31 protein-coding genes are annotated in these 43,263 nt (G+C 72.6%); 6 read left to right on the forward strand and 25 right to left on the reverse strand.

All coding sequences use genetic code 11. The features are described 5' to 3' along the window. Positions 1-317: 317 nt before the first annotated feature. The 9 genes from ACIRYZ_RS35695 to eccD all read right to left on the reverse strand — a co-directional run bounded on the left by ACIRYZ_RS35695 (position 318) and on the right by eccD (position 11,437). Positions 318-2,003 carry a ribonuclease J gene (locus ACIRYZ_RS35695; RefSeq protein ID WP_402952380.1) on the reverse strand — a complete coding sequence of 562 codons (1,686 nt, stop codon included), beginning with the start codon at positions 2,001-2,003 and terminating at the stop codon, positions 318-320. Positions 2,004-2,172: 169 nt separating this feature from the next. Continuing rightward, positions 2,173-3,072 carry a 4-hydroxy-tetrahydrodipicolinate synthase gene (dapA, locus tag ACIRYZ_RS35700; RefSeq protein ID WP_402952382.1) on the reverse strand — a complete coding sequence of 300 codons (900 nt, stop codon included), beginning with the start codon at positions 3,070-3,072 and terminating at the stop codon, positions 2,173-2,175. A 214-nt stretch (positions 3,073-3,286) separates the two neighbouring features. After that, a complete protein-coding gene (thyX, locus tag ACIRYZ_RS35705; RefSeq protein WP_402952384.1) occupies positions 3,287-4,018 on the reverse strand; it encodes an FAD-dependent thymidylate synthase in 732 nt (243 codons plus the stop codon). After that, on the reverse strand, positions 4,015-4,473 hold the full coding sequence (locus ACIRYZ_RS35710) for a hypothetical protein (RefSeq protein WP_387621889.1): 459 nt from the start codon (positions 4,471-4,473) through the stop codon (positions 4,015-4,017). The genes thyX and ACIRYZ_RS35710 overlap by 4 nt, the downstream gene beginning before the upstream one ends. A gap of 25 nt (positions 4,474-4,498) precedes the next feature. Next, positions 4,499-5,245 carry a 4-hydroxy-tetrahydrodipicolinate reductase gene (dapB, locus tag ACIRYZ_RS35715; RefSeq protein WP_393038815.1) on the reverse strand — a complete coding sequence of 249 codons (747 nt, stop codon included), beginning with the start codon at positions 5,243-5,245 and terminating at the stop codon, positions 4,499-4,501. 55 nt (positions 5,246-5,300) lie between these two features. After that, positions 5,301-6,653: a M16 family metallopeptidase gene (locus tag ACIRYZ_RS35720; protein ID WP_402952386.1), complete on the reverse strand. Its 1,353-nt coding sequence runs from the start codon at positions 6,651-6,653 to the stop codon at positions 5,301-5,303. 119 nt (positions 6,654-6,772) lie between these two features. Beyond that, on the reverse strand, positions 6,773-8,980 hold the full coding sequence (locus ACIRYZ_RS35725) for a polyribonucleotide nucleotidyltransferase (RefSeq protein WP_402952388.1): 2,208 nt from the start codon (positions 8,978-8,980) through the stop codon (positions 6,773-6,775). A gap of 471 nt (positions 8,981-9,451) precedes the next feature. Continuing rightward, positions 9,452-9,742 carry a 30S ribosomal protein S15 gene (gene rpsO / locus ACIRYZ_RS35730; RefSeq protein ID WP_030062424.1) on the reverse strand — a complete coding sequence of 97 codons (291 nt, stop codon included), beginning with the start codon at positions 9,740-9,742 and terminating at the stop codon, positions 9,452-9,454. A 237-nt stretch (positions 9,743-9,979) separates the two neighbouring features. After that, a complete protein-coding gene (gene eccD, locus ACIRYZ_RS35735; protein WP_402952389.1) occupies positions 9,980-11,437 on the reverse strand; it encodes a type VII secretion integral membrane protein EccD in 1,458 nt (485 codons plus the stop codon). Between the two features lie 424 nt (positions 11,438-11,861). Here eccD and eccCa point away from each other — a divergent pair, with 424 nt between their 5' ends. Both eccCa and ACIRYZ_RS35745 read left to right on the forward strand, forming a co-directional pair. After that, on the forward strand, positions 11,862-15,803 hold the full coding sequence (gene eccCa / locus ACIRYZ_RS35740; RefSeq protein ID WP_402952391.1) for a type VII secretion protein EccCa: 3,942 nt from the start codon (positions 11,862-11,864) through the stop codon (positions 15,801-15,803). 469 nt (positions 15,804-16,272) lie between these two features. Then, positions 16,273-17,676, forward strand: a complete 1,404-nt coding sequence (locus ACIRYZ_RS35745; protein ID WP_402952393.1) for an APC family permease — start codon at positions 16,273-16,275, stop codon at positions 17,674-17,676. Between the two features lie 77 nt (positions 17,677-17,753). Here ACIRYZ_RS35745 and ACIRYZ_RS35750 read toward each other — a convergent pair whose 3' ends face one another. From ACIRYZ_RS35750 to eccB, 6 genes are all read right to left on the reverse strand, one after another. Then, positions 17,754-19,055, reverse strand: a complete 1,302-nt coding sequence (locus ACIRYZ_RS35750; protein ID WP_402952395.1) for a hypothetical protein — start codon at positions 19,053-19,055, stop codon at positions 17,754-17,756. A 56-nt stretch (positions 19,056-19,111) separates the two neighbouring features. Then, on the reverse strand, positions 19,112-19,654 hold the full coding sequence (locus tag ACIRYZ_RS35755; RefSeq protein WP_402952397.1) for a SigE family RNA polymerase sigma factor: 543 nt from the start codon (positions 19,652-19,654) through the stop codon (positions 19,112-19,114). Positions 19,655-19,764: 110 nt separating this feature from the next. Continuing rightward, on the reverse strand, positions 19,765-21,042 hold the full coding sequence (gene mycP / locus ACIRYZ_RS35760) for a type VII secretion-associated serine protease mycosin (RefSeq protein ID WP_402952399.1): 1,278 nt from the start codon (positions 21,040-21,042) through the stop codon (positions 19,765-19,767). 99 nt (positions 21,043-21,141) lie between these two features. After that, complete coding sequence (locus ACIRYZ_RS35765) at positions 21,142-21,438, reverse strand: WXG100 family type VII secretion target (protein WP_393038789.1); 297 nt, start codon at positions 21,436-21,438, stop codon at positions 21,142-21,144. Between the two features lie 102 nt (positions 21,439-21,540). Further along, positions 21,541-21,843, reverse strand: a complete 303-nt coding sequence (locus ACIRYZ_RS35770; RefSeq protein WP_402952401.1) for a WXG100 family type VII secretion target — start codon at positions 21,841-21,843, stop codon at positions 21,541-21,543. Positions 21,844-22,021: 178 nt separating this feature from the next. Then, the gene (eccB, locus tag ACIRYZ_RS35775) at positions 22,022-23,686 is read right to left on the reverse strand and encodes a type VII secretion protein EccB (protein WP_402952403.1); all 1,665 of its coding nucleotides are present in this window, start codon (positions 23,684-23,686) and stop codon (positions 22,022-22,024) included. A 400-nt stretch (positions 23,687-24,086) separates the two neighbouring features. Here eccB and eccE point away from each other — a divergent pair, with 400 nt between their 5' ends. The 3 genes from eccE to ACIRYZ_RS35790 all read left to right on the forward strand — a co-directional run bounded on the left by eccE (position 24,087) and on the right by ACIRYZ_RS35790 (position 28,304). Further along, positions 24,087-25,289 carry a type VII secretion protein EccE gene (gene eccE, locus ACIRYZ_RS35780; protein ID WP_402952404.1) on the forward strand — a complete coding sequence of 401 codons (1,203 nt, stop codon included), beginning with the start codon at positions 24,087-24,089 and terminating at the stop codon, positions 25,287-25,289. Next, positions 25,289-26,056 (forward strand): hypothetical protein, encoded by a 768-nt coding sequence (locus ACIRYZ_RS35785; RefSeq protein WP_402952406.1) that lies wholly within the window; start codon positions 25,289-25,291, stop codon positions 26,054-26,056. The genes eccE and ACIRYZ_RS35785 overlap by 1 nt, the downstream gene beginning before the upstream one ends. 130 nt (positions 26,057-26,186) lie before the next feature. Beyond that, a complete protein-coding gene (locus ACIRYZ_RS35790; RefSeq protein WP_402952407.1) occupies positions 26,187-28,304 on the forward strand; it encodes an AAA family ATPase in 2,118 nt (705 codons plus the stop codon). Positions 28,305-28,361: 57 nt separating this feature from the next. On the opposite strand, the gene ACIRYZ_RS35795 is transcribed toward ACIRYZ_RS35790, so the two are convergent. The 10 genes from ACIRYZ_RS35795 to rimP all read right to left on the reverse strand — a co-directional run bounded on the left by ACIRYZ_RS35795 (position 28,362) and on the right by rimP (position 41,679). After that, positions 28,362-29,306 (reverse strand): bifunctional riboflavin kinase/FAD synthetase, encoded by a 945-nt coding sequence (locus ACIRYZ_RS35795; protein WP_393040226.1) that lies wholly within the window; start codon positions 29,304-29,306, stop codon positions 28,362-28,364. A 65-nt stretch (positions 29,307-29,371) separates the two neighbouring features. Then, positions 29,372-32,959: a serine protease gene (locus ACIRYZ_RS35800; protein WP_402952409.1), complete on the reverse strand. Its 3,588-nt coding sequence runs from the start codon at positions 32,957-32,959 to the stop codon at positions 29,372-29,374. A 216-nt stretch (positions 32,960-33,175) separates the two neighbouring features. Beyond that, positions 33,176-34,105 (reverse strand): tRNA pseudouridine(55) synthase TruB, encoded by a 930-nt coding sequence (truB, locus tag ACIRYZ_RS35805; RefSeq protein ID WP_402952410.1) that lies wholly within the window; start codon positions 34,103-34,105, stop codon positions 33,176-33,178. Positions 34,106-34,181: 76 nt separating this feature from the next. Further along, positions 34,182-35,285, reverse strand: coding sequence for a bifunctional oligoribonuclease/PAP phosphatase NrnA (locus ACIRYZ_RS35810; protein WP_402952411.1), 1,104 nt, complete (start codon positions 35,283-35,285; stop codon positions 34,182-34,184). 2 nt (positions 35,286-35,287) lie between these two features. Next, entirely contained in the window at positions 35,288-35,728 is a 441-nt protein-coding gene (gene rbfA, locus ACIRYZ_RS35815) for a 30S ribosome-binding factor RbfA (RefSeq protein WP_402952413.1), read from the reverse strand. 153 nt (positions 35,729-35,881) lie between these two features. Next, on the reverse strand, positions 35,882-36,178 hold the full coding sequence (locus tag ACIRYZ_RS35820; RefSeq protein ID WP_196949803.1) for a DUF503 domain-containing protein: 297 nt from the start codon (positions 36,176-36,178) through the stop codon (positions 35,882-35,884). Positions 36,179-36,331: 153 nt separating this feature from the next. Further along, positions 36,332-39,469: a translation initiation factor IF-2 gene (infB, locus tag ACIRYZ_RS35825; RefSeq protein WP_402952414.1), complete on the reverse strand. Its 3,138-nt coding sequence runs from the start codon at positions 39,467-39,469 to the stop codon at positions 36,332-36,334. A gap of 228 nt (positions 39,470-39,697) precedes the next feature. Further along, on the reverse strand, positions 39,698-39,991 hold the full coding sequence (locus ACIRYZ_RS35830; protein ID WP_402952416.1) for a YlxR family protein: 294 nt from the start codon (positions 39,989-39,991) through the stop codon (positions 39,698-39,700). A 75-nt stretch (positions 39,992-40,066) separates the two neighbouring features. Further along, a complete protein-coding gene (gene nusA / locus ACIRYZ_RS35835; RefSeq protein ID WP_402952417.1) occupies positions 40,067-41,086 on the reverse strand; it encodes a transcription termination factor NusA in 1,020 nt (339 codons plus the stop codon). 53 nt (positions 41,087-41,139) lie between these two features. Beyond that, positions 41,140-41,679, reverse strand: coding sequence for a ribosome maturation factor RimP (rimP, locus tag ACIRYZ_RS35840; protein ID WP_402952419.1), 540 nt, complete (start codon positions 41,677-41,679; stop codon positions 41,140-41,142). Between the two features lie 303 nt (positions 41,680-41,982). On the opposite strand from rimP, the gene ACIRYZ_RS35845 reads away from it, so the two are divergent. Next, positions 41,983-42,969: a ferritin-like domain-containing protein gene (locus tag ACIRYZ_RS35845; protein ID WP_402952448.1), complete on the forward strand. Its 987-nt coding sequence runs from the start codon at positions 41,983-41,985 to the stop codon at positions 42,967-42,969. The last annotated feature ends 294 nt before the right edge of the window (positions 42,970-43,263 follow it).

Below are 43,263 nucleotides of genomic sequence, written 5' to 3' on the forward strand. Positions count from 1 at the left end.
TGGCACGCTGTTGAGTTCTCAAGGAACGGACGCTTCCTTCGGACCGCCTTCCAGCGGGCCCTCCGGGCGCTTCGTTCTTTCGTGTTTCCAGCTTACCAGATGTTTTCCGCTCCGCTTTCCGGAGTTTCATTCATCCGATTTGGCTTTTGCCTTTCGGCGCTCCCGAACTCTATCAGAGTTTCTCGGTCCGTTTTCCCGGTCGTTCTCGAATTCAGATTCGAGGACTTCCTTGGGGCTCGTCCCGTGGGGCAACCCGGAGAACATTACGCACCGGGTCGCCCCACGTCAAACCAGCCTCAGGCGGGGTCGGAGCAGGCTCAGACCTCGACGACGACCGGCAGGATCATCGGCCGGCGGCGGTAGTTGTCCGCGACCCACTTGCCGATGGTCCGACGGACCAGCTGCTGCACCTGGCGGGGCTCCAGCACGCCGTCGCTGGCCGAGCGGTCCAGGGCCTCCTGGAGCTTGGAGGCCACCGGCACGAAGGCACTGTCCTCGATGCCGGAGCCGCGGGCCTGGATGGTCGGACCGCCGACGATCTTGCCGTTGGTCGAGTCGACCGCGACGAAGACCGAGATGAAGCCCTCCTCGCCGAGGATCCTGCGGTCCTTGAGCGAGGCCTCGGTGATGTCGCCGACCGAGGCGCCGTCCACGTAGACGTAGCCGGCCTGCACCTTGCCGACGATCCGGGCGACGCCCTTCTCCAGGTCGACGCAGACGCCGTCCTCGGCGATGACCACGCGGTTGCGCGGCACACCGGTGGCGATGCCCAGCTCGGCGGCGGCCCGCAGGTGGCGCCACTCACCGTGGACCGGCATCAGGTTGCGCGGCTTGCAGATGTTGAAGAAGTAGAGCAGCTCGCCGGCCGAGGCGTGGCCGGAGACGTGCACCTTGGCGTTGCCCTTGTGCACGACCTTGGCGCCCCAGCGGGTCAGGCCGTTGATCACGCGGTACACGGCGTTCTCGTTGCCCGGGATGAGCGAGGACGCCAGGACGACGGTGTCGCCCTCGACGATGCGGATCTGGTGGTCGCGGTTGGCCATCCGGGAGAGCGCCGCCATCGGCTCGCCCTGCGAGCCGGTGCAGATGAGCACGACCTCCTTCTCCGGGAGGTCGTCCAGCTGCTTGACGTCCACGATCAGGTTGCCGGGAACCTTCAGGTAGCCGAGGTCGCGGGCGATGCCCATGTTGCGGACCATCGAGCGGCCGACGAAGGCGACCTTGCGACCGTACTCGTGGGCGGCGTCCAGCACCTGCTGGATGCGGTGCACGTGGCTGGCGAAGGAGGCGACGATGATGCGCCGATCGGCGTTCGCGAAAACGTTTCGCAGCGCCGCCGAGATGTCCCGCTCGTGCGGGATGAAGCCGGGGACCTCGGCGTTGGTGGAGTCCACCAGCAGCAGGTCCAGGCCCTCCTCCGCCAGCTTGGCGAAGGTCGGCAGGTCGGTGAGGCGGCCGTCCAGCGGCAGCTGGTCCATCTTGAAGTCGCCGGTGGCCACGACCATGCCGGCGGGGGTGCGGACGGCCACGGCGAGGGCGTCCGGGATGGAGTGGTTGACCGCGATGAACTCGCAGTCGAAGGGGCCGATGCGCTCGCGCTCGCCCTCCTTGACCTCCAGCACGTACGGCCGGATGCGGTGCTCGGCGAGCTTGGCCTCGATCAGCGCCAGGGTCAGCTTCGAACCGATCAGCGGGATGTCCGGGTTCTCCCGGAGGAGGAAGGGGACGGCGCCGATGTGGTCCTCGTGCCCGTGGGTGAGGACGATGCCGTCGACCTTGTCGAGGCGGTCCCGGATGTAGCTGAAGTCCGGGAGGATCAGGTCGACGCCGGGCTGCTCGTCCTCGGGGAAGAGGACGCCGCAGTCGACGATCAGGATGCGGTCCCCGTATTCGAAGACCGTCATGTTGCGGCCGATCTCGCCGAGGCCGCCGAGCGGAGTGATACGGAGGGCGCCCTCCTTCAGGGCCGGGGGTGCGCCGAGTTCGGGGTGCGGGTGGCTCAAAAGACTCTCCTCACGACGCACGCCATATGCCCGGGGTCCTCCCCTGAAGACATATGGCGTGCGTACTCAGTGTCGTTTTCCTACTGGGTCGGTGCTTTCGCGCCTTCGGTCCGGTCCAGCGGCGGTCCCGTGAGGGTCCGGCGAGCCGGGGCGCGCACGTCTGTGTCTGCTACAGGTCTACCCCGCCGGCGGCGAGATCCTGCTTCAATCGGTCGATCTCCTCGGGCGTCGCGCCGACCAGCGGCAGCCGCAGCGGGCCGGCCGGCAGGCCCTGGAGTCCCAGCGCGGCCTTGGTGAGGATCGCGCCCTGGGTGCGGAACATACCCGTGAACACGGGCAGCAGACCCTGGTGGATCGCGGTGGCCTTGGCCACATCACCCGCCAGGTAGGCCTCGATCATCGTCTTCAGCTCACCGGCCACCACGTGTCCGACGACGCTGACCACGCCGACGGCTCCGACCGACAGCAGCGGCAGGTTGAGGATGTCGTCGCCGGAGTACCAGGCGAGGTCGGAGCGGGCGATCGCCCAGGCCGCGGCGCCGAGGTCGCCCTTGGCGTCCTTGTTGGCGACGATCCGCGGGTGCTCGCCGAGCCGGACCAGCGTCTCGTGGCTCAGCGCGACCCCGCTGCGGCCCGGGATGTCGTACGCCATGACCGGCAGGCCCGTGGCGTCGGCGACCTGCATGAAGTGCCGGTACAGGCCCTCCTGCGGGGGCTTGTTGTAGTACGGCGTGACCACGAGCAGGCCGTGCGCCCCGGCGGCCTCGCCCTGGCGGGCCAGCTCGACGCTGTGGTGCGTGTCGTTGGTGCCGACGCCGGCCACCACGTGCGCCCGGTCCCCGACCGCCTCCACCACGGCGCGGACGAGCTGGGCCTTCTCGGCGTCGCTGGTGGTCGGGGACTCACCGGTGGTGCCGTTGACGACGAGGCCGTCGTTCCCGGAGTCGACGAGGTGCGTGGCGAGGCGCTGGGCGCCGTCGAGGTCGAGTCCGCCGTCGGCGGTGAACGGGGTGACCATCGCGGTCAGCACCCGGCCGAACGGCGTCTGGGGGGTGGAGGTCGGAGCCATGGGTCCAAAGCTACTCGTAGGCGGTGGGGCGGTACCCATGCCGGTCCAGGGTTCGGACAGGTGTAGCAGGTCAGAGGCAGGAAATGGGATCCCGGTACTGCCCGCTCGGGGGTTCGGGCAGCACCGGAATCCGTGGTCACGAATCTAGGGAGCGGCTAGAAAAGCCGCAATCCAGACATGCCACATACTCTGCCCATATGCCTGTCGTCCCAGGTCAGGGGGCGACTCGACCGTGCTTCTCGAAGGCCGCATGGGTGAGCGGCATGAGCTGGGCCCACTGCTGCTCCATCTGCTCGGCGACCATCTCGATCTCGCGCTGCGGGAACGACGGCACCGCCGAGTTCTCCCGCCTGGTGCGCAGCGAGAGGAAGTGCATCAGCGAGCGCGAGTTGCAGGTCGCGTACATCGAGGAGAACAGGCCGACCGGCAGCACCGCGCGGGCCACCTCCCGGGCCACGCCCGCCGCCAGCATCTCCTGGTAGCGCGCGTAGGACTCGCGGTACGCGGCCTCCATCGCCTCGCTCGTGGTCCTGTGCTGCTCCGGGGTGCCCTCGGTGAACTCGTACTTGCCGGGGCGGCCCTGCTGGACCAGCTTCCGGTCCTCGCCGGGGACGTAGAAGACCGGCTGCAGCTCGCGGTAGCGGCCGGACTCCTCGTTGTACGACCAGCCGCTGCGGTGGCGGTGGAACTCGCGGAACACGAAGATCGGCGCGCTGATGAAGAATGTCATCGAGTTGTGCTCGAAGGGCGTGCCGTGCCGGTCCCGCATCAGGAAGTTGATCAGGCCCTTGGACTTCTCCGGGTCCTGCTGGAGCGCCTCCAGGGACTGCTCGCCCGCGGTCGAGACCCGGGCCGCCCAGATGACGTCCGAGTCGGAGGCGGCGCTGCGGACCAGCTCCACCGTCACGTCGCTGCGGAAGCTGGGGGCCGTCGGTTCGTCGCTCACGCGTTACTCCTTGCGGGTTCGGTGCTGTGCAGCTTGATGGCGTGCTGCATGGTCTTACGGGCGCGCGGGGTGTCGCCGGCGTCGGCGTACGCCACGGCGAGGCGGAACCAGACCCGCCAGTCGCCGGGCGCGGCCTCCGCCTCGGCCTGGCGGCGGGCGAACACCGCGTCGGCCGAGGCCCGGTCGATCCGCCCGCCGGTGGTGCGCTTCAGCTCGTCCACCGGCAGGCCGCCCTCGGCCTCCAGCTCGTGGGCGAGCTGCTCGCTGGCCCGGCCGAAGCGGACAGTCTGGCGCAGGAACCAGACGCCGATCATCGGGATGACGAAAGCACAGATGCCGATGCCGATGCCGAGCGGCTTGCCGGTGGCGATCAGCTGGACGCCCTCCCCCACGCAGAGCAGGGCGACCAGCAGCAGCACGCCGGACAGGACGAAGAAACCGGTACGAGAGGTCATGCCACTCTCCCAGGAATGAGCACGGTCACAGGTCCAGGAAGTGTTCGAGGCCGAAGGTCAGCCCCGGCGTCCCGACGACCTTGCGCACGCCCAGCAGGATGCCCGGCATGAAGCTGCTGTGGTGCAGCGAGTCGTGCCGGATGGTGAGCGTCTCGCCGGTGTCGCCGAACATCACCTGCTGGTGGGCGAGCAGGCCGCGCAGCCGTACCGCGTGCACCGGCACCCCGTCCACGTCGGCGCCGCGGGCGCCGGGCAGGCTGTGGGTGGTCGGGTCCTGCTGCCGGGGGCGGCCGGCCTCGGCGCGGGCGGCCGCGATCAGCTGGGCGGTGCGGGTGGCGGTGCCGCTGGGGGCGTCGGCCTTGCGGTCGTGGTGCAGCTCGACCACCTCGACCGACTCGAAGTACCGGGCGGCGATCTGGGAGAACTTCATGCCGAGGATCGCACCGATGGAGAAGTTCGGCGCGATCAGCAGGCCGAGCTCCGGGGCCCGGTCGAGCCAGCCGCGGACGGTGGCGAGCCGCTCGTCCGTCCAGCCGGTGGTGCCGGTGACCACGTGGATGCCGTGGTGCAGGCAGTAGTCGAGGTTGCCCATCACCGAGTCCGGGTGGGTCAGCTCGACGACGACCTGGGCCCCGGCCCCGGTCAGCTCCTCCAGCTCGGAATCGCGGCCGAGGGTGGCCACCAGCTCCAGGTCCGGCGCGGCCTCGACGGCCTTGACCGCCTCGGAGCCGATCCGGCCCTTGGCGCCGATCACGGCGACACGCAGTGTCATAGCGAAAGTCCTCTCACCAGCAAACTCACACCGGGCAATCTCGGGCCGGGCAATCTCAGACCAGCAGATCGGCGAGCTTGGCGGCCCGCTTGTCGTTGACCGGGCCGATCAGCGCCAGCGACGGCCGGTACGCGCCCAGCACATCACGGGCCACCGCGTGGACGTCCTCCAGGGTCACGGCCCCGATCCGCTCCAGCATGTCGTCGACCGACAGGTGGTGCCCGTAGCTGAGCTCGGCCTTGCCGATCCGGTTCATCAGCGACCCGGTGTCCTCCATGCCGAGCACGGTGGAACCGGAGATCTGGCCGATCGCGCGGTGCAGCTCCTCCTCGGTGATGCCCTCGGCGACCACCTTGGCCAGCTCGGCGCGGCAGATCCGCAGCACCTCCTCGACCCGCTTGGGCTGGCAGCCGGCGTAGATGCCGAACAGGCCGCTGTCCGCGTACGAGGAGGAGTACGAGTAGACCGAGTACGCCAGCCCGCGCTTCTCCCGGACCTCCTGGAACAGCCGGGAACTCATCCCGCCGCCCAGGGCCGCGTTGAGCACGCCCATCGCCCAGCGGCGCTCGTCGTGCCGGGGCACCCCGGGCACGCCCAGCACCAGGTGGGCCTGCTCGGTGGAGCGGTTGAGCACCTCGACCCGGCCGGCCGTGCGCAGTGCCTTGACGCCGCGGCGGGCCTCGGCGGGGACCGCGGTGGAGCGGGCCAGCACCGGGGCGAAGGCCTGCTCGACCTGCTTGACCACCTTGCGGTGGTCCAGGTTGCCGGCCGCGGCGACGACCAGGTGCTCCGGGCGGTAGCGGCGGTGGTAGAAGCCGGCGACCTGGTCCCGGGTGAGAGCCTTGATGGTCTCCTGGGTGCCGAGGATCGGGCGGCCGAGCGGGCCGCTGCCGTAGATCACCTTGGCGAACAGGTCGTGGACCACGTCACCCGGGTCGTCCTCGGCCATCGCCATCTCTTCCAGGATGACGCCGCGCTCGGCCTCCACGTCCTCGGTGCGGATCAGCGAGCCGGTGAGCATGTCGCAGACCACGTCGATGGCCAGCGGCAGGTCGGTGTCCAGGACCCTGGCGTAGTAGCAGGTGTTCTCCTTCGCGGTGAAGGCGTTCATCTCGCCGCCGACCGCGTCCAGGGCGGCCGAGATGTCCAGCGCGCTGCGCCGCTCGGTGCCCTTGAAGAGCAGGTGCTCCAGGTAGTGGGTGGCGCCGTTGAGCTGCGGGGTCTCGTCCCGCGAGCCGACGCCGACCCAGATGCCGAAGGTCGCGGAGCGCACCGTCGGCAGGGTCTCGGTGACGACCCGCAGGCCGCCGGGCAGCACGGTGCGGCGCACCGTTCCGGCGCCGTCGACGCCCTTGAGCAGGGTCCGGGTGGTGCCGGGTCGCTGCTTTACCGCCGGGGCCTGGGCCACGGGGGGTACCTCCAGACAAAACGCACGTGGAAAGACACGTACGGACGAACGCGTGGACAACAGGGTGCGGCCCGCACGCCGGGAGGCGTACGGGCCGCAAGGGGTCAGCTAGCGGCGCTTCACTCGGAAGCGGCCTCGCCGCCCTCCTCGCCCTCGACGACCGGGATCAGGGAGAGCTTGCCGCGGGGGTCGATCTCGGCGATCTCGACCTGCACCTTGGCGCCGACGCCGAGGACGTCCTCGACGTTCTCCACGCGCTTGCCGCCGGCCAGCTTGCGGATCTGCGAGATGTGCAGCAGGCCGTCCTTGCCCGGCATGAGCGAGACGAACGCGCCGAAGGTCGTGGTCTTGACCACGGTGCCCAGGTAGCGCTCGCCGACCTCCGGCATGGTCGGGTTGGCGATCTGGTTGATCGTGGTGCGGGCGGCCTCGGCGGCCGGGCCGTCGGCGGCACCGATGTAGATGGTGCCGTCGTCCTCGATCGTGATCTCGGCGCCGGTGTCCTCCTGGATCTGGTTGATCATCTTGCCCTTGGGGCCGATGACCTCACCGATCTTGTCCACCGGGATCTTGATGGTGATGATGCGCGGCGCGTTCGGGGACATCTCGTCCGGGGAGTCGATGGCCTCGTTCATCACGTCGAGGATGTGCAGGCGGGCGTCGCGGGCCTGCTTCAGCGCGGCGGCCAGCACCGAGGCCGGGATGCCGTTGAGCTTGGTGTCCAGCTGCAGCGCGGTGATGAAGTTGCGGGTACCGGCGACCTTGAAGTCCATGTCGCCGTACGCGTCCTCGGCACCCAGGATGTCGGTCAGCGCGACGTAGTGGGTCTCACCGTCGATCTCCTGGGAGATCAGGCCCATGGCGATACCGGCGACGGCGGCCTTCAGCGGCACACCGGCGTTCAGCAGCGACATGGTCGAGGCGCAGACCGAGCCCATCGAGGTGGAGCCGTTGGAGCCGAGCGCCTCGGAGACCTGGCGGATGGCGTACGGGAACTCCTCGCGGGTGGGCAGCACCGGCAGGATGGCCCGCTCGGCCAGGGCGCCGTGGCCGATCTCGCGGCGCTTGGGCGAGCCCACGCGGCCGGTCTCGCCGACCGAGTACGGCGGGAAGTTGTAGTTGTGCATGTAGCGGCGACGCGTCTCCGGGGAGAGCGTGTCCAGCTGCTGCTCCATGCGCAGCATGTTCAGCGTGGTGACACCCAGGATCTGGGTCTCGCCGCGCTCGAACAGGGCCGAGCCGTGGACGCGCGGGATGGCCTCGACCTCGGCGGCCAGGGTGCGGATGTCGGTGACGCCGCGGCCGTCGATGCGGATCTTGTCCGTGATGACGCGCTCGCGGACGATCTTCTTGGTCAGCGCGTTGTAGGCGGCGCTGATCTCCTTCTCGCGACCCTCGAACTCGGGGAGCAGCTTCTCGGCCGCAACCGCCTTGACGCGGTCCAGCTCGTTGTTGCGCTCCTGCTTGCCCGGGATGGTGAGGGCCTGGGCCAGCTCGTCCTTGACGGCGGCGGTCAGCGCGGCGAGGACGTCGTCCTGGTAGTCCAGGAAGACGGGGAACTCGGCGGTCGGCTTGGCGGCCTGGGCCGCCAGCTGCGACTGCGCGGCGCACAGCACCTTGATGAACGGCTTGGCGGCCTCGAGACCGGCGGCCACGACCTCCTCGGTCGGCGCCTCGGCGCCGCCCTCGACCAGCTTGATGGTCTTGTCGGTGGCCTCGGCCTCGACCATCATGATCGCGACGTCGCCGTCCGGCAGGACGCGACCGGCGACGACCATGTCGAAGACGGCCGACTCCAGCTCGCTGTGGGTCGGGAAGGCGACCCACTGGCCCTTGATCAGCGCGACGCGCACGCCGCCGATCGGGCCGGAGAACGGCAGGCCCGCCAGCTGGGTGGAGGCGGAGGCGGCGTTGATGGCGACCACGTCGTACAGGTGGTCGGGGTTGAGCGCCATCACGGTGCAGACGACCTGGACCTCGTTGCGCAGGCCCTTGACGAAGGACGGGCGCAGCGGGCGGTCGATCAGGCGGCAGGTGAGGATCGCGTCCTCGGAGGGCCGGCCCTCGCGACGGAAGAACGAGCCGGGGATGCGGCCGGCGGCGTACATCCGCTCCTCGACGTCCACGGTCAGCGGGAAGAAGTCGAAGTGCTCCTTCGGCTGCTTGGACGCGCTGGTGGCCGACAGCACCATGGTGTCGTCGTCCAGGTAGGCCACGGCGGAGCCGGCGGCCTGACGGGCCAGACGGCCGGTCTCGAAGCGGATGGTACGGGTGCCGAAGGAACCGTTGTCGATCACGGCCTCGGCGTAGAACACGTTCTCTTCCACCTGGAAGATCTCCTCTTTCGTACGTCTCCGGGAGAGCGCCCCCGCGCACTGCCTTGCGGTTGGCCCTGGGGCCCTCCTGCCAGGGAGGGCGGCAGTCGGGCCGGTCTTCGATCGAAGCCTCCGGCGTGCCCCGCTCGGCTGCGGGGGTTCCGGGGGCCACTACCGAGGACCGGCGCCTCACGGCTGCCGGGCCGGGACGGGCGGTTCGCGTCTGGACGCTCTCTCGGATGCGGGCGGCTTCCGTTTGAAGCCTTCGTCCCGCGGGGGTTTCGGGTCTTTCTGCCAGGGTGGCGCGCTGGTGCGCCATCACCCGGCATGCCCACAACCCTACGGTGCAATCCTCGGCCACCTGGGGAGGTGCGCGCGAGTTGTTATGTCCGGGTGCCGCGGGCAGCGAGCTTGTCGCTGGCCGCCGCGGCATACGCGCGAGGGGCGGCTCCCCGGCGTGGGGAGCCGCCCCGAGCAGCGGTCTTAGCGGGCGCCACCGGCGGCACCGCGGCGGATGCCCAGGCGGTCGACGAGCGTACGGAAGCGCTCGATGTCCTTCTTGGCCAGGTACTGCAGCAGGCGACGGCGCTGGCCGACCAGGATCAGCAGGCCACGACGCGAGTGGTGGTCGTGCTTGTGGGTCTTGAGGTGCTCGGTCAGGTCCGAGATGCGACGGGACAGCATGGCCACCTGGACCTCGGGGGAGCCGGTGTCGCCCTCCTTGGTGCCGAACTCGGCCATGATCTGCTTCTTGACGTCAGAGGCGAGAGCCACTGCAACTCCTTCAAGGTCTTACCGAGCGGTCCTGGTCGACAGCACAGGACTCTGCGAGAACTCGGTGTCGGAGCGCGGCCGGCACCCCTCCGGATTTGTCGCTGGACGACCAACCGGGGGCGGACACACGGCTGCGCTCGGAGGCCAAGCGTACCAGTGCCGCCCACCCGGCTGGCCAGCGGGCCTCACGAGGGGTAGCGGAGCGGTTCCCGGGGAGGGCGGTGGCGGGCGGCGGGGTCAGCCGGTGGCGCCGCGGACCAGCCGGTAGATGTTCAGGACGGCGAGCGCCAGCGGCACCAGGGACATCAGGGTGAGGCTGTCGACCAGGTCCAGGATGCGCCCCCAGAACGGGGAGACGCCGAGCCTGGGCACCACCAGGGCGATCGCGGTGAGCAGCGCGGCCCCGAAGGCGATGGAGGCGGCCAGCCAGATGGTGCGCAGGTCGAGCTCGGTGGTGGAGCCGGCCGCGCGCAGGAAGAACTGCGGGGTGTGCAGGGACAGCCCGACGATCAGCAGGCACAGGCCCAGCAGGCCGGCGACGGTGAGGCTGAGGACCTGCGCGGTGTAGCGGAACAGCCGGGCGCGCAGCATGGTGGCGATGCCCAGGGCCAGCGCGAGCAGCTCGGGGAAGGTCCGGTCGGTGAAGGCGAGGACGGCGCAGGCACCGACCACCACCGCGGCGCAGCCGCCGACCAAGCCGACCAGCACCTCGTGGCCGCGGCGCGCCTGGTGGGCGATCTTCTCGTACTGGACGGCCTCGGCGCGCTCGGCTTCCTCGTCGTAGTCGCGGCTGCGGGTGCGGGTCTGGCCGGGGGCGCTGAAGCCGACCGGCAGCCGCGCGAAGCGGGCGGAGAGGCTGGGCAGGAAGCCGACCGCGGCCACGGCGGCGACACCGGTGACGGCGGCGATGTTCCCGGCCGGGGTGCCGGGCATCAGCACGGCGGTGAAGGTGGCGAGCGAGCCGGCGGTGGCGACGAAGGCGGCGGCGACGAACACCGCGTCCTTCTCGGGCAGCAGTCCGGCCAGCAGCACGGCGACCACCAGGACGGCGACGCAGCCGGTCAGGAACTGGAGCCGGCCGGGGCCGTCCCACTTGTGGGCGACGGCGAGGATGCCGCTGCCGCCGATCATGGCGTGCGGCAGGGCGCCGAGGCCGAGCGCGAGGGCGGAGTGGGCGTCCTGGTAGACCCGGGCGCGCACCCCGGCGAGCGCGGTGAGCACGACGGCGGTGACGCCGGCCAGGATGCCGGGCAGTCCGTGCATGTCGTGGCGCAGGTCGGAGAACCAGAGCGCGAAGCCGAGCAGGGTGAGCAGCACCCCGGCGCCGATCAGGCTGAAGCCGCGCATCAGGTCGACGGTCCAGAACCGGCGGTCGGCCTCGACGGCGCTGGCGATGGCGTCGGCGACGTCGTCGTAGACGGCCGGCGGGAGGGACTCGGCGAAGGGGCGCAGCGCGAGCAGGTCGCCGTCGCGGACCTGCTGGGCGGACAGCGACAGGCTGCTGTCGAGCACCGTGCCGTCGCGGCGGACCAGGTGGAAGCCGGTGGGGGCGCCGTCGGGCTGGCTCTGCTTGGCCAGCCGCAGCACCTCGGGGTAGACGTCCGCGAGCGGGACGTCCTCGGGCAGGGCGACGTCGATCTTGCTGTCGGGGGCGACGACGGTCACCCGGCAGTAGCCGGTGGCAGCCGCGCTCATGCGCCCACCTCGCTCCGCTCGCCAGGCGCTTCGCGCAACGGGCAGCTCTCGATGATGAGCTCGCTCCGCTCACTCATAGATGACTGCACCTCGATCCTTCGACGCACTGGCGCTCCCCCTTGTTGACGGTGCCGCGGCACGGCTGCGCGCGGTGTGGCGGTGGAACCGGCCCGGCCGGTCCGCGAGTTGGCGCGGCGTTACCCTACCCGTTCGGTTCGTGCCCGGCGCCGGTGCGGGGCGGCGGGCGGTGCGGGGGCGGCCGGGGCCGGAACGCGCCGCTATGTAGGATCGGCGCCTGCGCAAGGTAGTACGGGGGCTGCGCTGTGTGAGGCGTCCTCAGCCACAACCGTCCCGTACGGACCGTACGCAGTCGCGTGAGGGCTGATGCCGAAGTGATCGATCGACGCCGCGGGGTGGATGACACATGGGTGTGATCACGGTCAAGCGACCGGCCAGGGCGTACCCGCCGACCGTGCCGGACGAGCCGTTGGAGCTGGTGACTCCGCCCGAGCTGCCCCGGCAGGGCGGCGAGGACTGGCTGATGAGCATCCTGCCGATGCTCGGCATGGGCGGCTCGGCGGTGTTCTTCTTCTCGCCCGGCGCGGCCGCCCCGATGAAGATCATGGGCGGTCTGATGGTCGCCTCGACGGTCGGCATGGTGCTGGCCCAGATCGTGCGGGCCCGCAAGGGCGGTTCGACCGCGATGGCGGACGAGCGGCGCGACTACCTCAAGTACCTGCAGCAGACGCGCCGCCAGGTGCGCCGCACCGCGGAGAGCCAGCGCGGCGCGCTGCTGTTCCTGAACCCGGCGCCGGACCAGCTGTGGTCGATCGTCGAGGACGGCCGGCGGCTGTGGGAACGGCGGACCTCGGACGGGGACTTCGCGCAGATCCGGGTGGGCCTCGGGCCGGTGCAGCTGTCCACCCCGCTGGTGGCGCCGCAGACCGCGCCGATGGACGAGCTGGAGCCGCTGTCGGCGGCCGCGATGCACTCCTTCCTGAAGGCGCACGGCACCCTGCAGGACCTGCCGCTGGCGGTGTCGCTGCGGGCCTTCTACCACATCACGGTGTGCGGGGACCCGGACTCGGTGTACGGCAACGTGCGCGCGATGATCGCCCAGTTGACCACCCTGCACTCGCCGGACGACCTGCTGGTGGCGGTCGCGGCGGCGCCCGGCGCGGCCGAGGAGTGGGGCTGGACCAAGTGGCTCCCGCACAACCAGCACCGCAAGGAGGCCGACGGCGCGGGCTCGCGCCGACTGTTCGCCACCGACCTGGGCGAGCTGGAGTACCTGCTGCAGGACGAACTGGCCGGCCGCCAGCGCTTCGTCCGGGACGCCGCGCCCGCGGCGGACCAGCCGCACATCGTGGTGGTCATGGACGGCGCCGGGGTGCCGCACGACTCGGTTCTGGCCGGCGCCGAAGGCGTCCAGGGGGTGACCGTCATCGAGGTCGTCCCGGGCGAGGTGGACGAGCCCAGCGGGCACCTGATGGTGACGGTCAACTCCGAGGAGCTGGTGCTGCGTTCGGCCTCCGGCGCGACCTACACCGGCAAGCCGGACCTGCTCTCGGCGTGGCAGTCCGAGGCACTGGCGCGGCAGTTGGCGCCGTACCGGATCTCGGCCGGCGGCGACGACGAACCGCTGCTGTCCAACCTGGACTTCACCGACATGATGAACTCGGGCGACCCGGGCTCCTTCGACGTAAGCCGCAGCTGGCGCTCCCGCCCCCAGCACGAGCGGCTGCGGGTGCCGATCGGCGTCGGCGCCAACGGCGAGCACGTCTACCTGGACATCAAGGAGGCCGCGCTGGAGGGCATGGGCCCGCACGGCCTGTGCGTCGGCGCGACCGGTTCCGGCAAGTCGGAGCTGCTGCGCACCCTGGTGCTGGCGCTGGCGATGACCCACTCCTCGGAGACGCTCAACTTCGTGCTCGCCGACTTCAAGGGCGGTGCGACCTTCTCCGGCATGGCGGACATGCCGCACACCTCCGCGGTGATCACCAACCTGGAGGGCGAACTCACCCTGGTCGACCGCATGCGCGACGCGATCGAGGGCGAGCTGCAGCGCCGACAGGAGCTGCTGCACCGCTCCGGCAACTACGCCAACCTCCACGAGTACGAGCGGGCCCGGGCGGCCGGCGCGGCGCTGGACCCGCTGCCCTCGCTGGTGCTGATCATCGACGAGTTCTCCGAACTCCTCACCGCCAAGCCGGACTTCATCGAGATGTTCATCCAGATCGGCCGCATCGGCCGATCGCTGGGGGTGCACCTGCTGCTGGCCTCGCAGCGCCTGGAGGAGGGCAAGCTGCGCGGCCTGGACACCTACCTCTCGTACCGGATCGGTCTGCGCACCTTCTCGGCGGCCGAGTCGCGGGCGGCCATCGGGGTGCCGGACGCGTACCACCTGCCGCCGGTGCCGGGTGTCGGCTACCTGAAGTTCGGCGAGGACGTGATGGACCGGTTCAAGGCCGCGTACGTCTCGGGGCCGTACCGGGCGCCGGGGCAGCAGCGGTCGACCGGCGGACGCCGGGTGAACGCCCGCCCGGTGGAGTTCACCGCGGCCTACGTGGAGCTGCCGGACCCGGTGGAGGAGGAGGCTCCGCAGGCGCCGGAGCAGGACGACGCGCTGGTGGACACCGTGCTGGACGTGTTCGTCCAGCGGATGTCCGGCCAGGGCCCGGCCGCGCACCAGGTGTGGCTGCCGCCGCTGGACGAGGCGCCGAGCATCGACCACCTGCTGCCGCCGCTGCAGGTCGTCCCGGAGCGCGGGCTGACCGCGCCGGGCTACCCGGGCGGCCGGCTGCGGACGCCGATCGGCGTCGTGGACAAGCCCCGCGAGCAGAAGACCGACATCCTGGAGGTCGACTACGCGGGGGCGGCCGGCCACGGTCTGGTCGTGGGCGGCCCGCGCTCGGGCAAGTCGACCGTGGTGCGCACCGCGGTGGCCTCCTTCGGCGTCACCCACACCCCGCGCGAGGTGCAGTTCTACCTGCTGGACTTCGGCGCGGGCAGCTTCCAGTCGCTGACCGGACTGCCGCACGTCGGCGGGGTGGCCGGGCGGCTGGACGTGGACAAGGTGCGCCGGATGGTCTCCGAGGTGCACGGGGTGATGAACCGGCGCGAGGAGCTGTTCCGGAGCACCGGGATCGACACCATCGGGACGTACCGGGCCCGGCGGGCGGCCGGTCAGCTGCCGGACGAGGCCTTCGGCGACGTCTTCCTGGTGATCGACGGCTGGAACACCTTCAAGCAGGAGTTCGAGGCGCTGGAACCGGTGATCGGCGACATCGCCCAGCGCGGCCTCGGCTACGGCGTCCACCTGATCATCACCGCGACCCGCTACGCGGAGGTCCGCCCGGCGCTGAAGGACCTGCTGCAGAACCGCATCGAGCTGAAGCTCGGTGACGCGATGGAGTCCGAGGTGGACCGCCGGGTGGCGCAGAACGTCCCGCCGCTGGCCGGTCGCGGCGTCACCGCGGATCGGCTGCACTTCCTGTCCGGCCTGCCGCGCCTGGACGGCGCCTCCACGGTGGAGGACCTGCAGGACGGCGTGGCCGGCCTGATCAGCGCGGTCGACGGGGCCTGGACCGGCCCGCGCGCCCCGCAGGTGCGCATGCTGCCGGCCGTGCTGGACGGGAACTCGCTGCCGAAGGGCTCCGAGCACCCGGAGCGCGGCGTCTCCTTCGGCGTGGACGAGGCCGAGCTGGCGCCGGTGTTCGTCAACTTCGAGACCGACCCGCTGTTCATCGTCTTCGGCGACACCGAGTCGGGGAAGTCGGCGGTGCTGCGCATGCTGATCAAGCAGATCACCGAGCGCTACACGCCCGAGCAGGCGGGCATCGTGGTCGGCGACTACCGGCGCGCGCTGCTGGGCACCGTGCCGCCGGAGTACCTGGTGGAGTACGCGGCGGCGCAGCCGGCCATGTCGGCGATCGTCGACATGCTGCGCGGGGCCTGCGCCCGCCGCCTGCCCGGTCCGGACGTGACCGCCGAGCAGCTGCGCAACCGCAACTGGTACAGCGGCAAGGACATGTTCGTGATCGTCGACGACTACGAGCTGGTCGCGACCAGCTCGGGCAACCCGCTGGCGCCGCTGGCCGAGTTCCTGCCGTTCGCCCGGGACATCGGCCTGCGGGTGATCGTGGCCCGCAGCGCGGGCGGCGCCGGGCGCTCGCTGTACGAGCCGGTGATCCAGCGGATGCGCGAGCTGGGCGGGCAGGGCGTGATCCTCTCCGGCAACCGGGACGAGGGCGCGCTGCTGGGCACCGTCAAGCCGCAGGCGCTGCCGCCGGGCCGAGGCGTCTACGTGTCACGCCGCGCGACCAACGGACAGATGGTCCAGACGGGCTGGCTGCCGGTGGCGTGACCGGGCCGCCGGATACGGACGGTGATCGAAGGGGTCGGACTCCCAGGAGTCCGACCCCTTCGTCGTCCCAGGTGCTGAAACGTTACCTAGATCTTTCCGGGAGGGGGCTGCGGTTCCCGTACCCGGCCGGGGAGTTGCGCCGCCGTTTGGAGGCGCCTGGGCGTAGTGCCATCCAGCCGGATCGACACCTTCGAATGGCGGCCTGCAACACGAAGTTCACCTTCGATTCATCCCCGATGCGGTCGAGGTAACAAGTCGGACAAACCACACGATGACCGTACGTGATCATCGGATCGCATGGTTATGCCCTCTGCCGCAACGGATTCCGAAGCAGTTCCGCCGTTGACGCAATCAATACGCCCAAGGTTCCATTGCGGCCCGGGAGCGACCGGAACAGACCCGAGCAACCAGCCAGCGGAGGCGATACCGCTCCCATTCCAAGGACCGCTCAGAGCCGATCGGAAGCCACATGACCGACACGCTTCGCCCGCCACAGACCGTAACCGCCACGGCGGACGGGGCAGCCGCCCCCCAGCAGCTCAAGCGCTCCATCGGCGTCGTGGGCGGCACACTGCTCACGCTGTCCTGCGTCACCCCGGCCTCGACGCTCTTCGTGATCGTGCCGCAGCTGTTCTCCAGCATCGGCAGCGCCACCGCCATGGCCATCGCCATCGGCTCGGTGCTCTGCATCGCGGTCGCGTTCTGCTACTCCGAGCTCGGCACCCTGATCCCCAGCGCCGGCGGCGAGTACGCGATGGTCGGCACCCTGGCCGGGCGGCTGGCGGGCTGGCTGGTCTTCATCCAGTCGCTCATCGTGGTGATGATCGTCCCGTCGGTCATCGCTCTCGGCACCGCCGACTACCTGGCACCCGTCCTCCACGTCGACAAGCCGATCGCCGGCGCCGCTGTCATGCTGGCCGCCACCCTGGCCGGCCTGCTCGACCTGCGGGCCAACGCCTGGATCACCGGCATCTTCCTGGTCCTGGAGGTCGTCGCCGCCGGCGTCGTCTCGGTGCTCGGCTTCGCCCACAGCAACCCCGGCCACCCCGGCCTGCTGCACGGCGTGGTCGCCGGGGACCGCGGCGCCGTCAGCCCTGTCCACATCGGCGCCATCGTCGGCGCGCTCGGCATCGCCCTCTTCGTCACCCAGGGCTTCTCCACCGCCGTCTACCTGTCCGAGGAGCTGGAGAACCCGCGCCGCACCGTCTCGCGCACCGTGCTGTGGACGCTCGGCCTGTCCAGCGCCATCATCCTGATCCCGGTCGCCGCCATCACCGTGGGCGCCCCCGACCTGAAGACCCTGGCCTCCGGCGACATCTCCGGCATGGTCACCACCTGGAGCAACTCCGCGGTCGGCACCTTCATCAGCCTGTGCATCGCGCTGGCCATCATCAACGCCGGCATCGTGATGGTCATCCAGAACTCCCGGGTGCTGTTCGCCTCCGCCCGCGACAAGGCCTGGCCCGAGCCGGTCAACAAGGCCTTCGGCACCCTCGGCCGCTTCGGCTCCCCGTGGATCGCCACCCTGGCGGTCGGCATCCCCGGCGCCGCGCTCTGCTTCGTCAAGGGCGAGCTGCTCAGCAACATCACCGGCGTCGCCGTCACCGCGATGTACCTGCTGGTCGCGGTCGCCTCGCTGCTCTCCCGGCGCGGCCACCACAAGCACGCCTCCGCCTGGCGGATGCCGCTGTGGCCGGTCGTCCCGGCGCTGCTGATCCTCGTGCTCCTCTTCATCATGACCAAGCTGAACGTCGAGCCCCTGCTGTGGACCGGCGGCATCACCGCCGCCGCCACCCTCTACTGGCTGTTCTACCTGCGTCCCCGGCAGGCCACCCACTGGGTGATCAGCCTCCCCGAGGACCAGCAGGGCTGACCCCCCGCTCCCCCACATCCCCCACACGGCAGTGCCCCGGGCTCCCCCAAGCCCGGGGCACTGCCACGTTCACGCCGCTACTTCTTCAGCTTCCAGACCGGGGCGGCGGCGATCGCCTGCATCTGGTCGTTGCTCAGCACCGGGGTCTTGCGGGTCGCCGGGGTCTTCTGCGTGCCGCTGTTGAACGAGCTGATCACCACGCGCAGGCCGTCCGGGTGCAGGGTGTCGACGGTCCACATGCCCGGGTTGCCGCCCTCCTTGCGGATCACCACCTTGGTGCCGTCCGGCAGCGCCTGGGCGTTGCCGAACAGCTGTCCCTTCACGTCCTCGCTGTGGCTCCAGTCCTGGACGTTGAGCTGCACCATGGACTTGCCCTTGCCGTCGTCGAGCACGAAGTTGGCGTAGCCGAAGCCGTCGCCACTGGCCTCCGTCTCGGTCAGCCCGTTCGGCAACAGCTTGGCGACGGTCTGCAGGATCTCGTCCGCGCTGTAATCCTTGCTGGTGTCCCGGGGCTTGACCGGCTTCGGCTCCGGGATCGAGGCGACGACCCGGTCCCAGGACTTGTCGGTGACGATCGCCTTGAGCTGCTCCGGCGACAGCGGCGGCGTCGGACGGCTGTCCGGCGAGCCCTTCTCAGCCGGGGAGTTCCACTCGGACAGCTCGATCTGGCGGCCGTCCTGACCGATCAGCCTGGCGTTCCACCACTTGGTGGTGGCCCGCTTGTCGGGGTACTCGTAGCCCTGAAGGATGGTCAGAGAGCCGCCGCCCGGCAGGGGGGTGCTGGTGCAGGCGTCGTACGGGACCAGCTTCTTGTCCGGGCAGACGTTCTGCGTCAGGTTGGGGCTGTTCTTCCCCAGACGGCTGATCGAGATGCCCATCGCGGCCTGGCCCTGGCCGTCGTCGAAGATCAGGTTGGCGCCCGCGAAGCTGCCGCCGCCCGGCTTGCCGGACTTGTCGTCGGTGCCGGTACCGCTGGCGTCGCTGGTCTGGCCCTTGGGCAGCAGGGCCTTGAAGGCGGCCAGCACCTCGCCCCCGGAGACCGGCGCGGTCGCCGGCGCGGCGGTGGCGGAGGTCGCGGAGGCCGGGGTCACCGCGGCGGTGGAGGAGCTCACGGCCCCGGAACTCGCGGCGGCCACCGTGCCCGTCTCGGAGGACGGGCTGCCGGACCCGGTCAGGTACACCGCGCCGGTGCCGACCAGGGCCAGCGCGGCGGCGCCGCCCACCACTGCGGCGGTCGAGCGCCGGCGCCAGAGGCGGCGGCCACGCTGGTAGCCACCCGCGACCAGGCCGGCCTGATCGGCCTGCTCCGGGCGGAAGCCCTCACCGGTGCGGGTGATGGCGTAGAGAAGATCGTCCTCGAACTTGTCCGGTTCGGACATGGCTGATCACCGTCTCCTTGCGTCACGAATGTGGTCGGTGGGCCGTGCAAAAACGTTCAGCGGGCGGCGAGTTCGGCCAGCGAGTCGCCGAGCAGGGTGCGCAGCCGGGCCAGCGCCCGGGTGGTCCGGGTGCGGACCGCACCGGAGGAGACCCGCAGCACGTCGGCGGTCTCCTCGACGCTGCGGTCCTCCCAGTAGCGCAGCACCAGCACGGCACGGTCCTTGGCCGGCATCCGCCCGAGCGCGTCGAGCAGGGTCAGCCGCAGACTGCCGTCCGCGTCCTGCCCCTCCGGCTCCGGCAGCGCCTCGGTCGGGCGCTCGCCGCTGGAGCGGCGGCGTTGCTGGGCGATGAAGGTGCGCACCATCACGGTGTGGGTGTAGGCCGCCGGGTTGTCGATCCGGTGCCGACCGCCGGTGAAGGCGCTGCGCCGCCAGAGCACGTACATACGGCTGAGGGCCTCCTGCACGAGGTCCTCGGCGTAGTGGGTGTCCCCACTGGTGAGCAGACAGGCCGACCGGTACAGGTGCCCGGTGCGGCTGGAGACGAGTTCCAGGAACTCGGCGTCCTTGGCCTCCCGGCCGCCCCTGATCCACCCCATGCCCGCCGCTCCCCCGCGTCCGCCCGCCCTGACACCTCTTCGATGCGGTGAGCGGCCGACGGTGTTACAGACGTTTCACAGGATTTTTCCGAGCAGTCGCGAGGCGCGGATCAGTCGGCGGACTTGCGGCGCTGGTCGCGCAGCACGACACCGCCGCCGATCAGCAGCGCGACCAGCAGCGCCCCGATCGCGAGCACGTACGTCGCGGTGCGGCCGTCCCGGTCCGCCTGGGTCTCGCCGAGGCCGACCGGCTGCGGCACGATCGGGGCGGCAGCCAGCTGCACCGAGGCGGCCGGGGTGGGGGCGGACGGCGCGAGGTCGGGGGCCGTGGTGACGGCCTTGACCGGGTCCACCACGCCCCAGCCGGTGAACTGGTTCGGGTCGCGCTCGGTGCGCTGGGCGGTCTGCTCGATCCAGGCCCGCACCTGGGCCGGTGTCCACTGCGGATGGGCGCCGACCAGCAGCGCGGCGAGTCCGGCGACGTACGGGGCGGCGAAGCTGGTGCCGTTGTCCACGCACTGCCCGCCCCCGGGCACGGTGGACAGCATCTCGACACCGGGCGCGGCGACCTTCACGAAGGAGCCGTACTGGGAGAACGGCGCGCGCTCGTTGTTGCGGTCCGAGGCGCCGACGGCCAGCACGGTCGGGAAGGCTCCCGGGTAGGTGTCACCCTCCTTGCCGTCGTTGCCGCTGGAGGCGACCACCACGACCTTGCTGTCCTCGGCCCGCTGGACGGCTGCCTTCAGGTCGGCGTAGCCGCCGAAATGGGCGTCACCCGCTCCGCGCACGTCCTGGGAGATGTTGATGACCTTGGCCCCACCGTCGATCGCATCGTTGACGGCCCTGACGAGGGTGGAGACGTCGCCGTTGCCCTCGCTGTCGTTCTGCCGGATCGAGAGGATCTGCGCGTCGGGGGCCAGCCCGACGAAGCCCGTCTTGTCACTCCGGGCGGCGGCGATGATGCCGGCCACCTTGGTGCCGTGGCCGACCGTGTCGTCCTTGGAGGTGCCGTCGACCGGCTTGTTGTTGTCCTCCTTGTTGACCAGCAGGCTGGGGCCCGCCTGCACCTTGTCGACCAGCTGCGGGTGTTGGGGGTCGCCGTTCGACACCTGGCCGGCCAGCTGCGGGTTGCGGGCATCGACCCCGGTGTCGATGACCGCGACCTTCACGCCGGCGCCGGTGGTCTTCCCGCCCTGCCACAGCTCGTCGAGCAGCAGCCGCTGCAGCGACCACGGCACGGTCTGCACATCGGGCGCGGGCTTCGGGCAGTCGCCCGCGGCGGCCAGCCCGGGCCCGCCGTCCGCGTACGCCGGGGCGGTCAGCGGGCCGCCCAGCACCACGAGCGCGGCCAGCGCCGCGGCCGTCCTACGGAACCCGCGTCCGGACACCCTGCCACCCCTCATGTTCTCCACCCGTGCCACGCGCCGAAGGGCGGGTGCCCGGAACCCGGGTACCCGCCCCTGTCGTTCCCGTTCGGGAACCTCCGGTCAGCCGTTGTGCCAGAGCTTGGCGTTCTGGTCCTCGGTCGCCTTGTACTGCTGGGCGGCGCTCTCCAGCGAGCTGGCGATCTTCACGCAGGTGTCGTGCAGGTTGGAGGCGGCGTTGTTCCACTTGGTCTGCTGGGCGTTGTAGCCCTCCTGGGCCGCACCCTGCCAGCTCTGCGAGATGCGGGTGACGTCCTTCTGCAGGTCGCCCAGCAGCGTTTCGATGCGGGCGCTGGAGGCCTTGACCTCTTCGGCCGCGTTGTGAACGGTCTGGAAGTTGACGAGGATGTGGTCGGACACAATGTCTCCCTTGACGAGTATGCGGAGCACCCCGCGCTCAACCGCGGGCGCCCCGTCAGGCGGTAGATCGGAACAGGACGGTGATCAGCGCGGACGCGGCGATCAGCCCTGGTTGCCGAACAGCGCCTTCTGCTCCTCTTCGGTGCTCGCGTAGTGCTTGGTGGTCAGCTCGATCGCGTGCTGGATCTTGCCCAGCGCATCCTTGAGGTCCGCGATGTCCGTGTTGACCTGGTTCTGCAGGCTCGTGTAGGCGCTCGCCGCCTGGCCCTTCCAGCCGCTGGTGATGTTGGTGACCGTGCTGTCGAGCTTCACGCGCTCGGCCTCGATCTTGCCGATCGCGTCCTCGATGCGCTTGGCGAAAGCGTTCATCTCCTGAGCGGTCATCGTGAACTGACCCTGAGCCATGCTCTACCGTCCCCCATGAGACACATTGTGTGCACGGAGGGCCCCACGACCCCCCGCTGCATCACCGGTGTGATGCCCAGCAGCACTGTAGTCGGCACACGCAACTCACCCAACATTGCGCGCCGAGTAGTTACCAGACCATGACACTGGTGCCAATTCCGTTGCCCGGCGCGGCCGATCACGCGTTCTGCGGCTGCGCGGCGCTCTTCGCGGTCAGTGGCGGACCGGCCGGCACCAGGTTCGACCACTGCTGCGGCACCGGCAGCGGCTGGAGGCTCGGGTAGCCCAACCGCGCCTGGTTGCCGCCGGGTTGGTCGTCCGGGTTCTGGGTCGGCTGCCCGCCCGGGTCCCGGGTGCCGGGCGGCGGGGTCGGCGTCTTCGTGGCGCCGGCACTCGGCGAGGCGGTGGGACGGCCTCCGTCACCGTTGGACGGGACGGCGTAGCGCAGGCCGGTCTCGGTGATCAGGAAGTCGCTGCCGGAGCCGCCCGTCCCGTTGTCCATCGCGCGGTAGAACAGGCCGTGACCGGGCGTCACGTACGCCGCGCCCGCGCCGTTGTTGTACGGAGCCGGGTACGCCGTGCCGGCCCAGACGCTGCGCTTGGGCGTGCGCCCGTCCTCGGCCAGGCCGTCGAAGGTGCTGCAGACGACCAGCCGGGCGTCCTGGCGGTCCTGCCAGTTGTTCACCGGCGCACCGGACTTCAGCGGCCAATCGCCCGCGGTGTCCGGCAGCCGGGTGTCGGTGTTGAACTTGGACTGCTCGTCCGGGGTCATCTCGTCGCTGCGCGGCTTCTTGTCCTGGTCGTACTTGTAGAGCATCTGGTTGGCCGGGTTCTGCCGGATCAGCTCCTCCTGGAACGGGGTGATCAGGTAGAGCCGGTCCTTGCCGACCACGTAGCGGCGGTCCTGGTAGTGCACCAGCCGGCCGACCCGGCGGTCCGCCTGGTTCCCCAGCTCCACCTGGGAGTTGGGGCCCTGGGAGTCGACCGTCTCCTTGAGCTGCGGGAAGGTGATCGGGGTGGCGGGCACCAGGGTGTCCAGCCACTCCCGCTTGACCCGCTGCGGCACCGCGTTGGGCCCGAAGACCGCCGTGATCAGCGCCTTGCGCTCCTTGTCGTCCGCCTGCGGCAAGCCGATCTGGTGCTTGCGGCCCTGCGCGTCGACCAGGAACACGTTCGCACCGCCCGCGGACGGCTGCCCCGGCGCCGGAGCGGCGGAGATCTGCTGGTCGTCCGCCTGCTGAACCAGCATCAGCTGGTCCTGGCCGAGCACCCGGTCCTTGGCCGCCAGCGTCGCCGCGTCCTGGCCGGCCGCCACGAACACCGCCTGGTTGACGGTCTCCTGCTTGTCGTCCGAGCCCGGGCGGTCGCAGACCGACCACTTCATCGACTGGCTCGCGTTGTCCTTGCTCGGCAGCTTGTCCGGGGCGTACGGGATGCCGATCGTCGGGCCGTGGTTGGGGTAGCGGTCGAGCACCCCGTCGTCCACCACCACGACCTTGGCGTCCGCGGGCAGCACCAGGCGCGCCGAGGACATGTTCAGCACCTGGTGCAGCCGCTTGGTCTTGCCGTCCGGGTCGGTCAGCACCACGTACCGGGTGGTCGACTGCTTGCCCTGGATGATGTTCTTGCCGCTGTCCCACTGCAGCGGGGCGGCCGGCTTGAACACCCCCCAGACCCCGAAGCCGGCCACGACCAGCGCCCCGACCAGCACGCTCGGCAGCACCGCCTTCACCGGTCGCGGCGCGTCCTCGTCACTGCCCCCGCCGGAGGGCAGCAGGAACGCCCCCACCGTGCGTTTGCGGGCGAAGGTGTACGCGTTCAGCTCGTCCCGGCGCGATGCCATCCTCGTCGTCCCCCTTGTCAGACGTGTGCCAGACGTGGTCGGCCCCCGTCGGCCCGACCCGCCCCGTGGTCCGCACCCGCCGGGCGGGATCCGGCTCGAACCCTCTACGATGCGGCAGCAGACGGTGAGTACGGTACGGGTACGGTCCGCGAACCAGCCAGCCGGGCCGCGACAACGGATCAGAGAGGGCCACCGGGGGATGCCAAGCCAGACCGCTCCAGGACGCCGCGGCACCGCAGGCGGCGGGAGGTCACGCCGGTCCGGACGGGCCCGGGGCGGCCCTTCCGCCCGGGCCGCAGCCGTCCACCCGCCCACGGCCGGCACGGCCGGCGGCCCCGTCCAAGTCCGCGTCAACCCCCGGCCCGGGCTGCTCGGTGGACGCCTGAAGCTCCAACAGCTCGTGCTGGTCGAGGTCGCGGCCGCCCTGGTCGCGGTGGGCTGGACGATCAGCCGCCCGGTCGCGGCCGGCTTCGGCGCGGTCTCGCTGGTCCTGCTGGTGCTGGCGGTCGTCCCGCTGCGCGGACGCACCATCCCGGAGCTGCTCCGGGTCCGCTCCGCCCTCAAGTCCCGCCGCAAGCAGGCGAAGTCGCTGTTGCCGCCGCCCGGCACCGACCCGGCCCTGGCGCCCGCGCTGGAGCTCGAACCGGGGCTGCGCACCTGCACCCACGCCACGGAGGCCGAGTTCGGCGGCCGCGCGGTCCGCCGGGAGACCGGCATGGTCGGCGACGGCACCTTCCTCAGCTCGGTGCTGCTCGTCCAGGCCAAGGACCAGCCGCTGCGCCCGGTGCGCACCGCACTGCCGCTGCCGCTGGACGTGGTCTGCTCGGCGCTCACCGTGGACGACATCACCCTGGAGTCGGTGCAGCTGGTCCAGCACACCCAGCCCGCCCCGGCCCCGCACCTGCCCGAGCAGTCGCTGGCCGCCCGCGCCTACCGGGAACTGCCCGACGGCACCTCCACCCCCGGACTGCGGCTGACCTGGATCGCCCTCAAGCTCGACCCGGAGCGCGCGGCCACCGCCGTCCGGGCCCGCGGCGGCGGCGAGGAAGGTGCCCGTAAGGCCCTGCAGCGGGTGACCGACCAGCTGGCCGGGCGGCTCAACAGCGCCGGGTTCAACGCGACCGTGCTGGACGAGCGCGAGCTGATCGCCGCCCTGGCCATCGCCACCTGCGCCAACCCGATCGCGGTGGCCGGGCGTCAGGGCACCGGCAGCGGCGGCGGCACCACCCGCCGCACCCAGGAGGGCAACCGCTTCTGGCGGATCGACGACCGCTGGCACAGCACCTACTGGATCTCCCGCTGGCCGCAGCTGAGCCGCCCCGGCGGCGCCCCCGGCCGGATCGCCGCACCGGACCTGGTCAACCTGATCACCGGCTCCCCGGCGCTGGCCAGCACCTTCAGCCTGACCGCCGCGCACGGCACCGGCGGCTCGGTGACCGTCAGCGGGCACCTGCGGGTGACCGGGCGCAGCGAGAGCGAGGTCGGCCAGGTCGGCCGCCAGGTGGAGGCCCGAGCCCAGAGCGCCGGACTCGGCCTGGTCCGACTCGACCTGGAGCAGGCCCCCGGCATGCTCGCCACCCTGCCGCTGGGAGGAGCGTCCTGATGGCGTACCAGACCTACCCCGCCCCGGGCCCGACGCCCGGCGCCGAGCAGCGCAGGGCCCGGCCTCGGATCCTGCCCGGCTTCGGGCTGCGCGGCCCGCGCCGGGAGAAGCACGTACTGGAGGCCGCCGACCTCTCCGCGCTGGCCTTCCCGGTCGGTGACGACGGCGTGGTCATCGGCGTCGACCCGCAGGGACTGCCCGCGGTGCTCGGCCTGTTCCGCCCCAGCGCCTACGACCTGGTGCTGGTCGGCGGCATGTGGACGGCGCAGGTCATCGCGCTGCGGGCGGCCGCGATCGGCGCCCGGGTCGTGGTGGAGACCGCCCGCGCGCAGCTCTGGGGCCCGATGGCGCAGGCCGCCGGCGGCGGACAGCCGTGCGTGACGGTCCACCAGGTCGGCCGACTCGGCCCGCAGGGCGCCTCGGTGGCCTCGCCGGTGCTGGTGGTGCGCGACCTCGGCGCCCGCCCGCCGCGCAGCCGGCTCTCCGCCGCGCCCTGGCAGACCACCCTGACGCTGCTGCCCTACCTCGGCCCGAACGCCTCCCGGGTGCTCAATGCGGCCGACCTGGTCGGCGTGCAGCGGATCTCCCCGCAGGAGGCCGAGCTGACCGGCCGGGTGCTGTCGCTGCCACCGGAGGACGTGGCCGCGCTCCCGACCCTCGGCGACGACCTCACCCTGTGGGCCACCCGGATGCGGCGTCAGTACGTCCGGGCCGTGGCCGGACAGGCCGAACAGCAGGTGCTCGGCGGCCCGCGGCGGATGGACTGAGCCGACCGTTCCGGGCCGGTCGATCCCGGTCCGGGACGAAGCCGCCTTCAACCGGGGCAGCCGTACGGCCTAGTCTTTGTTGCGGCAACGGCACCGCTGAACAAGCGGCGGCGAACACGAGGGAGCCCTAGTGAGCAGCGATCGGGACGGCGTCTACGTCGGCGACAACGCGGCAGAGGACGACGACGACTGGTCCGACGCGCCTGACTACACTCCCCCGTCCTGGTACGTGCAGTCGGACGCCCCGGCGGCTCCGGGCGGCGTCCCGGCCGTGACACCGGCTGTCGCGCCCGCCCCGGTGGCCGACGCGGCCGCCCAGGCGCCCGCTGCGGCTCCGGTACCGGCCCAGCCGCCGGTCCAGGTCCAGCCGCCGGCCCCGGCCGCCGAGCCGGTCCCGGCGCCCGCCGTCCAGGCCGAGGCACAGCACGTCCCGTTCCCACTGCCGACCCCGGCCGCGACACCCGAGCAGCAGCCGCCCGCCCCGGCCTGGCCGACGGCGGAGGCGCTGGCCCAGCCCGGCGCGCCGCAGCCGTACCCGACCCCGACGCCCGCGACGGGCCCGCAGCCGGGGCCGCCCGCGCCGCCGCAGAACTTCGCGCAGCCGCCGGCCCAGCCGGTGCCCGCACAGCACCCGGCGCAGCCGCAGCCCCCGGCGGTCCCGCAGAACCCCCAGACGCAGCAGGCTCCGCAGGACCCGCAGGTCTCCTGGGATCCGCAGGCCGCCTGGGCCGCCCAGCCACCCGCCGGCGCGCAGCCGCAGCCCGGCCAGCCGGTTCAGCCGCAGCCCGCGCAACCGGTCCAGCCCCAGGCCGGCCCGGTGGACCCGCGCCAGGGCGGCTGGCCGCAGCCCGGCGCCTACCAGCAGCCGCCCCAGCCCCAGCCCGGCCAGCCGCTCCCGGGCCAGCCCGTCCAGCCGCAGCAGCCGGGCCCCGCGCAGCCGTGGCAGCAACAGCCGCAGGCACAGCAGCCCGCCGCGTTCCAGCAGGCGGCCGCCCCGCAGCAGACCGCGCACGGTGCGCCGCTCGGCTACACCGCCGCCGTCGAGCTGTCCTCGGACCGGCTGCTGCGCAGCCAGCCCAAGCAGCAGCGCCAGCAGCCGCGGTTCCAGTTCGGCGGCAAGGCCGCGGCGGCCGAGAAGGCCCGCAAGCTGGAGATCATCCGCACCCCGGTGCTGAGCTGCTACCGGATCGCCGTGATCAGCCTCAAGGGCGGCGTCGGCAAGACCACGACCACCACCGCGCTCGGCGCGACCCTGGCCAGCGAGCGCCAGGACAAGGTGATCGCGATCGACGCCAACCCGGACGCCGGCACCCTGGGCCGCCGGGTCAAGCGCCAGACCGGCGCGACCATCCGCGACCTGGTGACGGCCATCCCGCACCTGCGCAGTTACATGGACATCCGTCAGTTCACCTCGCAGGACCTGAACTCGGGCCTGGAGATCCTGGCGAACGACGTCGACCCGGCGGTCTCGACCACCTTCAACGACTCGGACTACCGCCAGGTCATCGACGTACTGGGCCGCCAGTACCCGATCATCCTGACCGACTCCGGCACCGGCCTGCTGTACAGCGCGATGCGCGGGGTGCTGGACCTGGCCGACCAGCTGATCATCGTCTCCACCCCCAGCGTGGACGGCGCCTCCAGCGCCTCGACCACGCTGGACTGGCTCTCCGCGCACGGCTACGCGGACCTGGTGCAGCGCAGCATCACGGTGGTCTCCGGGGTGCGCGAGACCAGCAAGATGATCAAGATCGAGGACATCGTCGCGCACTTCCAGACCCGCTGCCGCGGCGTCGTCGTGGTGCCCTTCGACGAGAGCCTGGCGGCCGGGGCCGAGGTCAACCTCGACATGATGCGGCCCAAGGTCCGCGAGGCGTACTTCGAACTGGCCACCCTGGTCGGCGAGGACATCATCCGGGCCCAGCAGGCGGCCGCCCAGCAGGGCGGCTGGCAGCAGCAGGCCCAGCAGCCCTACCAGGGCCAGGCCGCGGCCCCGCAGCCCGCCCCCGGTACGCCGTGGGCGCCGCAGCAGGGCACTCCACGGCCGGGCTACGACTACGACTGCTACCAGGTCGGCCAGGGCCAGCCCCCGGTGCCCGCGCCGGACGGCTACCAGCCCCCGCCGCCGGGCTACGGCTACCCGCCCGCCCAGGGCCAGCCGCCGGCGCCCGCCCCGCCCGCCGCACCGGACGGCTACCAGCCCCCGCCGCCCGGATACGGCTACCCGCCGCAGGCACCCCAGCAGTGACGAACGGGAGGGCCCGCCGACGCGAAGTCGGCGGGCCCTCCCGGTGTCCTGGCGGGGTCAGGCCCCGTCGGTCAGCTCACGCGCGCGCTTGACGTCGTCGGCCATCCGGTCCAGCAGCGCCTCGATGGAGTCGAACTTCTCCATCCCGCGCAGGTAGGCCAGGAAGTCCACGGCCACGTGCAGCCCGTACAGGTCCAGGCCGACCCGGTCGATGGCGTACGCCTCGACCGTGCGGGCGGTGCCGTCGAAGGTCGGGTTGGTGCCGACCGAGATCGCCGCCGGCATCCGCTCGCCCTCGGCGGTCAGCCAGCCCGCGTACACCCCGTCGGCCGGGATCGCGCTGTGCGGCACGGTCTCCACGTTTGCGGTCGGGTAGCCCAGTTCGCGGCCGCGCTGCGCGCCGCGCACCACCTCGCCCTCGACCCGGTGCGGGCGGCCCAGCACCTCGTTCGCCCCGGCCATGTCCCCGGTCTCGACCAGTCGGCGGGTCAGGCTTGAGGAGAACGGCTCGCCGTCCCCGGCGGTGCCGCACACCTGCAGGTCGACCACCTCGACCTCGAAGTCGTCCGCCCGGCCCAGCTCGGTGAGCAGCGCCACGTTCCCGGCGGCCCGGTGCCCGAAGCGGAAGTTGGGGCCCTCGATGACGACCCGGGCATGCAGCGCGTCCACCAGCACCTGCTGGACGAAGGTCTCCGGGGACTCCTGGGAGAACTCGGTGGTGAACGGCAGCACCAGCACAGCGTCCACGCCGAGCTCGGCGATCAGCTCGGCCCGGCGCGGGTGCGGCGCGAGCAGAGGCGGGTGGCTGCCCGGGCGGATCACCTCGCGCGGGTGCGGGTCGAAGGTCACCACGACCGCGGGGATGCCGAGTTCGCGGGCCCGCTCGACGGCCCGCCCGATGATCAGCTGATGTCCACGGTGCACCCCGTCGAACGAGCCGATGGTGACGACGCTGCGTCCCCAGTCACCGGGGATCTCCTCCAGGCCACGCCAGCGCTGCACCCGACCGCTCCTTGTTCCGTACGGTGCGTACCCTCGGTACGCTCAAACGCTCAAAACCCGAACCCCTATAGCGTGCCATGCGCCTGCCCCGGCTCTGGCACCGGAATGGGGGTTGAGCGCACCGGTGCACGCGGCGCCCGCGCCGGTACGGTCCGCTCGGCCTCTGCCGCGGCGTACTGCGGGTCGCGTCCGGCCGCCGCCAGGGCCCGCATCCGGGCCAGCCGGGGGCCGTCCGGGGCGGTCGGCGCGGCGTCCCGCGGCCACTGGGCGAGCAGCTGGGCGAAGGCCGCCGAGTGCCCGGCGCAACGCACCAGCAGTTCGTCCGCGTCCGCCAGCCCGGGGGTCACCCGGGCCAGCACGGCGCGGGCCCGGGCGGGGTTCTCGGCCGCGCACTGTTCGGCGAGGCGCTCCACGGCGGCGGTGAGCACCGCCGGATCGGTCTCGGAGGCGAGCAGGGTGTCCAGCAGCTCGCAGCGCAGCGCGTCCGCCGCCGGATCCGCCACCGGGACGGACAGCACCTCGGCAAAGGGCCTGCGGACCACCCCCGTACGGGCGGCCAGCGCGGCACCGAGCAGCACCCTCAGCTCCAACCGGGCGGCCGGGCCGTCGATCGCGGCCCGGGCCAGCTTGCGGCCGAGGTAGTCGACGGCGACCGGCCCGGCCAGCTCCGGATGCCGGCGCAGCAGCCGGGCGGCCAGTTCGGCGCCGCGCCGGGCGGCCACCGGGGCGCGGGCGTCGGCGAGCACCCGCAGGGTCTCGGCGGCGGCCGCGCCGGGAGCCTCCAGCCGGTCGGCGAGCGCGGCCAACACGGGCTCCGGGTCGCTCTCCAGGGCCGGGGCGAGCGCCCGCGGGGTGAGGAAGGCGTCGCCGCCGGCGCGGTGCAGGGCGAGCGCGGCGTCCAGGTGCCCGGCCCTGGTCGCCCCGTCCGCGACCAGCAGGGCCAGGGCGGCGCCGTGCAGGCCCGGCTCGTCCTCGCGGGCGAGCAGGGTCAGCGCGGCGAACCGCAGCAGTTCGGCCCCGGCGCCGGCCGCGTACGGGGCGGTCCGCAGCGCGTGCACGGCGGCCGCCACGTGCCGTTCGGGCCGCCGGTCGTGGCTCCAGCGGTCCACCGCGCGGCACAGCGCGGACGGCTCCTCGGCGGCGAGCACGCTCAGCAGCGCGTCCGCCCCCGGATGCGCGGCGTCGGCCAGCGCGTCGGCCAACTCGTCCAGGGCGAGCCGCCGGTGGGCGTACAGCAGGTCGTGGGCGAGGTCGGCAACGCTGGGACACGCCCTGGGGCCGGGGCCGCCCGGCAGGCCGTGCGGGTCCTCGAACCAGGCGCAGAGCAGCGGAAAGACGGCGACCGGGTCGGCGCGCAGCCGCTCGGCCACCGCGCCGAGGAAGCGCTGCCCCGGGCCGTCGGCGGCCACCAGGCGGCGCAGCAGGGCGAGTTCGGCCTCGACGGGCAGGCCGAGGCCGGCCCAGAACGCCGGGCCGAAGCGGCCCGCACCGCCGGGCGCCTCCCAGCCGCCCGCGGCGGCCCGCTCGGCGATCCGACCGGCCAGCTGCTCCAGCAGCGCGCGGTGTTCGACGGGGTCGGGGCTGGCGGCCAGCCCGGCGATGAGCAACCGGGCCGCCCACCAGGCGGGTTCGCTGCCCGGCGGGCGCAGGTCCAGGGCGCGCCAGATCCGGTGCAGCCACGGGTCCAGGGCGGGCGCGCCCAAGGTCTCGGCCACCCGGCGCAGCGCGGCGGCGACCGGGCCGATCCGGTGCCGGGGGACGGAGTTCGCCGCGGCGGCGGGCGGGGCGGGGGTGTCCTCGGCCTCGCCGAGCAGCAGCCGCAGCGCCGCGTCCAGGTCCAGGTGCAGGCCCTGCAGCCAGTCGGCGAACTCGCCGTGCGCGAAGCGGAATCCGGGCCCGGCGGGGACGAACAGCCCCTCGGCGAGCACCGCCGTGGCCCAGCCGCCGTCAGCCGGGAACAGCTCCTCGAAGGCCTCCCGGCCGAGGCCGCCCGGCTCCCCGCCGAGCATCCGTCGGGCCGCCTCGTGCACCCGCCCGGCCACCGCCGCCGCGAGCCGCCGCACCCGCCGCTGGCGCGGCCCGGCGGGCCGGGCGGCGCCCCTGCGGTGCGCGCCCGGGCGGCGCGGGCGGCCGTCCTCGGCGAGCCGCTGGGCCACCCGCAGGCAGCGCAGGTCCAGGTGGGCGCCGAACAGCTCGCTGCGGCGCACCGGTTCGTCGTGCAGGCCCTGCGCCCACAGCTCCCCGGCCAGCCGGACGGCCAGCGGGTGCCGCGCGTCCTCGGCGGCGGGCGGCCGGCCCGGCGGCAGCCCGTAGCGACGGCGCACCCGCTCGGCCACCTCGGCGGGCAGCGGGCCGAGCCGGTGCCCGGCCAGACTCGGCGCGCCGGGGCCGGCGCCGTCCATCCGGACGGTCGGGGCGCTGGCGAGGTCACCGTCCGGGCCGGGCTCCGCCAGGTGCCGCGCGCCGTCGTCGCCGCTGCCCCAGGGCTCGGCCGCCAGTCGCTCCCAGACCTCCTCGCCGCAGGCCATCAGCAGCCGCGCCCCGCAGCCCGTCAGCCACTGCCCGGCGCCGCGCAGCCAGCGCGGGCCCAGCTCGGCCGGGGCCTCCTCGGGGCCGTCCAGCACCACCAGCAGCGGCCGCCCGGACGCCGCGCAGAGCGCCGCCACCGGCTCGGGCGCGGGCGCCGGGGTGCCGAGTTCGGCCGCCGCGGCCGCCAGCGCCCGCTCCACGGGTTCGGCCAGCGAGCGGTCCTCGGCCCGCAGGTCGGCACCGCGCAGCCAGAGGGTGGGCAGCGGCCGGACGCCGCCGGAGCGACGGACGGCCAGCGCGGCCAGTTCGGTGGAGCGCCCGCTGCCGGGGGCGCCGACCAGCGCGGTGACGGTCGCCGCCGGCTCGTCCCCGTCCAGACCGTCCGGCCGGTCCACCCGATCGGCGGCCATCCCGGCCACCCGGCCCGGCCCGGCCCCGGCGGCAGCCAGTTGGGCGGCCGTCAGCCGCAGCACCCCGGCCAGGTTGAGCGCCGGTCCGTACGCGGGCACCGCCGCCGAGTTGCGCGCCAGCAGCCCCGCCAGCGCCTCGGCGACCACCGTCCCGCCTCCAGCGGGGACGGCCGGCAGCGCCCCGCCGTTCCGGGGGCCGCGCAGGCCGGGCGCGACCACCGCGACCACGGCGCCGCTGCGGGCGTCCAGCACCGGCGAGCCGGCCGGCACCGCGACCCCGCCGACCACCGGCACGTCCAGCAGCAGCACCCCGGCGAGCAGGTGCCCGCCGTACATCGCACCGCCCACGCCCAGCAGCCCGCAGCGCAGCGCGACCGCCCGTTCGTCCTCGCCGGTGAGCGCGGACAGCAGCACCTCGTGCCCGGCCCCCACGGCGGCCACCGGCAGCGGCGGCACCGGCAGCCCGCCGACCGCGTCGGTGCGCAGCAGGGCGAGCCCGTGCTCGGGCAGCGGCAGCACGGCGTCCGGGCCGAGCACCCGGGTCTGTCCGCCGGGGGTGTGCAGCACCACCCGGTCCAGACCCGCCACGCTCTCGTGCGCGGTCAGCACGCTGCCCTGCGGGTCGGCGACGACCCCTAAGCCGTGCAGCCGCCCGTTGAGGTCACGGATCCGCAGCAGGTACCGCCCCGGATCGCCCTCCAGAAACCCCCGCATGACCGCCCCTTCGACCGTCGCTCGCTCGCCGCCGGGAGCCTGCCCGCCGAGGCGGCGGCCCGACCGCGCCCGCGCCGCTCACCACGCTCTTTCACCTCGTGCGCTCCCTCGTGCGAGTGACCACGCTGTTCGAGTGGAGGGGCCCGGAAGGGTGAAACCCCCGCCGGGAGGACTCTCCCGACGGGGGTTTCACAAGACTGCGACGACAACTGCGACTCAGCCGACGAACACCGCCACCGGCTTCGCCTGCCCGCCCTGCTCCTCGACCAGGGCGAGGAAGCGCCCGTCCGGCCCGAACACCGCGATCGGCCCGTCCACGCCCAGCCCGGGCGCCTTCAGCCGCGCGCCGTGCGAGAGCTTCTGCGCCGAGGCCTCGTCCAGGTCCCAGCGCGGGAAGGCGGCCGCCGCGGCCGCCGCGATCGGCAGCACCTCCAAGCCTGCGGCGGATTCGCCGGTGACCGACGCCTCGAGCTGCTCCAGGGTCCGCGCCGACTCCACCGAGTACGGCCCGACCTTGGTGCGCCGCAGCGCGGTCAGGTGCCCGCCGACGCCCAGACCCGCGCCCAGGTCGCGGGCCAGCGCCCGGATGTAGGTGCCGGAGGAGCACTCCACGGTCACGTCCAGGTCGATCACCGCGGTGCCGTCCTCGGCGACCGCCGCGCGCTGCTCGTGCACGATGAAGGAGTGGATCGTGGTCGGCCGGGCCTCCAGCTCGAAGTCCTCGCCCTCGCGCACCCGCGCGTACGACCGCTTGCCGTCGATCTTGATCGCGCTGACCTTGGACGGCACCTGCATGATCTCGCCGGTGAGCGCCGCGATCCCGGCGTCGATCGCCTCCCGGGTGACGGCGTCGGCCGGGGTCGAGGAGGTCACCTCGCCCTCGCGGTCGTCGGTGACGGTGGTCTGGCCGAGCCGGATGGTCGCCTCGTACGTCTTGGCGGTCAGCATCAGGTGGCCGAGCAGCCGGGTGGCCCGCTCGACGCCGATCACCAGGACACCGGTGGCCATCGGGTCCAGCGTGCCGGCGTGCCCGACCTTCCGTGTCCCGGCCAGCCACCGCATCTTGGCGACGACCCCGTGCGAGGTGATGCCCTCGGGCTTGTCGACGATCACCAGGCCGTCCGGGCCGGTGCCTTTGCGCTTCATCGAGTTCTTTCTCCAAGCCGACGACTGCCGGCAATTGATTCTGGGGGCGACGTGCAGAACGGTCAACGCGGGATGATCAACGAAGGGGCCGCAGCGCGCCCCGGAACCGCTCGACCACTGCGGCCACGTCCTCCCGGGCACTGAACCCGGCCGCGAAGACGTGCCCCCCGCCGCCCAGTTCGGCGCAGGCGGCGGCGACGTCCACCGCGCCCTTGGAGCGCGAGGAGCCGCGCAGCGTCCCGTCCGGGTCCTGCTTGAGCACCAGCGCCACCTCGGCCTCGGCCGGCCGGCGCAGGATGTCGATCAGCCCCTCGATCTCCTCGACCGTGACGCTGAACAGCGCCAGGTCCTGGTACGGCACCCAGGTCCACACCAGGCCCAGCCCGTCGGCCGCGTCCGGCTCGTAGACCGCCCGGTCCAGCGCGCCTGCGAGCACCTTGAGGTAGCCGAAGGAGGAGGTGTCCCACAGCTGCCGGGAGATCAGGTCGTGCCGGATGCCGGTGGCCAGCAGCCGGGCGGCGAGTTCGTGGGTCGCGGGCGTGGTGGCCCGGTACTTGAAGGATCCGGTGTCGGTGGCGACCCCGGTGTACAGGCAGGTGGCCAGGTCCTGGTCGAGCTCGACGCCGAGCCGGCGCAGCAGTTCCTCGACCAGCACGGCGGTGGCCGGCGCGGTCGGGTCGATCAACTGGTGGGTGCCGAAGCCCGGGTTGGAGGCGTGGTGGTCGAACACCACCAGGACGGGCGCGGCGAAGGCCTTGTCGTGCAGCAGCCCCAGTCGGCTCTGCGCGGCCACGTCGAAGCAGAGCACCAGCTCGGGCACGTCCGGCACCTCGGCGGCCGGCACGATCAGCTCCTGGCCGGGCAGGAAGGCCAGCGACTCGGGCACGATCTGCGGGTCGTCGCCGAAGGAGACCCGCACCCGCTTGCCGAGCGCGCGCAGCGCGAGCGCCGCCGCCAGCGAGGAGCCCAGCGCGTCGCCGTCCGGGCAGATGTGGCAGATCAGGTCGATCGAGCGGGCCCGCTCGATCTCCGCCACCACCTGCTGCCAGAGCAGCTCGAAGCCGCTCTCCTCGGCGCGCGGCCCCGGGAGCGCCGCGAGGGCACCCTCCACCGTGCTGGTGGAGGACGCCCCCGTGGTCGATCCGGTTCGCGAGGCGGCCTGAGCCGACTCACCCGCCATGACTACTCGTCCTCGTCGTCACGCTCGGACGCCGGCACCCGGTACGGGTCCGCGTCGCCGGCGTAGGTCGCCCCCGCGGCGGTGGTACGCACCGCCGCGTCGATGGCCTTGGCCCGGTCGAGCAGGTCGTCGATGTTCCGGGCGTTCTCCGGCAGCGCGTCCGCGACGAAGGTCAGCGTCGGGGTGAAGCGCACCCCGATCTTGCCGACCTCGGAGCGGATCACGCCCTTGGCGCTCTCCAGCGCGGCTGCGGTGGCCTCGCGCTCGGTCTCGTCACCGAAGACGGTGTAGAAGACGGTGGCCTCGCGCAGGTCGCCGGTCACCCGGGTGTCGGTGATGGTCACGAACCCCAGACGGGGGTCCTTGATCCGCCGCTCCAGGGTCTGGGCGACGACCACCTGGATGCGGTCGGCGAGCTTGCGCGCCCTTGCGGTGTCGGTCACGTTGCCTCCTCGTGCAGTGGGCCCGGTACCCGGGCGAGCTGCGCACCCGTCGGGGCCCACGCCCCAAAGTACCGGCCCGCGCCCGGCCTTGCGGGCGCTCTGGGTCCTGATCTGTGTGAGAACGGCGACTTCCGTCGACGCCCTCCACAGCGGTCATTCGTCGTCGTCGTTGTGGTACCTCCTCCTCGCGGAGAGGAGCTGCACCTCGGGGCGGCCGGCGACCAACCGCTCACAGCTGTCCAGGATCTCGGTGACGTATCCAGCGTCGCCGGACACCACCGCGAGGCCGATCTCGGCCCGGCGGTGCAGATCCTGGTTCCCGGTCTCAGCAGCGCACACGCTGTACTTGCGCTGCAGTTCGGCCACGATGGGCCGCACGATCGAACGCTTCTCCTTGAGCGAGTGGACGTCGCCCAGGAGCAGGTCGAAGGTGAGTGTTCCCACGAACATGTGTGACAGGTCTCGCCGACCTGGAAGGCCTCGGGGACGTACGGCCCGGAACCGGGCCGACGCCACGACAATCGACTACCCCGGACCCTACACAGCGAGACCGGGGCCGGTCGACGGAAATACCACCCGTCGACCGGCCCCGGTGACCAGCGACTACGCGCGCGGCTTCTCGCGCATCTCGTAGGTCTCGATGATGTCGTCGACCTTGATGTCGTTGAACGACCCCAGGGTCACACCGGCCTCGAAGCCCTCGCGGACCTCGGTCGCGTCGTCCTTGAAGCGGCGCAGACCCTCGATGGTGAGGTTCTCCGCCACGACCTTGCCGTCGCGCAGCAGGCGGGCCTTGGTGTTGCGGCGGATGATGCCGTCGCGGACCAGGACACCGGCGATGTTGCCGAACTTGGAGGAGCGGAAGACCTCGCGGATCTCCGCGGCGCCGAGGCGCACCTCCTCGTACTCCGGCTTGAGCTTGCCCTTGAGGGCGTTCTCGATCTCCTCGATCGCCTGGTAGATGACCGAGTAGTACCGGACGTCCACGCCTTCCTTGTCGGCCGCGGTGCGCGCACGGCCTTCGGCGCGCACGTTGAAGCCGATGATGATGGCGTCCGAGCCCATCGCCAGGTCCACGTCGGACTCGGTGATGGCACCCACACCGCGGTGCAGGACCCGGAGCTCGACCTCCTCGCCCACGTCCAGCTTGACCAGGGCGTCCTCAAGGGCCTCGACCGAACCGGAGACGTCACCCTTGATGATGAGGTTGAGCTGCTCGATGGAGCCGGCGGCGATGGCCTTGTCCAGGTCCTCCAGGGACACCCGGACCCGACGCTGCGCGAAGGCGGCGTTGCGGTCGCGGGCCGAGCGCTTCTCGGCGATCTGGCGCGCGGTGCGGTCCTCGTCGACGACGATGAAGCTGTCGCCGGCGCGGGGCACCGAGGTCAGACCGAGCAGCAACACCGGGCGGGACGGGCCGGCCTCGGCGAGGTTGTTGCCGTTCTCGTCCAGCATGGCGCGGACGCGGCCGTAGGCGTCGCCCACGACGATCGAGTCACCGACGCGGAGGGTACCGCGCTGGACCAGGACGGTCGCCATGGCGCCGCGGCCCTTGTCCAGGTGGGCCTCGATCGCAATACCCTGCGCGTCCTGCTCGGGGTTGGCCCGCAGGTCGAGCGAGGCGTCCGCGGTCAGGACCACGGCCTCCAGCAGCTGCTCGATGTTCAGACCCTGGCGCGCGGAGATGTCGACGAACATGGTGTCGCCGCCGTACTCCTCGGCCACCAGGCCGAACTCGGTCAGCTGGCCGCGGACCTTGGTCGGGTCGGCGCCCTCGACGTCGATCTTGTTGACGGCGACCACGATCGGCACACCCGCGGCCTTGGCGTGGTTCAGCGCCTCGACCGTCTGCGGCATGACACCGTCGTTGGCCGCGACCACCAGGATCGCGATGTCGGTGGACTTGGCACCACGGGCACGCATGGCGGAGAACGCCTCGTGACCCGGGGTGTCGAGGAAGGTGATCGGGCGCTCTTCGCCGTTCACCATCGTCGCCACCTGGTAGGCACCGATGTGCTGGGTGATGCCACCGGCCTCGCCGGCCACCACGTTGGACTTGCGGATGGCGTCCAGCAGGCGGGTCTTACCGTGGTCGACGTGACCCATGACGGTGACGACCGGCGGGCGCGGGGCCAGCTGGTCCTCGTCGCCCTCGTCGGCACCGAAGTCGATGTCGAACGACTCCAGCAGCTCGCGGTCCTCGTCGTCCCGGCTGACGATCTCCAGCTGGAAGCCCATCTCGCCGGCCAGCAGCTCGAGGGTCGCGTCGGAGACCGACTGGGTCGCGGTGACCATCTCACCGAGGTTGAACATGACGGAGACGAGTGCGGCCGGGTTGGCGTTGATCTTCTCCGCGAAGTCCATCAGCGAGGCGCCGCTCGACAGGCGAACGGTCTGGCCGTTGCCGCGAGGCAGCATCACACCGCCGACGGACGGGGCCTGCATGGCCTCGTACTCCTGGCGCTTCGCCCGCTTCGACTTGCGACCGCGCGCCGGGCGACCGCCCGGGCCACGACCGAAGGCGCCCTGCGTGCCACCACGGGCACCCGGGCCGCCGGGACGACCACCGAAGCCACCGGGACGGGGGCCGAAGCCGCCACCACCGGGGGCGCCGCCACCCGGACGCGGACCGCCGAAGCCGCCGCCACCGGCCGGACGCGAGCCCGGACCGGCCGGACGACCCTGGAAGCCCGGACGGGCGCCGCCGCCACCGGGACCGGCCGGACGGCCACCGGGGCCACCCGGACCACGGCCACCCGGACCCGGACGCGGGCCGGCCGGACGCTGCGGCATCATGCCCGGGTTCGGGCGCGGCATGCCGGACGGGGTCGGACCGCCAGGACGCGGCGCGGCCGGACGCGGCATGCCGTCGGGACGCGGACGGTCGCCACCCGGACGGGGAGCACCGGCGCCCGGCGCACCGGCCGGACGCGGACGGTCGCCACCCGGACGCGGGGCACCGGCGCCCGGCGCACCGGCCGGACGCGGACGGTCGCCACCCGGACGGGGAGCACCGGCACCCGGCGCACCGGCCGGACGCGGACGGTCGCCACCCGGACGCGGGCGGTCGCCGCCCTGCGCGCCCGGAGCACCCGGACGGCCACCCGGCGCGCCCGGACGGCGGTCGCCGGGGCGGGCCATGCCGGTCGCGCTGCCCGAGGTGAACGGGTTGTTGCCCGGACGCGGGCCGGCCGGACGCGGGCCCGGACGGGCGCCACCCGTGGCCTGGCCACTCGGACGCGGGGCCTGGGCGGCCGGACGCGGGGCGTCACCACCGGCCGGAGCCGGCGAGGAGAACTCGGCCGCGGGCGCGGCCGGAGCCGCCGGAGCGGCGGGGCGCGCGGCCGGACGCGGGCCCGGAGTCGGCGCGCCCGGACGGGCGGCGGCGGGGGCGGCCGGAGCCGCAGGGGCGGCCGGAGCGGCGGGAGCCGCAGCGGCCGGGGTCGGACGGGGACCAGGGGTCGCGCCAGGGCGCGGACCCGGGGTCGGGGCACCCGGCTTGGGTGCACCCGCGGCACCTGCCGCGGGCTGGGGCGCCGCGGTCTTCCGCGGGCCCGGCTTGGCAGCGCCACCACCGGTGGGGGCCACACCAAGCGCGTCAGTCAGCTTACGCACGACCGGCGCCTCGATCGTCGAGGACGCCGAACGGACGAACTCACCGAGCTCGGTGAGCTTGGCCATGACGGCCTTGCTCTCCAAGCCAAGCTCCTTGGCGAGTTCATAAACCCGGACCTTAGCCACTTCACTCCTGTCTATGAGTCCGGGGGTCTCGTCCGCCGGACTGTCGCTACTTCATGGGCGTACCCATCGCGTACTCATCGCGTACTCATCGAGTGCTCATCGCAATCTCGACCTACTTCCACATCGCGAGGTACCTGACTGGTGGCACGGCGCGCGGTTGCCCGAACGCTGTACTTGTTGCGGTGGTTCTCCGCCGCGATGAGCGGCGGCCGTCGCGGGAGGTGGCCCCTAAGAGGCTCCGCCTGCCCGCTCCTCGATGAACTCGCGGAGCCGCTCCGTGTCGAGCGTCCCCTGGAGCCGGAAGGCCCGAGGAAACGCCCGACGGCGGACCGCGAGGTCGAGGCAGGCCGGATCGGGGTGCAGGTGTGCACCCCGGCCCGGCAGTGCGCCACGGGGATCAGGGACGCAGACGCCCTCGACCGCCGTGACACGCAACAGCTGGTGCTTGGCCGCGCGCTTGCGGCAGCCCACGCAGGTGCGTTCCGGGCGTGCCCGGACGTGCGTCCGGCCAGACGAAGGCAAGTCTACCCCTCCGAAGCGACATGGCGCCGCCCCGCAGATCCCGGAGGACCGGCGGGACGCCAGGAACAACACTGACTACTGGGCCGGGGCCCCTCCATCTTCATGCTGGGGCTCGGCCTGGCCCTCGGTGTCCGGTCGGATGTCGATCCGCCAGCCGGTGAGACGCGCGGCCAGGCGGGCGTTCTGGCCCTCCTTGCCGATCGCCAGCGACAGCTGGTAGTCCGGCACGATCACCCGGGCGGAACGCTGGGCGGCGTCCACGATCTCCACGCTGGTCACCCGTGCGGGGGACAGCGCGGCGGCGACCATCTCGCGCGGGTCCTCGGACCAGTCGACGATGTCGATCTTCTCGCCGTGCAGCTCGCCCATCACGGCGCGCACCCGGGAGCCCATCGGACCGATGCAGGCGCCCTTGGCGTTCAGCCCGGCGCGGCGCGACCAGACCGCGATCTTGGTCCGGTGGCCGGCCTCACGGGCGATCGCGGCGATCTCCACGCTGCCGTCCGCGATCTCCGGGACCTCCAGCGCGAACAGCTTCTTCACCAGGCTCGGGTGGGTGCGCGAGAGCGTCACCGACGGCCCGCGGACACCGCGGCGCACCGCCACCACGTAGCACTTCAGCCGGGTGCCGTGCCGGTAGTCCTCGCCCGGGACCTGCTCCTGCGGCGGCAGGATGGCCTCCAGCTTGCCGATGTCGACCAGCACGTTCTTCGGGTCGTTGCCCTGCTGGACGACACCGGTGACGATGTCGCCCTCCTTGCCCGCGTACTCGCCGAAGGTCTGGTCGTCGGCGGCGTCGCGCAGGCGCTGCATCATCACCTGGATGCCGATGCTGGACGCGATCCGGCCGAAGCCGCTCGGGGTGTCGTCGAACTCCTTCGGCTCGACGCCCTCGTCCAGCTCCGCCGGGTCCTCCATGGCCCACACGGTGACGTGGCCGCTCTTGCGGTCCAGGTGCACCCGCGCCCGGCGGCGCGAGCCCTCGGTGCGGTGGTACGCGGTGAGGAGGGCGGACTCGATGGACTCGACCAGCAGGTCGAAGGGGATGTTCTTCTCGTTGACCAGCGTGCGCAGGGCACTCATGTCGATGTCCACGGCTACGCCTCCTCGTCTTTCGTCACGTTCATCATGGTCGTACGGCGGCCGACTCACTCGGCGCCGTCGTCCCCCTCGTCGAAGTCGGCGGCCTCGTCCAGGAGCTTCTCGTCGTCCTTGCGGTTGAACTCGACCTGGACCCGCGCCCGGGCCACCTCGCCGTACTCGAGACGGCGCTCCTTCGGACGGCCGCGCCCCTTCACCGGCTGCACCTCGACCAGTGCGCCGTCCTCGTCCGCCTCCAGCACCCGGGCGACGATCTCCCCGCCGTCGACCAGGTGGATCTTGGCCAGCCGGCCCTCGGCCCGCTGCCAGTGCCGGGGCAGGACCAGCGGGCGCTCCGCACCCGGCGAGCCGACCTCCAGCAGGTAGGGCTCCTCGCCCATCAGGTCGGACTCGTCCAGGGCCTCGCCGACCACCCGGCTGAACTCGGCGATGGCGTCCATGTCGACGCCGCCGTCGGTGTCGACGTCGATCTGCACCTGCCGGCGGCTGCCCGCCTTGGTGACCCTGACGTCCTCCAGGTCCAGTCCGGCCTGCTCGGCCAGCGGCTCCAGCAACGCGCGCAGCCGGTCGGTGTGGGTGGTGCTCATCCGGGTGGACTCCTCGGCCGCGTCTGCTGTTGTCAGAAGGTCGCCCCGCACCCTCCGCACCCCACGGGCGCACGCCGGGTCACGGCAGCTCGGCCCAAAGCCTAGCCGGTGAAGCCGCGAACCACCGATTCCGGACCACCCCGGACCAGCCGGACGCCACCCACTGCGAGCAAGCTCACACCGGCCCACCCACCACACCGCACCCCCAATCCCCACCCGCAATCGTGGGGGTTCTGCAAAGATTCAGGCCAACGAGGGCAGGCGGGGAGGCCGTCCTCCCGTACACGCCCCGGAGTGACCCCGATGCAGCCGCACAGCCGACGGACCTTCCTGGCCCTCGGACTGATCACCCTCACCGCCGCCTGCACCAGCTCCAACGGGGCCGACCCCAACGGCGCCGTGATGCCCGGCAACAAGGGTCCCGGTCCCGACCCCGACAACCCGGTCCGCCTGCGCGCCATCGCCGCCACCGACACCCTGCTGGCCGCGTACGACACCGCCCTCGCCACGCCAGGCGCCCAGACCGCCCTGCTCCAACCCCTCCGTGCCGAAACCGCCCGGCACCGCGCCGCCCTCGCCTACGGCATGCCCGCCGCCTCCGTCCCCCCGGCCCCCACCCCCGGCACGCCCACGGCGACCCCCACCACCCTGGCCGCCCTGGAACGCCAGACCGCCCAGTCCCACCTCACCGACCTCGGCGCCGCCCAGCCACCCCTGGCCCGCCTGCTCGCCTCCGTCGCCGCCTCCAACGCCCTGCACGCCGCCGCCCTCGGCGCCCCCCTCGACCAGACCCCCGACCAGCCCTCCCCCACCGCTGCCCCGACGCCGCCCGCCCCCACCCCGGGCACCTCCCTCCCCGCCCTCCAGAACGCCCTCAGCGCCGAACATGCCGCCGTCTACGGCTACGGCGTCGTCGGCGCCCACCTCCCCGAAGACCAACAACGCGCCGACGCCCGCACCGCCTACGCCGCCCACCAATCCCAACGCGACGCCTGGCAACGCTTCCTCACCACTCTCGGCGCCACCCCCACCCCCGCCGCCGGCGGCTACCAGCTCCCCTTCCCCGTCACCGACGCCCCCACCGCCACCAAACTCGCGGCCCACCTCGAAACCCGCCTCACCACCGTCTACGCCGACCTGGTCGCCGCCGTCCCCACCCCCCAACGCTCCACCGCCGCCACCGCCCTCCGCGACTGCGCCCTCCGCGCCCATCACTGGGGCGCCCCCGACACGCCCTTCCCCGGTATCCCCGAACCCGTCCCCACCCCGACGGCGACCCGCCAGAGCTGAACACGGTCGGGCGCAGACCCTTGCGGGCGCCCGCACCAAAACCCACCCCCACAGCCGCACCAACCCACCCCCAACAACCCCCCACCCACCCCGTACCTCCCTCTAGCGAGAGGGACGCGCTGCGGGAGGGGGCGGCGCAGGGGGTGGCCCGGAGAGGGGCGTGACGGGTGATTTTCAGACTGCCACCGCACCCAACACCCCACCCAACCCCATGGGCAGTCTGAAAATCACCCAGCCCCCGGAGCGGCCCCCCCCCCGGCCGCCCCCCGGCGCCCCCCCCCCCCCCCCCGGCCC

Source organism: Kitasatospora sp. NPDC101155 (genome assembly GCF_044768305.1).
Lineage (GTDB): Bacteria > Actinomycetota > Actinomycetes > Streptomycetales > Streptomycetaceae > Kitasatospora.

Coding starts and splice junctions, on each gene's coding strand:
- eccD (WP_402952389.1), bottom strand. CDS start 11,437: ATGAGCGCGGCTGCCACCGGCTACTGCCGGGTGACCGTCGTCGCCCCC.
- ACIRYZ_RS35845 (WP_402952448.1), top strand. CDS start 41,983: ATGCAGCCGCACAGCCGACGGACCTTCCTGGCCCTCGGACTGATCACC.
- ACIRYZ_RS35800 (WP_402952409.1), bottom strand. CDS start 32,959: ATGCGGGGGTTTCTGGAGGGCGATCCGGGGCGGTACCTGCTGCGGATC.
- rimP (WP_402952419.1), bottom strand. CDS start 41,679: ATGAGCACCACCCACACCGACCGGCTGCGCGCGTTGCTGGAGCCGCTG.
- ACIRYZ_RS35710 (WP_387621889.1), bottom strand. CDS start 4,473: ATGACCTCTCGTACCGGTTTCTTCGTCCTGTCCGGCGTGCTGCTGCTG.
- ACIRYZ_RS35755 (WP_402952397.1), bottom strand. CDS start 19,654: ATGGGGTGGATCAGGGGCGGCCGGGAGGCCAAGGACGCCGAGTTCCTG.
- dapA (WP_402952382.1), bottom strand. CDS start 3,072: ATGGCTCCGACCTCCACCCCCCAGACGCCGTTCGGCCGGGTGCTGACC.
- ACIRYZ_RS35785 (WP_402952406.1), top strand. CDS start 25,289: ATGGCGTACCAGACCTACCCCGCCCCGGGCCCGACGCCCGGCGCCGAG.
- eccB (WP_402952403.1), bottom strand. CDS start 23,686: ATGGCATCGCGCCGGGACGAGCTGAACGCGTACACCTTCGCCCGCAAA.
- ACIRYZ_RS35820 (WP_196949803.1), bottom strand. CDS start 36,178: ATGTTCGTGGGAACACTCACCTTCGACCTGCTCCTGGGCGACGTCCAC.
- ACIRYZ_RS35745 (WP_402952393.1), top strand. CDS start 16,273: ATGACCGACACGCTTCGCCCGCCACAGACCGTAACCGCCACGGCGGAC.
- ACIRYZ_RS35810 (WP_402952411.1), bottom strand. CDS start 35,285: ATGGCGGGTGAGTCGGCTCAGGCCGCCTCGCGAACCGGATCGACCACG.
- truB (WP_402952410.1), bottom strand. CDS start 34,105: ATGAAGCGCAAAGGCACCGGCCCGGACGGCCTGGTGATCGTCGACAAG.
- ACIRYZ_RS35770 (WP_402952401.1), bottom strand. CDS start 21,843: ATGGCTCAGGGTCAGTTCACGATGACCGCTCAGGAGATGAACGCTTTC.
- eccCa (WP_402952391.1), top strand. CDS start 11,862: ATGGGTGTGATCACGGTCAAGCGACCGGCCAGGGCGTACCCGCCGACC.
- dapB (WP_393038815.1), bottom strand. CDS start 5,245: ATGACACTGCGTGTCGCCGTGATCGGCGCCAAGGGCCGGATCGGCTCC.
- ACIRYZ_RS35750 (WP_402952395.1), bottom strand. CDS start 19,055: ATGTCCGAACCGGACAAGTTCGAGGACGATCTTCTCTACGCCATCACC.